Annotated in this window: 51 protein-coding genes (2 of these 51 cut by a window edge); 21 read left to right on the top strand and 30 right to left on the bottom strand. The window is 61.9% G+C overall.

Annotated elements, in window-relative coordinates:
• From mltG to ACN5AZ_RS00490, 6 genes are all read right to left on the bottom strand, one after another.
• On the bottom strand, positions 1-531 hold the 5' end (the start) of the coding sequence (gene mltG / locus ACN5AZ_RS00515) for an endolytic transglycosylase MltG (RefSeq protein ID WP_419426889.1). 627 nt of this gene lie to the left of the window's left edge; 531 of the gene's 1158 nt are visible here — the first part of the coding sequence; its start codon is at positions 529-531; its stop codon lies beyond the left edge, outside the window.
• Positions 532-595: 64 nt separating this feature from the next.
• Complete coding sequence (gene fabF, locus ACN5AZ_RS00510) at positions 596-1858, bottom strand: beta-ketoacyl-ACP synthase II (protein WP_419426888.1); 1263 nt, start codon at positions 1856-1858, stop codon at positions 596-598.
• Positions 1859-1982: 124 nt separating this feature from the next.
• Positions 1983-2783, bottom strand: coding sequence for a glycosyl transferase (locus tag ACN5AZ_RS00505; protein WP_419426887.1), 801 nt, complete (start codon positions 2781-2783; stop codon positions 1983-1985).
• Positions 2784-2860: 77 nt separating this feature from the next.
• Positions 2861-4021, bottom strand: coding sequence for a M20 aminoacylase family protein (locus tag ACN5AZ_RS00500; protein WP_419426886.1), 1161 nt, complete (start codon positions 4019-4021; stop codon positions 2861-2863).
• A 136-nt stretch (positions 4022-4157) separates the two neighbouring features.
• On the bottom strand, positions 4158-5318 hold the full coding sequence (gene argE, locus ACN5AZ_RS00495) for an acetylornithine deacetylase (protein ID WP_419426885.1): 1161 nt from the start codon (positions 5316-5318) through the stop codon (positions 4158-4160).
• A gap of 3 nt (positions 5319-5321) precedes the next feature.
• A complete protein-coding gene (locus ACN5AZ_RS00490) occupies positions 5322-7151 on the bottom strand; it encodes an ABC transporter ATP-binding protein (RefSeq protein WP_419426884.1) in 1830 nt (609 codons plus the stop codon).
• Positions 7152-7514: 363 nt separating this feature from the next.
• Between ACN5AZ_RS00490 and ACN5AZ_RS00485 the strand changes: the two genes are divergently transcribed.
• The 3 genes from ACN5AZ_RS00485 to ACN5AZ_RS00475 all read left to right on the top strand — a co-directional run bounded on the left by ACN5AZ_RS00485 (position 7515) and on the right by ACN5AZ_RS00475 (position 11465).
• The gene (locus tag ACN5AZ_RS00485) at positions 7515-9215 is read left to right on the top strand and encodes a peptide ABC transporter substrate-binding protein (RefSeq protein WP_419426883.1); all 1701 of its coding nucleotides are present in this window, start codon (positions 7515-7517) and stop codon (positions 9213-9215) included.
• A gap of 134 nt (positions 9216-9349) precedes the next feature.
• Positions 9350-10459 carry an ABC transporter permease gene (locus ACN5AZ_RS00480; RefSeq protein ID WP_419426882.1) on the top strand — a complete coding sequence of 370 codons (1110 nt, stop codon included), beginning with the start codon at positions 9350-9352 and terminating at the stop codon, positions 10457-10459.
• Positions 10452-11465, top strand: coding sequence for an ABC transporter permease (locus tag ACN5AZ_RS00475; RefSeq protein WP_419426881.1), 1014 nt, complete (start codon positions 10452-10454; stop codon positions 11463-11465). Before ACN5AZ_RS00480 ends, ACN5AZ_RS00475 begins: the two co-directional genes overlap by 8 nt.
• A gap of 59 nt (positions 11466-11524) precedes the next feature.
• Here ACN5AZ_RS00475 and ACN5AZ_RS00470 read toward each other — a convergent pair whose 3' ends face one another.
• Both ACN5AZ_RS00470 and ACN5AZ_RS00465 read right to left on the bottom strand, forming a co-directional pair.
• Entirely contained in the window at positions 11525-12820 is a 1296-nt protein-coding gene (locus tag ACN5AZ_RS00470; RefSeq protein WP_419426880.1) for a DUF3422 family protein, read from the bottom strand.
• A gap of 114 nt (positions 12821-12934) precedes the next feature.
• On the bottom strand, positions 12935-13330 hold the full coding sequence (locus ACN5AZ_RS00465; RefSeq protein WP_419426879.1) for a DUF6314 family protein: 396 nt from the start codon (positions 13328-13330) through the stop codon (positions 12935-12937).
• Positions 13331-13440: 110 nt separating this feature from the next.
• On the opposite strand from ACN5AZ_RS00465, the gene purB reads away from it, so the two are divergent.
• Positions 13441-14748 (top strand): adenylosuccinate lyase, encoded by a 1308-nt coding sequence (purB, locus tag ACN5AZ_RS00460; RefSeq protein ID WP_419426878.1) that lies wholly within the window; start codon positions 13441-13443, stop codon positions 14746-14748.
• Positions 14749-14802: 54 nt separating this feature from the next.
• Here the strand turns inward: purB and ACN5AZ_RS00455 are convergent, their stop codons facing one another.
• A complete protein-coding gene (locus tag ACN5AZ_RS00455; RefSeq protein WP_419426877.1) occupies positions 14803-15402 on the bottom strand; it encodes a response regulator in 600 nt (199 codons plus the stop codon).
• A 188-nt stretch (positions 15403-15590) separates the two neighbouring features.
• Between ACN5AZ_RS00455 and ACN5AZ_RS00450 the strand changes: the two genes are divergently transcribed.
• Entirely contained in the window at positions 15591-16643 is a 1053-nt protein-coding gene (locus ACN5AZ_RS00450; RefSeq protein WP_419426876.1) for a flagellar motor switch protein FliG, read from the top strand.
• A gap of 110 nt (positions 16644-16753) precedes the next feature.
• Positions 16754-17674, top strand: coding sequence for a lysophospholipid acyltransferase family protein (locus tag ACN5AZ_RS00445; RefSeq protein WP_419426875.1), 921 nt, complete (start codon positions 16754-16756; stop codon positions 17672-17674).
• Here the strand turns inward: ACN5AZ_RS00445 and ACN5AZ_RS00440 are convergent, their stop codons facing one another.
• Positions 17675-18391 (bottom strand): DUF1223 domain-containing protein, encoded by a 717-nt coding sequence (locus ACN5AZ_RS00440; protein WP_419426874.1) that lies wholly within the window; start codon positions 18389-18391, stop codon positions 17675-17677.
• Positions 18392-18617: 226 nt separating this feature from the next.
• On the opposite strand from ACN5AZ_RS00440, the gene acnA reads away from it, so the two are divergent.
• A complete protein-coding gene (gene acnA, locus ACN5AZ_RS00435) occupies positions 18618-21407 on the top strand; it encodes an aconitate hydratase AcnA (protein WP_419426873.1) in 2790 nt (929 codons plus the stop codon).
• A 287-nt stretch (positions 21408-21694) separates the two neighbouring features.
• Complete coding sequence (locus ACN5AZ_RS00430; RefSeq protein WP_419426872.1) at positions 21695-21853, top strand: hypothetical protein; 159 nt, start codon at positions 21695-21697, stop codon at positions 21851-21853.
• 46 nt (positions 21854-21899) lie between these two features.
• Here ACN5AZ_RS00430 and ACN5AZ_RS00425 read toward each other — a convergent pair whose 3' ends face one another.
• The 9 genes from ACN5AZ_RS00425 to yajC all read right to left on the bottom strand — a co-directional run bounded on the left by ACN5AZ_RS00425 (position 21900) and on the right by yajC (position 28023).
• Positions 21900-22445, bottom strand: coding sequence for a DsbE family thiol:disulfide interchange protein (locus tag ACN5AZ_RS00425; protein WP_419426871.1), 546 nt, complete (start codon positions 22443-22445; stop codon positions 21900-21902).
• Positions 22438-22590, bottom strand: coding sequence for a heme exporter protein CcmD (gene ccmD / locus ACN5AZ_RS00420; RefSeq protein ID WP_419426870.1), 153 nt, complete (start codon positions 22588-22590; stop codon positions 22438-22440). Before ccmD ends, ACN5AZ_RS00425 begins: the two co-directional genes overlap by 8 nt.
• Entirely contained in the window at positions 22587-23336 is a 750-nt protein-coding gene (locus ACN5AZ_RS00415) for a heme ABC transporter permease (RefSeq protein ID WP_419426869.1), read from the bottom strand. Before ACN5AZ_RS00415 ends, ccmD begins: the two co-directional genes overlap by 4 nt.
• 100 nt (positions 23337-23436) lie before the next feature.
• Positions 23437-24093: a heme exporter protein CcmB gene (ccmB, locus tag ACN5AZ_RS00410; RefSeq protein WP_419426868.1), complete on the bottom strand. Its 657-nt coding sequence runs from the start codon at positions 24091-24093 to the stop codon at positions 23437-23439.
• Complete coding sequence (gene ccmA / locus ACN5AZ_RS00405) at positions 24090-24698, bottom strand: heme ABC exporter ATP-binding protein CcmA (protein WP_419426867.1); 609 nt, start codon at positions 24696-24698, stop codon at positions 24090-24092. Before ccmA ends, ccmB begins: the two co-directional genes overlap by 4 nt.
• A 4-nt stretch (positions 24699-24702) precedes the next feature.
• The gene (locus ACN5AZ_RS00400) at positions 24703-25056 is read right to left on the bottom strand and encodes an Mth938-like domain-containing protein (protein WP_419426866.1); all 354 of its coding nucleotides are present in this window, start codon (positions 25054-25056) and stop codon (positions 24703-24705) included.
• 17 nt (positions 25057-25073) lie between these two features.
• The gene (gene secF, locus ACN5AZ_RS00395) at positions 25074-26045 is read right to left on the bottom strand and encodes a protein translocase subunit SecF (protein WP_419426865.1); all 972 of its coding nucleotides are present in this window, start codon (positions 26043-26045) and stop codon (positions 25074-25076) included.
• Between the two features lie 13 nt (positions 26046-26058).
• Positions 26059-27729, bottom strand: a complete 1671-nt coding sequence (gene secD / locus ACN5AZ_RS00390; RefSeq protein WP_419426864.1) for a protein translocase subunit SecD — start codon at positions 27727-27729, stop codon at positions 26059-26061.
• Between the two features lie 6 nt (positions 27730-27735).
• Positions 27736-28023, bottom strand: coding sequence for a preprotein translocase subunit YajC (yajC, locus tag ACN5AZ_RS00385; RefSeq protein WP_419426863.1), 288 nt, complete (start codon positions 28021-28023; stop codon positions 27736-27738).
• A 157-nt stretch (positions 28024-28180) separates the two neighbouring features.
• Between yajC and ACN5AZ_RS00380 the strand changes: the two genes are divergently transcribed.
• Entirely contained in the window at positions 28181-28798 is a 618-nt protein-coding gene (locus ACN5AZ_RS00380; RefSeq protein WP_419426862.1) for a trypsin-like serine peptidase, read from the top strand.
• On the opposite strand, the gene ACN5AZ_RS00375 is transcribed toward ACN5AZ_RS00380, so the two are convergent.
• The gene (locus tag ACN5AZ_RS00375) at positions 28795-29553 is read right to left on the bottom strand and encodes a calcium-binding protein (protein WP_419426861.1); all 759 of its coding nucleotides are present in this window, start codon (positions 29551-29553) and stop codon (positions 28795-28797) included. The genes ACN5AZ_RS00380 and ACN5AZ_RS00375 overlap by 4 nt on opposite strands.
• Positions 29554-29748: 195 nt before the next feature.
• Between ACN5AZ_RS00375 and serS the strand changes: the two genes are divergently transcribed.
• Positions 29749-31041, top strand: coding sequence for a serine--tRNA ligase (serS, locus tag ACN5AZ_RS00370; RefSeq protein WP_419426860.1), 1293 nt, complete (start codon positions 29749-29751; stop codon positions 31039-31041).
• 140 nt (positions 31042-31181) lie between these two features.
• Positions 31182-31886: a hypothetical protein gene (locus tag ACN5AZ_RS00365; RefSeq protein ID WP_419426859.1), complete on the top strand. Its 705-nt coding sequence runs from the start codon at positions 31182-31184 to the stop codon at positions 31884-31886.
• A gap of 76 nt (positions 31887-31962) precedes the next feature.
• On the opposite strand, the gene der is transcribed toward ACN5AZ_RS00365, so the two are convergent.
• The 3 genes from der to ACN5AZ_RS00350 form a co-directional block, all read right to left on the bottom strand.
• A complete protein-coding gene (gene der, locus ACN5AZ_RS00360) occupies positions 31963-33438 on the bottom strand; it encodes a ribosome biogenesis GTPase Der (RefSeq protein WP_419426858.1) in 1476 nt (491 codons plus the stop codon).
• Positions 33439-33525: 87 nt separating this feature from the next.
• Positions 33526-34854, bottom strand: a complete 1329-nt coding sequence (locus ACN5AZ_RS00355; RefSeq protein WP_419426857.1) for a PQQ-binding-like beta-propeller repeat protein — start codon at positions 34852-34854, stop codon at positions 33526-33528.
• A 90-nt stretch (positions 34855-34944) separates the two neighbouring features.
• Complete coding sequence (locus tag ACN5AZ_RS00350) at positions 34945-35604, bottom strand: tetratricopeptide repeat protein (RefSeq protein WP_419426856.1); 660 nt, start codon at positions 35602-35604, stop codon at positions 34945-34947.
• Between the two features lie 319 nt (positions 35605-35923).
• Here ACN5AZ_RS00350 and ACN5AZ_RS00345 point away from each other — a divergent pair, with 319 nt between their 5' ends.
• The gene (locus tag ACN5AZ_RS00345; RefSeq protein ID WP_419426855.1) at positions 35924-37762 is read left to right on the top strand and encodes an efflux RND transporter periplasmic adaptor subunit; all 1839 of its coding nucleotides are present in this window, start codon (positions 35924-35926) and stop codon (positions 37760-37762) included.
• Positions 37759-41490, top strand: coding sequence for an efflux RND transporter permease subunit (locus ACN5AZ_RS00340; protein WP_419426854.1), 3732 nt, complete (start codon positions 37759-37761; stop codon positions 41488-41490). Before ACN5AZ_RS00345 ends, ACN5AZ_RS00340 begins: the two co-directional genes overlap by 4 nt.
• On the opposite strand, the gene ACN5AZ_RS00335 is transcribed toward ACN5AZ_RS00340, so the two are convergent.
• Positions 41491-41655, bottom strand: coding sequence for a DUF2256 domain-containing protein (locus tag ACN5AZ_RS00335; RefSeq protein WP_419426853.1), 165 nt, complete (start codon positions 41653-41655; stop codon positions 41491-41493).
• A gap of 76 nt (positions 41656-41731) precedes the next feature.
• Entirely contained in the window at positions 41732-41959 is a 228-nt protein-coding gene (locus ACN5AZ_RS00330) for a hypothetical protein (RefSeq protein ID WP_419426852.1), read from the bottom strand.
• A 112-nt stretch (positions 41960-42071) separates the two neighbouring features.
• On the opposite strand from ACN5AZ_RS00330, the gene pepN reads away from it, so the two are divergent.
• The 3 genes from pepN (at position 42072) to ACN5AZ_RS00315 (ending at position 46541) form a co-directional block, all read left to right on the top strand.
• Positions 42072-44633: an aminopeptidase N gene (gene pepN / locus ACN5AZ_RS00325; RefSeq protein WP_419426851.1), complete on the top strand. Its 2562-nt coding sequence runs from the start codon at positions 42072-42074 to the stop codon at positions 44631-44633.
• Positions 44634-44758: 125 nt separating this feature from the next.
• The gene (locus ACN5AZ_RS00320; protein ID WP_419426850.1) at positions 44759-45502 is read left to right on the top strand and encodes an SDR family oxidoreductase; all 744 of its coding nucleotides are present in this window, start codon (positions 44759-44761) and stop codon (positions 45500-45502) included.
• Between the two features lie 175 nt (positions 45503-45677).
• Positions 45678-46541, top strand: a complete 864-nt coding sequence (locus ACN5AZ_RS00315; protein WP_419426849.1) for a lysophospholipid acyltransferase family protein — start codon at positions 45678-45680, stop codon at positions 46539-46541.
• Between the two features lie 28 nt (positions 46542-46569).
• On the opposite strand, the gene ACN5AZ_RS00310 is transcribed toward ACN5AZ_RS00315, so the two are convergent.
• Positions 46570-47376, bottom strand: a complete 807-nt coding sequence (locus ACN5AZ_RS00310; protein ID WP_419426848.1) for a transglycosylase SLT domain-containing protein — start codon at positions 47374-47376, stop codon at positions 46570-46572.
• A gap of 243 nt (positions 47377-47619) precedes the next feature.
• On the opposite strand from ACN5AZ_RS00310, the gene ACN5AZ_RS00305 reads away from it, so the two are divergent.
• From ACN5AZ_RS00305 to ACN5AZ_RS00295, 3 genes are all read left to right on the top strand, one after another.
• On the top strand, positions 47620-48837 hold the full coding sequence (locus ACN5AZ_RS00305; protein ID WP_419426847.1) for a hypothetical protein: 1218 nt from the start codon (positions 47620-47622) through the stop codon (positions 48835-48837).
• Positions 48838-48951: 114 nt separating this feature from the next.
• Positions 48952-50469, top strand: coding sequence for an Asp-tRNA(Asn)/Glu-tRNA(Gln) amidotransferase subunit GatB (gatB, locus tag ACN5AZ_RS00300; RefSeq protein ID WP_419427448.1), 1518 nt, complete (start codon positions 48952-48954; stop codon positions 50467-50469).
• A gap of 245 nt (positions 50470-50714) precedes the next feature.
• Positions 50715-51341 carry a DnaJ domain-containing protein gene (locus ACN5AZ_RS00295; protein ID WP_419426846.1) on the top strand — a complete coding sequence of 209 codons (627 nt, stop codon included), beginning with the start codon at positions 50715-50717 and terminating at the stop codon, positions 51339-51341.
• 233 nt (positions 51342-51574) lie between these two features.
• On the opposite strand, the gene msrB is transcribed toward ACN5AZ_RS00295, so the two are convergent.
• Both msrB and ACN5AZ_RS00285 read right to left on the bottom strand, forming a co-directional pair.
• On the bottom strand, positions 51575-52045 hold the full coding sequence (gene msrB, locus ACN5AZ_RS00290; protein WP_419426845.1) for a peptide-methionine (R)-S-oxide reductase MsrB: 471 nt from the start codon (positions 52043-52045) through the stop codon (positions 51575-51577).
• A gap of 177 nt (positions 52046-52222) precedes the next feature.
• A complete protein-coding gene (locus ACN5AZ_RS00285; protein WP_419426844.1) occupies positions 52223-52786 on the bottom strand; it encodes a fasciclin domain-containing protein in 564 nt (187 codons plus the stop codon).
• 248 nt (positions 52787-53034) lie between these two features.
• On the opposite strand from ACN5AZ_RS00285, the gene ACN5AZ_RS00280 reads away from it, so the two are divergent.
• Positions 53035-54408: an L-serine ammonia-lyase gene (locus ACN5AZ_RS00280; protein ID WP_419426843.1), complete on the top strand. Its 1374-nt coding sequence runs from the start codon at positions 53035-53037 to the stop codon at positions 54406-54408.
• On the opposite strand, the gene ACN5AZ_RS00275 is transcribed toward ACN5AZ_RS00280, so the two are convergent.
• Together ACN5AZ_RS00275 and ACN5AZ_RS00270 are read right to left on the bottom strand one after the other, a co-directional pair.
• On the bottom strand, positions 54405-54965 hold the full coding sequence (locus ACN5AZ_RS00275) for a helix-turn-helix domain-containing protein (RefSeq protein WP_419426842.1): 561 nt from the start codon (positions 54963-54965) through the stop codon (positions 54405-54407). The two genes, ACN5AZ_RS00280 and ACN5AZ_RS00275, sit on opposite strands and share 4 nt — an antisense overlap.
• A 116-nt stretch (positions 54966-55081) precedes the next feature.
• Positions 55082-55963, bottom strand: coding sequence for an endonuclease/exonuclease/phosphatase family protein (locus ACN5AZ_RS00270; RefSeq protein WP_419426841.1), 882 nt, complete (start codon positions 55961-55963; stop codon positions 55082-55084).
• A gap of 93 nt (positions 55964-56056) precedes the next feature.
• Between ACN5AZ_RS00270 and ACN5AZ_RS00265 the strand changes: the two genes are divergently transcribed.
• Positions 56057-56921, top strand: the 5' portion of a protein-coding gene (locus tag ACN5AZ_RS00265; RefSeq protein ID WP_419426840.1) for an alpha/beta fold hydrolase. It continues 347 nt past the right edge of the window; the window shows 865 of its 1212 coding nt (coding positions 1-865); its start codon is at positions 56057-56059; the stop codon falls past the right edge of the window.

The following is a 56921-nucleotide window of genomic DNA, read 5'->3' as shown; positions in this document are numbered from 1 at the left end:
CCAACTGGTCACACCCTCGGCCAGGGCCACGCGGTAGCGGGTGTCACCTGCCTCGCGCACTTCGGTGTATTCCGCCGGCGCCTCTTCCGAGGCCGGGTCAAACTGCGCCATCGTTTCATAGCGCCCGGTCGCCGGATCGATCTGACGGACCTGAACCGTCGCACGGGTCACACCGATGCGGTAAACCACTTCGGTGCCACAGGTCGATGCGCCGCCGCGGGTGATCACATCGGTGATCTCCGCCATCGACGCCCCCTCGGGGATCAGGTAGCTGCCCGCCTTCAGTTGCGATGTCTTGTCTGCGTAATCGGCACCGACGCGGAACATGAACCCGCTGGACACCGCGCCCTGCTCTGACAGATTGTCCGACACGCGACGCATGTTGGACCCGCGCGGGACCTCCAGACAGATCGGTGCGGCAAGCGGCCCTTCGGCACTGTATTCACCGCGCGCCCACATCAGGATGCCACCAAAAAGAAACAACGCGACAACCATCAAGGTCAACGCGTTAGAGGCGATACTGCGCCACATGATAAATGCCCTTTTGTCTGTGCGCCCCGACCCGCAAAGGTCGGGGGCCTGCCCCATTCGGGTCTCAGTCTACCTTGCCGAAAATGACACTGGCATTTGTCCCGCCAAAACCAAAGCTGTTGGACAAGGCATAGGCGATGTCCCGCTCTCGTTTGGCATTCGGAGCCAGATCAATGGCCGTCTCCACGGCCGGGTTGTCGAGGTTGATCGTCGGCGGCGCGACCTGATCGCGGATCGCAAGGATCGAAAAGATCGCCTCGATCGCGCCAGCAGCGCCCAGCAGGTGGCCCGTCGCCGATTTGGTCGAGGACATGGTGACCTTTGCGGCCGCCTCGCCCAGCAAACGCTCAACTGCGCCAAGCTCGATCGTGTCGGCCATTGTCGATGTGCCGTGGGCGTTGATGTAGTCCAGCGACGACGGGTCGATCCCCGCGTCCTTCAGCGCCGCTTTCATGGACCGCTCGCCGCCTTCGCCATCCTCGGACGGGGCCGTGATGTGATAGGCATCGCCGGACAGACCGTAACCGCAGACCTCGGCATAGATCTTGGCGCCGCGCGCCTTGGCGTGTTCGTATTCCTCAAGGATCACAACGCCTGCGCCCTCGCCCATGACAAAACCGTCGCGGTCGGCGTCATAGGGACGGCTGGCCGCCTTGGGGTCGTCCTTGCGCTTGGTCGACAGCGCTTTGCAGGCGTTAAAGCCCGCGATGCCGATTTCGCAGATCGCGGCCTCGGCCCCACCGGCAACCATAACATCCGCATCGCCGTATTTGATCAAACGGGTCGCATCACCGATGGCATGTGCGCCGGTCGAGCAGGCGGTGACGACGGAATGGTTCGGCCCTTTGAACCCGTGCCGGATCGACACGTTGCCGGAAATCAGGTTGATCAGCGCGCCCGGGATAAAGAACGGGGACACGCGACGCGGCCCCTTTTCCTTGATCATCACAGCGGTGTCGGCAATCGACGCCAGACCACCGATGCCCGACCCGATCAGCACGCCGGTGCGCAGAAGGTCCTCTTCGTCGGTGGGTGCCCAGCCTGAATCCTTGACCGCCTGCTCTGCGGCGGCAATCCCGAACTGGATGAACGTATCGACCTTGCGGGCCTCTTTCTTGTCCATCCAATCGTCGATGTTAAAGGTGCCATCGGAGCCATCCCCAAAGGGCACCTCGCAGGCGTAATCCGTGGCCAGATGGCTGGCATCCCAGCGCGAGATCGTGCCCGCGCCCGACTGGCCATCCAACAGACGGCTCCAGGTTTCTTCCACACCACAGGCCAGCGGCGTGACCAATCCCAGTCCGGTGACGACAACGCGACGTGCCATGACGCTGCTCTCCTTTATAAAACTATGGCCTTGCTCATACAGTGCATTTGTCTGCGGGAGCAAGGGGATGCCGTTCACCGCGCCAGTGGATCGGCAGCATTACGACACCCTCGAAAACATTGGGCTAGGCCCACTTATCCCCTAAATCGGCGCGCGCCCGGTCGATCCAGTGATCGCGCAGCCAGCCGCAGGGCTTGGAATACCGGATGACAGAGCCGGTCCAGCCGTCGATGGCATCGGTCATCTTCGGACGCCCGTGAAAGCACACGACCCGCGCGTCGTCAGGCAGACGCGGCGCGCGCAAATAGTTGGTCGGGAACGGGTTACAGTCATACTTGAACGACACCACCCAATCCTCTGGAATATATGTGAAAACGCCGCGATCCATCGCCTTGTGCGAGGTATAGCGCTGCTCCGACCCACGGGCCTGTTCCACCTCTGCATAGGGGTTCTGCGCGAGCTCATCGTACAGAAACCCGTGCTCCGCCGGATCAAACCGGAACACAGACCCATGCCCTGTGGGACGGCCCTTGCGTTTTTCGGTCCAGTCATGGCGCATCGCGACAGTGCCCGGTGCAAGATCATGGATGTCATCCAGATTACCCGTGATCACCACGTCCAGATCAAACCCCAAAACAGGGCCTTCAAGATCGGGGATCAACCCTTTGCGAAACAGCGATGTTTTGCGCATGGCACCTTGCCGGTTCGCCACCGCCAAGGCCGCATTCATCGGCTCGGCATAGGGTTCGTTCGGCAGATCGATCACTTCGATGTCGGGGTGCAGCCCCTCGCCGTGCTCGGTCATGCAAATGAACCGGACAGGGCGGCTGATGTTGCGCCGTACACCTGAATACAGGCGGTTGACATATTCGGGGCCAAAGAGCGTGCCCCACTTGATGCACATGATATTGACGGTCTGGGTCATAGCGGCTGTGTATCGCCCCGCGCCCGCCACCGCCAGAGCGAAAGAAACAGGGGGCGGCACACCGCCCCCCGTTGTCGTCAGTTCAACGGCATGCGCTGCTCGACAATTTCCGCCCACCACGAACAGCCCGCCGGAATGGCCTCGTCGTTGAAGTTGTATTCCGGGTGATGCACCGGGGCGGTGTCGCCGTTGCCCACCAGAATATAGGCGCCGGGACGTTCTTCGAGCATAAAGGCGAAATCCTCGCCGCCCATGACCAGCGGTGCCTCGTCACACTTGCCCGCCACGGAGCGTGCCACATCGGCCGCGAATTCGGTCTGATCGGCGTGGTTTGCCATGACCGGGTAGTTGCGTTTGTAGCGCACGTCGACCTCTGCCCCCATGGCCGAGGCCACGCCGTTACAGATTTCCGCGATCCGCTTTTCCGCCAAGTCACGGTTTTCGTTGGACATCGTGCGGACGGTCCCCATCAGCTCGACCGAGGACGGGATCACGTTGTAGGACTTAGATGACGTCTGGAACGAGCAGATCGAGACGACGATCTGGCTGACCGGATCGGCGTTGCGGCTGGCAATTGTCTGCAACGCCGTAACAATCTGCGCGGCGCATACGGTCGGATCCACTGTCTCATGCGGTTTCGCCGCATGGCCACCTTTGCCCGTCACGGTGATCTCCAGATGGTCCGCCGCTGCAAAAAACGCGCCCGGACGGATTGCAAAGGCCCCCACGGGCATGCCCGGCCAGTTGTGCATGCCATAGACTTCCTGAATGCCGAAACGGTCCATCAAACCGTCGTCACACATCTCCTTGCCGCCGCCGCCGCCCTCTTCGGCAGGTTGGAAAATGACCACGACCGTACCATCAAAGTTGCGGGTCTCGGAAAGGTACTGCGCGGCCCCCAACAGCATCGCCGTGTGGCCGTCATGGCCGCAGGCATGCATGGCCCCGTCGGTCTTGGACGCGTAGTCCAGCCCCGTGGTCTCGTGGATTGGCAGCGCATCCATGTCCGCGCGCAAACCGATGACCTTATCGCTCGACCCGCGGCCTTTGATCACGCCGACCACCCCGGTCCGGCCCAGCCCCGTCACCACATTATCACAGCCAAAGGCGCGCAATTTCTCCGCAACCAAAGCGCTGGTGCGATGCGTTTCAAAAAGGATTTCAGGATGTTGGTGGATGTCGCGGCGCCATTCTGTGATCTCGGCCTGAAGTTCGGCGAAACGATTTTTGACGGGCATATCTGTCTCCTATGAGCGTGTCTTGCGCGGCCCTTCGGCCATTGGCGCGGAGCCTAGCGAGATACATGCCAAGCGCAAGCATCTGCCGCAGTATGTTTGATCAAAAGAGCTTATATGTCGATTCTTTGCGCACCCGTCAGGACAGATCCGCGACAAGATCGCGCATGAATTGCTCCCCCGCCTGAAGCTGCGACAGGCTGAGGTATTCATCGGGCTGATGCGCCACACCGATAGAGCCCGGACCGCAGACCGCGACCTTGTAGCCGGCGGTCTGGAAATGGCTGGCCTCGGTCGCGTAGCTGACGAAATTGTCGGAGTTGTCTCCGGTCAGACGACGGGCCAGACCTTCAGCCGTATTATCCTGTACGGGTGCAAAGGGCGGCAGGGTGAACCGTTCGGTGACCTCGATCCACGCCTCCTCGCGGACGGCTTTCATCTGCGCCTCTAACGCCTTGACTTCACGCATTAAATCATCGCGATACTGGTCGAGCGTTTCGCCCGGAACCACGCGAAAGCCCAAGCCGAACGAACAGTCCTTGGCGGTGATGTTATGCGCGGTGCCGCCGGAAATCGGGCCTACGTGTACATTCGTGTACGGCGGGTCGAAGGACGCAGCCATACCTGCAGGAACGCGGCGGGCCGCCGCATCATTCATCTGGTTGGCCCATTCAATCAGCTTGGCCCCCCACATGATCGCGGAGACGCCGGTGTGCAGGATAGAGGAATGCACCTCGAACCCGTGAAAATGCACCCAGAAGGACAAGCCCCCCTTATGGCCGGTGACGACTTTCATCATCGTAGGCTCGCCCACGATCACGTCAGAAGCGCGCGTGAGCTCTGCCATCGCGTCGATCAGGTCGATCACGCCAGTGCAGCCGATCTCTTCGTCATAGCTCAGCGCAAGCTGCAGCGGACGCGAGACGCCTGCATATTGCGCCTCGACCAAGGCCCAGATCGCCAGCGCGTCGAACCCTTTCATGTCACAAGCGCCGCGCCCGTACAGACGACCGTCGCGTTCAACCATCTCAAAAGGATCGCTCGACCACGCCTGTCCTTCGACGGGCACCACATCCGTGTGACCCGACAACACAACCCCGCCGGGCGTTTGCGGCCCTACATGGGCAAACAGCGCTTTCCATCCCGGCGCACCGGGTTTGTCGATCACCTGCGGCGTGATGCCATGGCCGGACAAATAATCCGCCACCCAATCGATCAGGGCACGGTTGGGCTGATTACTGACCGTGGGAAATCCCACCAGACGTTCCAGAATGGCGCGCGGGCTAAGACGGTCTGGCATGTTTTAGTATCCGCTGTCGGTCGTCAGAACGAAATGGCCCGGGTTGACCTCTTGATAGGCAGAGGGTTCCGGCGCGTGACCAACAGGGTGGATGGGCGAGGGAATAGGCTTGAAGTTCAGATCCTTGGCGGATTTGCGTCGCTGCGGATCCGCGATGGGAACGGCCTTCATCAAGGCCTGCGTATAAGGGTGGCGCGGGTCCTCGAACACCGCGCGGCGCGGACCGATCTCGACGATCCGGCCCAGATACATCACGCCGACCGTGTGGCTGACACGTTCGACCACCGCCATGTCGTGGCTGATAAAGACATAGCCCAGCCCCAGCTCGGCCTGCAGTTCCATCATCAGGTTCACCACTTGCGCCTGCACCGACACATCAAGCGCTGACACGGCCTCGTCCGCTACGATCAGCTTGGGGTTCAGTGCCAAGGCCCGTGCAATCGCGATCCGCTGCCGCTGACCACCGGACAATTCATGCGGGTAGCGCTGCATAAAACTGCGCGGCAGCTCCACACGGTCAAACAGCATCGCCACGCGGTCATCGCGTTCCGAACGGCTGCCGACGCCGTAATTGACCAGCGGCTCGGCCACTTGGTCGGCCAGCTGCAGCTGCGGGTTCAACGAGGCAAAGGGATCCTGAAAGATCATCTGCATTTCGCGGCGCGCGTCCCGCAGTCCGGACTGCGACAGGGACATCACATCTGTGCCGTCGAGATTGATCTTGCCCGACAGCGGCTCCACCAGTCGCAAAAGAGAACGGCCTGCAGTGGATTTCCCGCAGCCCGATTCGCCCACAAGGCTGAGCGTCTGTCCCTTCTTCACCTCGAAGGAGACATCCTCGACCGCGTGGACATTGGCCACGGTCCGCCGCATCAGCCCACCTTTGACCGGGAAACGGGTGGTGAGGTTTTCCACCTTCAGCAGAACCTCATCGCTGCCGCGAATCGGATCGGTGTTCTGATCCGCCTGTCCCACCAGCTTCATCGGGGCGGGCAAATCGGTGCCGTTCATCTCTCCCAGACGCGGGACAGCGGCCAAAAGCGCCTTGGTATAAGGGTGCTTGGGGCTTTCAAAAATCTCCTGAACAGTGCCCTCTTCAACCTTGTTGCCGCGGAACATGACCACCACGCGATCCGCCATCTGCGCCACGACGGCCATGTCATGGGTGATGAACATCACGGCGGTGCCGGTTTCACGTTTCAGCCGGTCGATCAGCGCCAGAATTTCGGCCTGAATGGTCACATCCAGCGCGGTTGTCGGCTCGTCGGCGATCAAGAGGCGCGGCTTGCAGGCCAAGGCCATGGCGATCACGACCCGCTGGCGCATGCCGCCTGACAGCTCGTGCGGATATTGGTCCAGACGGCGCTCCGGTTCCGGGATGCGCACCTGTTTGAGCAGGCTCAACGCCTCGGCCCGTGCTTCGGATTTGGACATGCCGCGATGCACGCGCAGCCCTTCGGTCAACTGGCGGCCCACGGTGAAGACGGGGTTCAACGCGGTCATCGGCTCTTGGAAGATCATGCCGATTTCATTGCCGCGGATATTGCGCATCCGGCCCTGATCCTGCGTCGCGAGGTCGATTTCGCCATGATCGCGGCTGTCGAAGACCAGTCGCCCGCCCGCGATCGTGCCGCCGCCGTATTCGATCAACCGCATCAAGGACAGCGAGGACACCGATTTGCCCGAACCCGATTCGCCCACGACACAGACCGTCTCGCCCGGACCGATGTCAAAGGAAACGTCCTCGACCCCCGCGACGGTGCCCGCCTTGGTCTGGAATTCCACCCGAAGGTTTTCAATCCGCGCGATGGCTGTATCGGTGTCGTCCAGCATATGATGCTCCCCTTGCAGGCCTAAAAACTAGGCGCGACTTTGCGCAGGTGTAAAGCCGGAACTGTTCCGGGGATGCAACCGGATCCCTGCCGCGCCCCCATACAAAAAAGGCCAAAACCCCTTGGAAGGCGGCGCAAAACCCGCATTCGCATGCCAATCACCTGACCACGTGGTCAAAAAAGCGCCCGCCTTTGCATCGCGAATGCTTGCATTTTAGGCGTTGGCAGTTTTCGATAGCGGGTACTCGGGGGATTGCAGCTGTCTATTTGTTTGCCGCTTGTCACAGACACGCGCCGATTGCAGCGTCCCCTCAGTTAACAAGCGGGCCGGACAAACATGGCCCCGACCAACATGGAGAGACGAATGACTCTGAAATCCCTAATGCTGGGCGCCGTCGCGTCGATGGCACTCGCGCCGGCAGCCTTTGCCGAGCGTGGCTCTGACGGCGAAGTCAAAATCATCTACTGGCAAGCGCCTTCGATCCTGAACCCGTTCCTGTCCGGCGGCACCAAGGACGTCGAATCGGCCTCGCTGATCATCGAACCGCTCGCGCGCTTCAACGAAAAGGGCGAGCTGGTTCCGTGGCTGGTCGAAGAGATCCCCACTGTTGAGAACGGCGGCATTTCCGAAGATCTCAAATCGATCACATGGAAAATCACCCCCGGTCTGAAATGGTCCGACGGCAGCGACTTCACCTCGGCTGACGTGAAATTCACCTATGAATACTGCACCCACCCCGAAGGCGGCTGCGCGCAGGTCACCAAATTCGAGCCGGTCGCATCCGTCGAAACGCCCGACGACCTGACCGTGGTGGTTAGTTTCAAAGAAGCGACCCCCTACCCCTACACCGCCTTCGTCGGCGGCGAGAGCCCGATCCTGCAGAAAGCCCAGTTCGAAGCCTGCCTTGGCGCTGCGGCCTCCACCTGCACCGAGCAGAACTTCAACCCGATCGGCACCGGTCCGTTTGTGGTCGACGACTTCAAGCCCAACGATGTGATCTCGCTGTCGGCCAACCCCGAATATCGTGACCCGGCCAAGCCCGCCTTTGCCAAGGTCACCTTTAAAGGTGGCGGCGATGCCGAAGGCGCAGGCCGCGCGGTCATGCAGACCGGCGAATTCGACTACGCATGGAACCTGCAGCTGGCCCCCGATGTGGTTGCCGAAATGGAAGCAGGCGGCATGGGCGTCCCCGTGGCAGGCTTTGGCCCGCTGCTTGAGCGTATCATGCTCAACAACACCAACCCCGACCCGTCGCTGAGCGCCGAAGAGCGTTCCGTGATCCGTCCGCACCCCTTCCTGGGTGAGCCGGCCGTCTACAAAGCGATGTCCATGGCCATCGACCGCCCGCTGCTGGTCGAAGTCGGCTACGGTCAGGCCGGTAAAGTGTCCTGTTCCTGGGTGCCCGCACCCGAGGCATTCGCCTACCAGAACGAGGACTGCGGCACGCAGGACATCGAAGGCGCCAAGGCGCTGCTGGATGAAGCAGGCATCGTCGACACCGATGGCGACGGCATCCGCGAAAAAGACGGTGTGCCGCTGAGCATCCTGTACCAGACCTCGACCAACGCCGTCCGTCAGGATTTCCAGGCGCTGATCAAGGAATGGTGGTCGGAAATCGGCATCGAAACCGAACTGCGAAACGTGGACGGTTCCGTGTTCTTCGGCGGCGACGCAGGCAGCCCCGACACCTTCCAGAAGTTCTACGCCGACGTGGAAATGTACGCCAACACCTTCAACGGCACCGACCCGCAGGCCTATCTGGGCAACGGTCTGTGCGACAAGGCACCGCGCCCCGAAACCCAGTGGCAGGGCGAGAACATCTCGCGCTTCTGTGACGAGGAATTCGACGCGCTGCACCTCGAGCTGTCGCAGACCGCCGACATCGAAAAGCGTCAGGAAATCGGCCGTCAGCTGAGCCAGATCGCTTATGAGCGTGGCGCGATGATCCCGCTGGTGCACCGTGGCCGCCTGTCCGCACATTCCAACACGCTGGGCGGTGTCGTCCTGAACGTGTGGGATTCGGAACTGTGGAACGCCGCTGACTGGTACCGCATGGAGGAGTGATCCCTCCTAAGGTGGTGCCTGCGGGTGCCACCTGAAAATCAAACGCGAGGCGGGGTTGACCCTGCCTCGCGACACGACAAAAACCCGACCGCACCAGAATATCTCAAACGACAGGAACGGGGCAGACACGCGACATGCTTACCTACGCCACGCGCCGGTTGATCCTAGCGATCCCGACGCTGCTCTTCATCAGCTTCGTCATTTTCATGTTGCTGCAACTCGCCCCCGGCGACCCCATGGCACAGGTCCCGCTGACCGTGCCCGACGAGGTCAAACAAAAGATGCGCGAGGCGCTGGGTCTTGGGGCCCCGCCGCTGGTGCAATACTGGAAATGGCTGGTCCAGATCTTCTGGATCGAACCGCAGGTCCTGATCGACCATCTGTTTGGCACGCATTTCGCGTGGCACTGGGACACCCCGACAGAGGCGCTGAGCGACAGCCTGCGCGCCACCCTGTCCGAGGCAGGTCGCCTGCGCGAGGTCGACGGCGTCACCCAGGTTCTGGTTCAGGACCAGCGCGTGATCTCTTGGCAGACCCGCTCGCCTGTGATGGACATCATCCTACAGCGTATCCCGCAGACCCTGTGGGTCGTAGGCGTGGCCTATATCGTGGCGATCCTGATCGCCCTGCCGATTGGCGTCTATTCCGCCTACAAACAGTATTCGGTCTTTGATCAGGCCGGTACGTTCGTGACGATGATCGGCTTTTCGATCCCGCCGTTCTTTACCGGCCCGCTGCTGATCGTGATCTTCTCGGTGCAGCTGGGGTGGTTCCCGTCGATCTATGACACCACCCATCAGGTGACGGATTGGGCCTCGTTCAAGTTCCAGCTTCAGCAGATGATCATGCCGGTGATGGTGCTGGCGCTGCAAATCACCGCACAGCTGTCACGTTATATGCGCGCCTCGATGCTGGACAATCTGGGGCAGGATTACGTGCGCACCGCCCGTGCCAAAGGCCTGTCCGAGGCCATCGTGGTCAACGTGCACGTGCTGCGCAATTCGATGATCCCCGTGGTCACCGTGATCGCACTGGGCATCCCGGCGATTTTCGGCGGCGCCATCATCACCGAAAGCGTGTTCAAGGTGAACGGCATCGGGCAGCTTCTGCTCACGGCCCTGTTTGCCAACGACCTTCCGATGGTCATGACCCTGACCTTTATTTTTGCCGTGCTTATCGTGCTGTTCAACCTGATCGCCGATGTGCTTTACGGCCTTCTCGACCCGCGGATCCGCTATGACTGACAGCCCACAAAACGACGTGATCCTCGCCGAAACGGCGGATGTAGAGGCCCCCACAGCCATCGAGGCATTGCAGGACAAAGGCCCCACCGCCCCGCCGACCACGCGCGGGCGCGACATCTGGGAACAGTTCCGCAAGCACAAAGGCGCGATGTTCGGCCTTGGGTTTCTGATCTTCATCACGCTGGCCGTGCTGGTCGGCCCGTATATCTACACCGTCGATCCGCAAAAGCTCGACATCCGCAACAAGGACTTCCGCCCGATCTACACCGCGCTGTGGGACAGTTCGGCCAAGACCGGCTGGCACAAACCGCTCGGCTCGGACCAGTTGGGGCGTGACAACCTCGCGCAGATGCTGGCGGGGGGACGCGCGTCGATGGCCGTGGGCTGGGCCGCGATGTTGCTGTCCGTGCTGATCGGGACGGCAGTGGGGGTTCTCGCCGGGTTCTTCAAACGGCTCGACGGGGTGCTGATGCGCCTGACCGATCTGTTCCTTGCCCTGCCGATCCTGCCGCTGTTGCTGTTGGCGGTGACACTGTTCCGCCAACCCTTGCGCGCCAGTTTCGGACCCGAAGGCGGCATGTTCATCCTGATCGTGACCATCGTTGCGATCACCTCTTGGATGCCGACCGCGCGCATCGTGCGTGGTGACGTGCTGGCCATCAAGGAACGCGAGTTCGTGCTTGCGGCGCGCTCCATCGGCTCCACCCCGGGCAAGCTGATCCGTCGGCATATCCTGCCCAACGTTCTGTCGCCCATCATGGTCTCTGCCGCGCTGGGTCTGGCCACGGCGATCATCACCGAAAGCGCGCTGAGCTTTCTGGGTGTGGGTTTCCCGTCGGACTTCCCCACTTGGGGCAAGATGCTGGCCGACGCGGTGCAGCGCATGGAACGTTTCCCCGAGCGCGTCATGCTGCCGGGCATCGCGATCTCGATGACGGTTCTGTCGGTGAACTACCTTGGTGACGGCTTGCGCGATGCGCTTGACCCGCGCATTCGCGGGCGCTGATCCCATAACCAAACCAATATCAGCGGGCCGCATCCAGTGCGGCCCGTTTTTCTTTGCCCTCAATGTTCCTGTTCCGAATGCCGGCGGATGCGACGGATCATCAGCCAAACCAACAGAACAACGGGCCCCGTGGCCAAAGCCATCAACATCCCCTTGGACAGACCGGTGGCGCCCGCCAGCGGATACAGCGCGTAGCCCACCAGACTGACCGCATAGTAGCTGATCGCTACCACAGACAGCCCCTCGACCGTGTGTTGCAATCGCAACTGCAGCTCCGCCCGGTGATCCATGCTGCGCAAAAGTTTCTGGTTATGCGCGGAGCGCCCCACCTCGACCCGGGTGCGCAGCAGATCGGCGGCGCGCGCCGCACGGGCGGTCATGCTATCCAGCCGCGCTTTGGCGGATTTGACCGTGCGCATGGCCGGATCGTAGCGCCGCATCATGAACTCGCCAAAGGTTTGCCGCCCCTCGAACCGTTCCTCGCGCAGTACCTCGATCCGCTGCATGACGATGGCCTCATAAGCCCCCGTCGCGCCGAGCCGGAAAGACACCTGCGCCGAGATGTTTTCAAGCTCTGCACTGGTGGTCAAAAGCTGCTTCAGGGTGCGTTCTTCCTGATCGGAGCCGTCGTCATTGGCCATGGCCTGCATCAGATCGCTCAGCTTTGCGTCAATGTCAGACAGTTGCGGCCCAAGCGCTCGCATCCGGCTGAACCCCAACATGGACATGGCCTTGTAGGTCTCGATCTCGCACAGGCGCTGCACGATGCGTCCGACCCTGCGGCTGCCCACATCCGGCTTGGCAAATACTGCAAAGCGTTGATGCCCATTGCTGTCGATACGGAAATCACCCGCGATGACCGCATCTTGGTCCAGAACCTCGGAGACGGCGATGCTTTCAGGCACCATCCAGTCGTCCAGCCGCGTGCGGATCGCATCGTTCTGGTGGCGCGCCTCGACCCGTATCATGGCCGACGTCACCCGCACGCCGGGCGCCTGCGCCAGCCAGTCCTGCGGAAAGACCTCGAAATCGGTGGGATCATAAGGGCGGTCCCCCAAGCCCGGCAGGAACATCGTGTAGGTCACAAATTCCGTATGCTGCTCCCATTTCAGAACCAGCTTGCCCAGATCGGCGCTGAAATGGGTGGCGTCGGGCTGTGGATGCTGCGCGCCATGCCGGTCTAGCAGCGCCTTAAGGTGATCCAGATCTGCCTGTTTGTCCCGCGTCGCCGCATTTTTGGATGGTTTGATGGCCAGAAACACCGCCCGACATGGCGGTCGCAAAGACGGAAACGGCCGCGCGTGCAACTCATTGGCCAAGGCATAGCGAAGCGGATGGTCTTGAAGCGCGGGCATGGCAGGGTCTTTCGCTGACGTAAGGTTACCCCCATTCCTGCCCGCGATAATACACCCTGTAAATCATTATTTCCCGTAAACTCAATAGCTTAACGGAATACATTGGTATACCGACTACCGCGTGTAGCGGCTTGTCATGGTATAATCCTTACGCGGGCCGTGCACTTGCCAGACCACCGTCCACGCTGGCCAGTCCGCGAAATCATAGCGCACATCGTATTGGTCGGGATCACACCAATGCCCCGTCGCGCCCCCGCCTGCCGGAACGCGGTGAAAGAAACGCCCGTCGTCAAAGTAGACATCCAGTCCCGGCGTCCAGTGATAGCGCCGCTCGGCTGTGAACCGCCCGCCCCCCATCTCCAACTGGCCGGTCTCGGCATAATCCGCCCCACCGTCGGGGCGCTGCGTCCAAGTGCCGTGGCCCGTGAACAGCGCGCGGGTCCCATCGGCCTGCGCGATCTCGCGCGAAATCTGCCAAAAGCCCAGAAAATCGGTCAAATTGCGTTCCATTCCTGCCCCATATCATTGCGTCAAATGCCGCGCCAGCGGCCTTACCCTTGAGGAAAGGCGCCCATGCGCTTACACGGCAGCAAACCCGAACGCGCGCAGGAGACCTTGCAATGATTCCCCGTTATTCCCGTCCCGACATGGTTGCCATCTGGTCACCCGAGACCAAGTTCCGCATCTGGTACGAGATCGAAGCCCACGCCTGCGACGCGCAGGCCAAACTGGGGGTCATTCCGCAAGAGAACGCCGACGCCGTCTGGAAAGCCAAGGATGTGGAATTCGACATCGACCGCATCGACGAGATCGAGCGCGAAACCAAACATGACGTGATCGCCTTCCTGACCCATCTGGCCGAACACGTCGGCAGTGACGAGGCGCGCTTTGTCCATCAGGGCATGACATCCTCGGACGTGCTGGACACCTGTTTCAACGTGCAGCTCGTGCGTGCCGCCGACATCCTGATCGCAGACATCGAAGGACTGTTGGCCGCGCTGAAGCGCCGCGCCTACGAACACAAGGACACGATCCGCATTGGCCGCTCCCACGGCATTCACGCGGAACCCACAACGATGGGCCTGACCTTTGCCCGCTTCTACGCTGAAATGGATCGCAACCTGTCGCGGATGCGCGACGCACGCGCTGAAATCGCCACCGGCGCGATCTCTGGCGCGGTGGGCACCTTTGCCAATATCGACCCGGCGGTCGAGGAACACGTCTGTGACCAGCTTGGCCTTGTGCCCGAACCGATCAGCACACAAGTTATTCCGCGCGACCGTCATGCGGCATTCTTTGCCACGCTGGGTGTGATCGCCTCCTCTATCGAGAACATCGCCGTTGAGATCCGTCACATGCAGCGGACCGAAGTCCTTGAAGCGGCGGAATTTTTCTCGATGGGTCAAAAAGGGTCTTCGGCGATGCCGCACAAGAAGAACCCCGTTCTGACCGAAAACCTGACCGGTCTTGCACGCCTTGTGCGGATGGCTGTGATCCCCGCGATGGAAAACGTGGCGCTGTGGCACGAGCGCGATATTTCGCATTCCTCGGTCGAACGTAACATCGGCCCCGACACCACGATCACCTTGGATTTCGCATTGGCGCGCCTGACCTCGGTTATCGACAAACTGTTGGTCTATCCGCAGAACATGCTGGACAACATGAACAAATTCCCCGGGCTGGTCATGTCGCAGCGCGTTCTTCTGGCCCTGACCCAAGCGGGTGTTTCGCGCGAGGATGCCTACCGTCTGGTGCAGCGCAACGCGATGAAGGTCTGGGATCACCGCACGGATTTCCGCGAAGAGCTGTTGGCCGATGACGAAGTGCGCGCCGCGCTCTCCGAGGATGAGATCAACGAGAAGTTCGACCTTGGCTATCATACCAAACACGTCGATACGATCTTTGCCCGTGTGTTCCACGAAGGCTAAGTCTTAAGCGTCAGCCGCCCGCCATCTATGTGGGCGGCTGCCCTCTGCGGTCTGTCAATGCCGACGATCCACCGTCTCGGACAGCGTCATCAACATATCCTCCAAAGCGTCCAGATCGTTCATCGCAGCGCGCGGTATGCTGCGCCGTGCGGTGGCGCGTGCGCGTCTAAGTGTGCGCAGCATACGCGATACATTGCTCGCCAACCCCGCCTGAACCGTATCCCCGAAATCGCTGATCGCGCGCCCGACGTCAGTATCGGGATCAAAATTGCGCTCCGCCAGAAACACATCCACCAAGGCCCATAGGCTTTGCGGCGTCAGGTCGTGTTTCGCAATCACCGGCACATGGGCGGTATCCAGTGTACTGGGGTCCGCGCTTGTGACGACACAGATCAGCGTGTCCGACCAAGTGCCATGAGACTGCAATTCACGCGCAAAAGACGCCCCCTCCCCATCGGGAAGAAAGTGATCCAGCACGATCATGTCCGGGCGTGACTGTTCCAGAAAACGACGCGCTGATCCCAAGGTCGAGACCTCGAACAGATCCAGATCCGGGCGATCGCGCCCGATGCAGCGACGCATCAGATTGCGATCAAAGGTGTCATCTTCGACGACAAGGTAACTGTTTGGCCCGCGCCAGTCGTTTGTCTGCATCTCACCCCCTCTTGCTGAACCACTTCACCACTTTCAGGTTGCCTCGTGAAGAATGAAGACTGTCCTAACGCGCCAAGGGTAATAGATTGAATTCTACGTAAATTATCACGGCCCCGCCCCCGCTGCGCTTAACACGCCAGCAACCTTGTATCGCTAGTTACAGTGGCATCAGACTTCGGAGATATTTCATGTCATCCTTGGCTTTAGCCGCCCTTCCAGATCCGATGGGGCACGGATCGCCTGGCCTGTCACGCAAGGCGAAGGCCGCGATTATCGTTCAGTTCTTGCTGAACGAAGGGTCCGATGTGCCGCTATCATCGCTGCCTGACGACCTGCAGGAAGAGCTGACATTTCTGTTGGGGAATATGCGCTACATTGATCGTGAAACGCTCAATCAGGTGGTGAACGAATTTGCCGACGAGCTGGAGGCTGTTGGCCTCTCCTTTCCCGGAGATATGGCCGGCGCATTAACCGCATTGGACGGGCGGATCAATCCACGCACGGCCTCGCGCCTGCGCAAGGAATCAGGCGTGCGCCAAACCGGCGACCCATGGGACAGGATCAACGCCCTGCCGCCCGAACGGCTTGAAGAACTGGTGATGTCGGAGAGCACCGAAGTCGCCGCCGTCATGATGTCAAAAATTGACGTGGGCAAGGCCGCTCAGGTGCTCGCAAAACTGCCCGGCGACAAGGCGCGGCGCATCTCCTACGCGGTGTCCATGACGACCGGCGTGACACCCGACGCAGTGGATCGAATCGGCCTCGCCCTTGCGGCGCAGATTGATGCGGAGCCAGAAAAAGCCTTTGCCAAACGCCCCGACGAACGGCTTGGCGCAATTCTGAACTATTCCAACGCTGCCGTGAGGGACGAATTGCTCCAGCAGCTTGAAGAGGAGGATGAAGAATTTGCCAATGCCGTACGCAAGGCGATCTTTACCTTTGCCAACATTCCCGAACGGCTGAACGCAATTGACGTTCCCAAGATCACGCGCGACGTGCCGCCAGACGTTCTTGCGACGGCCATTGCCGGTGCCACATCCGAAGAAGACAGTAAATCCGCCGAGTTTCTACTGGCGAACATGTCGAAACGCATGGCCGAAAGCATTCGTGAGGAAGCAGACGGCAAAGGCACAGTCAAACCGAAGGTCGGGGAGAAGGCGATGGGCGCGGTGGTTTCCGCGATCCGTGATCTTGTCTCCGTCGGGGAAATCGAACTGCTGGATCCCGACGCCGACGAATAAATGTTCGCGCGCGCCTATCCGCTCGCCCCCTTGCCGCTTTGGGGGCGGCGGCGTAGAACCACGGTCAAACAACGCAGTGGATCAACCGTTTGGCAGATCAGCCCACACCTATGACCGCGCTGTCCGGCACCCGGATGGAACGCGCGGCGCATATCGCTCTGAACAGCTATATCGCAGTGGGTCACCTGTTGCCGGTGCGCCAACGCCTGGCGCTGACCAGTTGGCTGGTGCGGCGTATGATAGCGCCGCGCCTCGGCTGGTTTGATCGCATCGCAGCCAATCTTGACCTCGTCTGGCCAGACCTGTCTGCTGCGCGAAAATCGGAAATCGCCGAGAAATCCATCGACAATCTCGCGCGGGCGCTGATCGAAAACTACTACCCTTCCGAGATGCTCAAACGTGGCGCGGCGTTTCCGGTGAGCGGGCCGGGTCTGCCGATCCTTGAGCAGGCAAAAGCGGACGGCACCCCTGTCATTCTGATCACCGGCCACTACGGCAGTCCCATCTGCGCCCGCGCCGCTCTGGTCGCCCGCGGCTATACCGTGGCAGGGCTGCTGCGCCCAATGTCCAATGCTTTTATGAATGCGCGCTACATCCGGAACTATCGTGAAGTCGGCGAACCGGTGTTCGAACAGGGGCGGCGCGGCACCATCGGTCTCGTCAAACATATCCGCGAAGGCGGGATCGCCGCGATGGCCTTTGACGTGTTCGAATCGTCCGGTGCAATGATCGATTTTCTGGGACACCCTGCGCCCACCGCCACCTCTCCCGCCGATATTGCGCTGAAGACCAAGGCGATCCTGCTGCCGTATTTTGGTGTACGCCGGTCTGACCGCTACGGTTTTGACGCCATCATCGAGGAACCGGTCCCCCATAGCGATCCCGTCACCATGATGACCGAAGTCACCAAACGTCTGGAGGCACGCATTGAAGCCGATCCGGGTCAGTGGATGTGGTCACATCGCCGATGGAAGCCGAAACGCGTCGCCAAACGCATGAGAAAAGCCGCGCAAGCCGCTGATCAGAAGTGATTAATCGATCTGTGCAGCCGCAAGGATCGGACCCGATTTAGGCGCCTGAAGCAGAACCACGACGGGTTCGTTCGCCGCCACGGAAACTTCGGTTTCGAAATCACCGCGCCCATTCCAACGCGCCGCAACATCCCATTCGCGCACGATGTGGGTGTAATTCATGGTACGGCCCGCGTTTTCACCGCGCTTGATGTACACCTCTTCCGCGGGATTGTAGCGAATGACGTGAATGTCGCAAGGCTGGCCATCGGCATCGCCCTGCGCACGGATCACAACCTTATCGCCGCGCCGCTCCACCATCAGTTTCGCAGGGCCAGTCTGGTCCTGATGGCGATCGATCAGGGCCTCAACCTCTTCGGTGCGCGATCCCACGACATCTTCGTAGCCGTTCACCACCATCTGCGGCGTGTAAACCATCTTCCACCCGCGGGCACGGGCATAGCCCTTTTGACGGCGGGTGAATTCGGGCGAGGCGAAACGGTCTTTCCACCCGATATAATCCCAGTAATCCACGTGATACGCCAAGGCGATGACGTCATGACGCTCCCCCAGTTCGGCGAGGAACTTGTCCGCCGGGGGACAGCTCGAGCACCCTTGCGAGGTAAACAATTCCACCACCACAGGGTTGGTGTCGTCGGCGGCTGCAGGCGCTGCGCCCGCCAAGGCTACGCCAAGCCCCATCCAGACCGCTGCCCCGTATGTCAGAATTCCACGCATAAGATTCCGTCTCGCACTTGTCTCGTTGCTTTAGCATCTATCTCTTGCAGAGAGCACAAACCAATCAATCATTTGAGAGAGGATGTGACAAAGAGGAAACGGCAGGCCCGCCCTTGACTGCATACCGTTGCATACCAAATCTAACACAAAGCTTGAGTCGCACCACGCGATGCGTCACGACTTAGGCTGAGACACCCAGATCCGTGGCTTTATCGGAGGCATCCAAATGACCATTACAGTCGGACATGACAGCGCCAAAACGCGCAAGACGCTGACGGTCGGTGACCAGTCGGTCGCTTACTATTCCATCCCCGCCGCAGCAGAGGCCGGGCTTGGTGATTTCACCAAGCTGCCCGCCGCATTGAAGGTGGTGCTGGAGAACATGCTCCGTTTCGAGGACGGCAAAACCGTCACGCTGGACGATATCAAGGCGTTCTCCGATTGGGCCAACAACGGTGGCAAGGGCAACCGCGAGCTGGCCTACCGCCCTGCCCGCGTGCTGATGCAGGATTTCACCGGCGTTCCGGCGGTCGTCGACCTCGCGGCCATGCGCGACGGGATCAAGGCTCTGGGCGGGGACGCGCAAAAGATCAACCCGCTCAACCCTGTGGATCTGGTCATTGACCACTCTGTCATGATCGACGAATTCGGCAATCCGCGCGCGTTCCAAATGAACGTGGATCGCGAATATGAACGCAACATGGAACGCTATACCTTCCTGAAATGGGGCCAGACCGCGTTCAACAATTTCCGCGTTGTGCCTCCAGGCACGGGCATCTGCCATCAGGTGAACCTGGAATACCTCAGCCAGACCGTCTGGACCGATGCGGACCAGAATGGCGAACAGGTGGCCTACCCCGATACGCTGGCGGGCACCGACAGCCACACCACCATGGTCAACGGCGCGGCTGTTCTGGGCTGGGGTGTCGGCGGGATCGAGGCCGAGGCCGCCATGCTGGGCCAGCCGATCTCCATGCTGATCCCCGAAGTCATCGGCTTCGAGCTGACCGGCAAGATGGTCGAAGGCACAACCGGCACGGATCTGGTGCTCAAGGTGGTGGAAATGCTGCGCGCCAAGGGGGTGGTCAGCAAGTTCGTCGAATTCTACGGCGACGGGCTGGACAACCTGCCGCTGGCCGATCGCGCGACCATTGCCAACATGGCACCTGAATACGGCGCGACCTGTGGCTTCTTCCCGATCGACAATGAAACCCTGCGCTACCTGCGCAACACAGGCCGCGACGAGGACCGCATCGCGCTGGTCGAGGCCTACGCCAAGGCCAACGGCATGTGGCGCGACGAAAACTACGCGCCCATCTATACCGACACGCTGTCGCTGGACATGGGGACGATTGTGCCCGCCATTTCCGGCCCGAAGCGCCCGCAGGATTACATCGCGCTGGACAAGGCGGCCAAGACCTTTGCCGAATACGTCAAGGGCGTGCGCGAGGGTCAGGATGGCACCGCCAAGGAAGAGGTCCGCTGGGAGGGCGAAGGCGGCGCGCCGGAACCGCGCGAGATCCCCGGCGACGAGGGCAACCACAAACGTGGCTATGTGGAAACCGATGATGGCCACTATCAACTTCATGACGGGTCCATTGTGATCGCCTCGATCACCTCCTGCACCAACACATCGAACCCCTACGTCATGATCGGCGCGGGTCTGGTGGCGCGCAAAGCGGCGGCACTGGGGCTGAACCGCAAACCCTGGGTGAAAACCTCGCTCGCACCGGGATCGCAGGTCGTCTCCGCCTATCTGGAGGCCGCAGGCCTGCAGGAAGACCTCGACAAGATCGGCTTCAACCTTGTGGGCTATGGCTGCACCACCTGTATCGGCAACTCCGGCCCGCTGGACGCGCCGATTTCCAAGGCGATCAACAAATACGACCTGATCGGCACCTCTGTTCTGTCGGGCAACCGCAACTTTGAAGGCCGGATTTCCCCGGATGTGCGCGCCAACTATCTGGCTTCGCCGCCGCTGGTCGTGGCCTATGCGCTGGTGGGTGACATGAATGTCGACATCACCAAGGACCCGCTGGGCCAAGACAAGGACGGCAACGACGTCTACCTCAAGGACATCTGGCCGTCGCAGGCCGAAATCGCGGAGCTGGTCGAACAGACCGTCACCCGCGAGGCGTTCCAGTCCAAATATGCCGATGTGTTCAAAGGCGATGACAAATGGCAGGGCGTCGAGGTCCCGCAACAGGAGACCTATGACTGGCCGTCCACATCGACCTACATCCAGAACCCGCCCTATTTCCAAGGCATGGGCAAGGACAAAGGCGCCATCACCAACGTCGAGGGCGCGCGCGTTCTGGCCATGCTGGGGGATATGATCACCACGGACCACATCTCGCCCGCGGGTTCGTTCAAGGAAACCACCCCCGCAGGCATCTACCTGACAGAACGTCAGGTGCCCCTGCGCGAGTTCAACTCATACGGGTCGCGTCGTGGCAACCACGAGGTGATGATGCGTGGCACCTTCGCCAATATCCGTATCAAGAACGAGATGCTCGACGGCGTCGAAGGCGGCTACACCAAAGGCCCCGATGGCGAACAGATGTCGATCTATGACGCTGCCATGGCCTATCAGGAACAGGGCACGCCGCTGGTGATCTTTGGTGGCGAACAGTATGGCGCGGGCTCGTCGCGGGACTGGGCGGCGAAAGGCACCGCATTGCTGGGCGTCAAAGCGGTGATCGCCGAAAGCTTCGAGCGTATCCACCGCTCCAACCTTGTGGGCATGGGCGTGATCCCGTTCGAATTCACCGGCGGTGACACCCGCAAATCTCTGAACCTCACAGGGGCAGAGACGGTGGACATCAAGGGCCTCGACGATGTGAAACCGGCGCAGGACACCCCCTGCACCATCACCTACGCCGATGGCAGCACCAAGGACATCACCCTGAAATGCCGCATCGATACGGCGATCGAGGTGGAATACGTCGAACACGGTGGCGTGCTGCATTACGTGCTGCGCAACCTCGCACAGGATCCGGCCATTGCGGCCGAATGAGTCGGCATCCCGTAGGTCGGGGCTATTGCCCCGACCCGCCAAAAGGCGCCCCTCACAAGGGGCGTCTTTTTGATTCCGGGTCAGGCATTCCAGACCTGCCAAGGCCTTCTGTCAAAGTTATTGTGAAGCGGCAAACCAGCCGTTGGCAGCAGATCGCCCATTTCGGCAAGCTGCGGCGCTGTTTTGCGCAATTTTGGACGTATTCGATTTCAATGGGGATCATTTCCTGACGGTTCCCCTGTCATTTGCCCGCGACAGGCCCCATTTATTTTTTACAGAGGCCAAGAATGGCCCAGCATAGCGAGGCAAGCATGAAGGTTATTACAGTTATCCAGGCAGGTGTTCTTTTGCTTTTGGCAGTGTTTGGCGCCTACGCCAGCACGACCACGACCCAGCCCACGGTTCATTGCCCACAAAGCATGGTCGAGACGGTCTGCGATCTCTAAGGCGAAAACGGCCCCGATCACGGGGCCGGATTTCTGTATAGGCAGGTTATTCCTGAGCGGCCAATGCGGCCTCCAGCGCGGGCACAAACCGTTGTTCATAGTCAGAGCCCACCAGCGGGCCTACGAACTTGAACAAAACCGTCCCATCGCCATCCAGAATGAACGTCTCCGGCGGGCCGGTGACTCCCCATTCGATCGCCGAACGCCCCGCCGGATCAAAGGCAACCGCTGCAAAGGGGTTGCCATCCTCTGCCAGATAGGCGCGCGCGTTCTTTTCGATATCCTTGAAATTCACCCCGACGACATGCAGCCCCTCGGCCTGCATTTCCAACAGGCGCGGATGTTCCACCCGACAGGGCGGACACCACGAGGCCCAGAAATTCACGATTGTTACCTCGCCTGCGGCCAGCACCTCGGGCGTGATCGGGGGATAGCCGTCCAGCGCGGTCTCGGTCATGGGCGGCGCGGGTTGGCCGGTGAACATGCTCTCCAGATCATCCGCCCCCTCGCGCCCCAGGCCGAAATAGGCCAGCGCGCCGAAGGCTGCAAAGATCGCAGGCGGCAGGATCATCAGCGGCGACACCTTAGCCATTCTTGCGCTCCTCCACCTTTTGCAGCGCACGGCGCACCTGTGCCGCGCGGCGCAGCGAGACCGCAATGAACACCACCAGCAGTCCCAAAGAGACCGCATAAGACATCAGAACCTCAAAGGCGTATTTCCCAAGATCGGGCATCATGCCATCCGCTCCCTTGCCACAAGCGCCCTTGTCCGGCGGGCGCGAATCTCCGTTTGTGTGCGCAGCAGAACCAGCGCCACGAACAACAGCGCAAAGCCCGCCATGCAGATGAACAGCGGCACGGCGAAAACATTTGATACCCGTTCTTCCGTATCGCCCGCCAAAGCGCCCGCCCGCATGACAGACGCCCCCTGATGCAGACCCTGATTCCAGAAATTCACCGCATAGCGCGACAGCACCGCAAACACCGATCCCACCAGACACAGGATAGAGGTCAGGTCAGCCGCGGTGTCATCGGTCTCGATCGCCTCCCACAGGGCCATGTAGCCGAGATAGAACAAAAACAGGATCAGAAAGGACGTCAGCCGCGGGTCCCACGCCCACCACGTCCCCCACATGGGCTGCCCCCAGAACGCGCCGGTCACCAAAGCGATCAAGGTGAACACGGCCCCCACAGGGGCTGCGGCCCGTGCCGCAAGCGCCGAGACATGATGCCGCCGCACGATCCAGACCAATGAGGCCACCAGCATCATCAGCCACGCGTTGATCGCCATCAGGGCTGCGGGCACGTGCAGGTAGATGATCTTGACCGTGGATCCCTGCCGAAAGTCCTCTGGCGTAAAGAAAAATCCCCACACCAACCCGATGCCTAGGCTCAGCGCCGCAAGGCCGGACACCCACGGCAGCAGGCGGTCGGCGGTGCGAATGAATTTCACCGGATTGGCATATTCCCAGATCGACGCCATGTCGGGTGGTCCTTCCTGCGTGTTTCGCGCCCCATACAGCGCAATTCGGCGCGGCGGGCAATAACTTCGTGCCGCGCCCAAAGGCCACGGCCAGCACGGATCAACGTAAATTGATCCGCAGCACGGCGGCGCTGGCAAAGGGCAGCAGAGCCATCACGCCAAAACTGATCCCCGCCAGCATGGCCAATGGCGTGGACACCGCCAACCCTTCGGCACCGCGGCGGGCCACCTCTGCACCGAAAATCAACGTTGGCACATACAGTGGCAGCACCAGAAGGCTCAGCAGCATGCCCCCGCGTTTCAGCCCCACGGTCAGCGCAGCCCCAAAGGTGCCGATCACCGACAAGGCAGGCGTGCCCAGACCGAGGCTGACAAAAATCCACAAAAACCCGTCGATGGGCAGGTTCAGCAAAACCCCCAGCACCGGCGCGACCATCACCAGTGGCAGTCCCGTGGTGATCCAATGCGCTAAGGCTTTGACCGCGACAATGCCCTCCATTGGCAGCGGGGCCGTGGCCAACAGATCAAGCGAGCCGTCCTCCCAATCCAGCGCAAGGATGCGATCGAGCGACAGCAAACAGGCCAACAACGCACCGATCCACAGCACACCCGGCGCAATGCGACCCAGCAAATCAGGCGCGGGGCCAACCCCGAAAGGCACCAGAACCGTCACGATCAGAAAGAACGCAAGCCCGAGGCCAAAGCCCCCGCCCGCGCGCACCGCAAGCCGCAGATCCCGCATCAGCAACGCGATCACAGGAAAGCCTCGTCATCCGCAGCCGCCCGTGGGCGCGCTTTGTACGGTGCCACGTCCAACACATCCGCCTCCAGCCCCAGATCGATATGGGTGGCCATCAAGGCAGCCCCTCCCGCAGACAGGTGGCCGCGCACAGCTTTCGCGAACAACGCCACCGACGCCGCATCCAGCGACACCGTCGGCTCGTCTAGCACCCAGACCGGTCGCCCCGTAACCATCAACCGCGCGAGCCCAAGCCGCCGTTTCTGCCCCGCACTCAGCGATCCCGCCAAACGGTCACGCAAGCCGGACAGATCAAAGCTGCGGATGGCCGTCTCGATGTCGGATGTGCCAAAGACCGACGCCCAGAACTGCAGGTTCTCTTCGACGCTCAGCATGGTTTTCAAACCGTCGGCATGGGCGGCATAGGCGATGCGGTCCCCTGCCCCCTCGATGTCGCCCGACGCCGCCGGTTGCAATCCGGCTATGGTGCGCAACAACGTGGTTTTGCCAGATCCGTTGGGACCGCGCAGCACCAGCGCCGCCCCCTCGCCCAGATCGAAAGACAGCCCCTCGAGCACCGGCAGCCCGCCCCGCGTCACTGTCAGATCCCGGACGCGCAGCACGGCGTTATACCGGCAACACGGCAAGCGCGACGCGCCGCCCTTCGGAAATCAGCACATTGTAGGTCCGGCAGGCGGAGGGGGAGTTCATAACCTCGACCCCCAGCCCCGCCTGTTCCAGCTTCTCGCGCAGCTCTGCAGGCAGAAAGGCAATCTCTGCGCCGGTGCCGACGAACAGCACATCAACCACCCCGACAAAGCCCAGCAGGCTGTCGTGATCCTCCAGACCGCCCCAATCGGCGCGGCCCTTGTCCCACAGCAGCATCGGGCCCTGATGCACCTCGCCCGCGATCCGAAAGAACCCCGGCCCGTAGCCATCCACGGGACGGGCGTCGGTAAAGATCACTTCGTTCAGGCGCATATCAGACCCTCCGCTGTTCAGGCGTCCACATCACCGAATTGCGTGCCCGCGCCACCTTCGGTGGGTTTCGACCAGTCGCGTTTCACCCCAAGGCGCAGCAGCACCGCCGAGGCCACGAAGATCGACGAGTAGGTGCCGACCACAACGCCCCAGATCATCGCAAACACAAAGCCGCGGATCACGTCACCGCCCAAGGCAAACAGCGCAATCAGTGCGATCAGCGTGGTCAGCGATGTCATGATTGTCCGGCTCATCGTCTCGTTGATCGACATCTTCAGGATCTCTTTCAGATCCTTGGATTTGAACCGCACGAGGTTTTCGCGCACACGGTCGAACACCACCACCGTGTCGTTCAGCGAATAGCCCACAATGGTCAGCAAGGCCGCGATGATGGCAAGGTCGAACTTGATCTGCAGCTCGGAGAAGATGCCGATGGTCAAGGCCACGTCATGCACCAGCGCCAAAACCGCGCCGAGCGCGAATTGCCATTCGAAGCGCAGCCAGATGTAGATCAGCACCGCACCGATGGCGAGCGACACAGCCAGCGCCGCCGTCTGGATCAGCTCACCGGACACTTTGGGGCCTACCGATTCAACGGAGATGAACTTGATATCGGGGGCGACCTCGGCCAGCGCGGCCTCGGCGCGATCAATCACATCTGTGCTGACCGCCTCTTCGCCCTCTTGGGCACCGATGCGCACCATGGCCACGAATTGATCGTCACGGAAGGTCGGGTCGAACACTTCGGAGATCACGACATCCGCAAGACCGATCTGGTCAAGCGCGTCGCGGTATTCGCCCACATCCACCGGTGTGGTCGTTTCCGTGCGGATCGTTGTGCCGCCTCGGAAATCGATGCCGTAATTCAGCCCTTGGACAAAGAAGCTGGCCAAGGCGACGACCGCCATGACCGCCGAAATACCAAGCCACAGGCGGGACCGTTTGAAGTAGTCCCAGTTCAGGTCGTCTTTTACCAGTCGCAAACGCATATCAGACCCTGCCTTATACTTCGATGGATTTGGGACGGCGGCGTTCGAACCAGATCACCACCAACAGGCGCGTGACAAAGATCGCCGTGAACACCGAGGTGAGGATGCCGAAGCCAAGCGTGACGGCAAAGCCGCGCACCGGACCGGACCCGATGACATAAAGGATCACCGCCGTGATGAAGGTGGTGATATTGGCGTCAACAATCGCCGACAGCGCCTTTTCATAGCCCAGCTCGATGGCGCGGGCCGGACCTCTGGCGGTCTTCAGCTCTTCGCGGATGCGTTCAAAGATCAGCACATTGGCGTCCACCGCCATGCCGACGGTCAGCACGATGCCCGCAATCCCCGGCAAGGTCAGCGTAGCGCCGATCATCGACAACATCCCGAACAGCAGCGCCACGTTCAGGATCAGCGCGATATTGGCAAAGACGCCGAACAGCCCGTAGCTGGCCACCATGAAGAACAGCACAGCGGCAAAGGCCACAGCGGTGGCAAGCTTGCCCGCGTCGATGCTGTCCTGACCCAATTCGGGGCCGATGGTCCGCTCTTCGAGGAAATCCAGACCGGCGGGCAGCGCCCCTGCCCGCAATAACACGGCCAGATTGGTCGATTCCTCGATGGTGAAATCGCCGGTGATGATACCGGCCCCACCTGCGATGTGGCTTTGGATCACTGGCGCGCTGATCACCTCTTCGTCGAGGACAATCGCAAAGGGCGAGCCGATGTTGGCGGCCGTGTAGTCGCCGAATTTGCGCCCGCCAGCGCCGTTGAACTGGAAGCTCACCGCGGGACGGCCGTTCTGGTCAAAGGTCGGCTGCGCGTTGGTCAGCTCTTCGCCGGTGACCACGGGCGACTGTTCGAGAATGTAGAACAGCCCCTCATCGTCGAGCGAGGGCAGGATCTCGTTGCCGGCACCGGGTGATTCGTTGCCATTGGTCGTGCGGCTCACCACCGGCTGAAAGGTCAGCTGCGCCGTGGTGCCGATGATCTCTTTCAGCTCGGCAGCCGATCCGATGCCCGGCACCTGAATAAGGATACGGTCCGCGCCTTGACGCTGGATCGTAGGCTCGCGCGTGCCCACCTCGTCGATGCGGCGGCGGATGATTTCCAGCGATTGCTGCATCGTGCGGTCATCGGTGGCCTGCTGTTCCGCTTCGGTCAGCGCGATCACCAATTCGTCGCCTTCGCCACGGGCCTCGAAGTCATGGGTGCCCGCGCCTGTGATGGACACCACAGGCTGGCGCAGCGTGTTCACCAGTTCGATGGCGCGCGGCATGGCCTCGGGGTTGGAGACAAGCCGCACGCGTAGCTCGCCCTGATCCACCGCGGCGGAATTCCAGCGGATGGTGCCGACCTCGTCACGTTCGGCACGCAACACGCGCAGAACCTCGGGCCAGAGCGACTCCATCCGTGATTTATAGACGTCTTCGGTGCGCACTTCGGCCAGAAGATGCGCACCGCCCCGCAGATCGAGACCCAGATTGACCAAACCGGACGGCAGGAAAGACGGCCAGGCCGCCTCTGCCGCGCGGTTTTCGCTGGTGTCAGCCCCGCTTTCGATGGCCTTTACGGCGTCGTTGTGCATTTCCACCCGCGGGTAGAACACGTTCGGCAAAGCAAGAAGAAGGCCCACCACAACGGTGAGCCAAATCAGCCAGCGTTTCCAGGCATCGATCTGCAACATGGTCTATCAGCCTTCGGCAGGTTCGGTCTTGGATTTCACCGTGGCGATGGTCGAGCGCATGACGCGCACTTTCACACCTTCGGCGATCTCGATTTCAAGCTCGTTGTCGTCCTTGACCTTGGCCACCTTGCCGATGATGCCGCCTTGGGTGATGACGATATCGTTGCGGCGGATCGCCTCGATCATCGCCTTATGTTCTTTCATCTTCTTTTGCTGCGGGCGGATGAGAAGAAAGTACATGATCGCGAAGATCAGGCCCATCATCACAAAAGAGGAAAGGGTCTGCTGGTCCATGGGATGCTCCTTGTTCTTTGGTTGTCTGGTGCAGCTCGACGGGGCATCCCCCGTTAAATTGCGCGATACCTAAGCGCCCCACGCGCCGGATGCAAGGTATCGGCGCTGCGGCAGCATGACATGTGGATTGTTGGACGCGCGGCGATAAGCTGCTGCCATGCTGCGTTTGCTGTTGTTTTTGATCTGCCCTGCCGTGGCCTGTGCAGAGGACGCCGTCGGGCGGCTGAACATCGCGGGCTATCGCCACCGCGAAATGTGTTCGGCCACGCTGGTGGCGCCGGACCGCGCGTTGACGGCGGCGCATTGTGTTGCAACCGTTGCGGACGGGTACCTCAAACGCATTGCGGATATGACCTTTGTTGCGGGCTGGGACGGCACGGACCATGCGGGCTCTGCGCGGATCACCGCCATCGATATGCATCCCGACGCTTTTGCTGACGGGCGGTTCGACTTGCGCCATGATCTCGCACTTGTGCGCTTGGACCGCGCGCTGTCACCGCCGCCCCGACCAATTGCCAAGGCCGACGCCACCGGCCCTTTCACCTTGATCGGGTATCGCCGCTCTGCCCCGCATCGGCAGACCGAAACGCCCTATTGCTATGGCGCGCCGGCCTCTGGGCTGTGGCGCATTCGCTGTCGGGTCGAGCCGGGCCAATCCGGCGGGGCGGTTCTATCAGACAACGGGGATCTGGTTGCCACGATTGTGGCCGTCACCGAGGAAGAGGCGCTGGTCGTTCCGGTGGACGACTGGCTGCAGCGCGCCTTGCGGGATTAGGCCGACCGCGCAACCAAGACACGCACATTGCCCGCCAGATCGCGGGCGAGCGCGTGGGAAAAGACGACCGTATCGCGGCCCGCCAGCGTCAATACCGCCCCGCGATCCTCATCACGCCACTCCGGGCTGGGCACTGCCCCGTCAGCGTCCAGCAAGGTCGGATCATAAATCAGGATCTCCACCGTTTCATCCGGTTCGATATCCGTGATCACCACCGGCGCGTCGTCCTCGGCGTCGTGGATATTGGTGAAAAAGTCCACGCCCGCGCCACCTGTCAGGGTATCGCCGTCGTCCCCCACCAGCCAGTCATCACCCGCCCCGCCAGACGCATCGTCTGGCGCAAAGGGCGTGCCGGGATGCAAGTCAACCGTGCTGATACTGTCATCGCCCCCATCACCGGACACCACATTCGCGCCTCCAGTGGCAAAGATCCGGTCGTCGCCCGCCCCGCCGGACAGGGTGTCGTTCCCGAAATCGGGATTGATCCAGCCCCCCTTCCCCTGCTGCACCTCGCGGTCCCACGGGTGGTCGGAAATTGTGTCATTACCGCCCCCCGCGCGCACAACATCATTGCCGTAATGCGGCAGAATAACCTCTGCCGCGTTGGAGCCATCGATCACATCATCCCCTCGGCTGCCCGCGATGGTGTCATCGTCACGGATGACGTCCTCCCCCGGTTCCGGGACGTCTTCGACAGCGGATTGAATGGCCATCAGAACCATCGTCCCGACGACCGCCAGCAGGCCGAACCCCATGGCGATGCTCCTTGATCTGGCCGGTGGCCTCATACACCGGCTGTGGACGCAGTATGCCCGCGACCCCCAAACATCCCGTTAAGCCGGAAAAACACCGTTGCCAAAGGCGAAACGCTGCCGCCGCTCGCCCCTACCCTCCTGCGCAAAGATGGGGCATAAGCGTCGCGACTCGCAGACCAGACCAAGGAGAAAGAGATGCACGACATCCGCGCCATCCGCGAAAACCCCGCCGCATGGGATGCGGCGCTCTCTCGTCGCGGGGACAAGGCGATGTCCTCCGAGGTTCTGGCCCTTGACGAACAGCGCCGCGCCGCAATCCTTGCCGCCGAGACGGCACAGGCCGAGCAAAACAAGGCGTCCAAGGATGTGGGCCGCGCCAAGGCCAGCGGTGATGAGGCGGAGTTTCAACGCCTGCGCAGCCTTGTGGGCGAGAAGAAGGCCGAAGTCGCCGAAATGAACGAAAAGGCGAAGGCGCTGGATGCACAGCTGACCGATCTGCTGATGGGCATCCCCAACCTGCCACTGGAGGATGTCCCTGCCGGCGAAAACGAAGACGACAATGTCGAGATCAAGCGCTGGGGCGAACCGCGCGCGCTGGATTTCACGCCGAAGGAACACTACGAGCTGGCAGGCGTCGTCCCCGGCATGGATTTTGAAACCGCAGCCAAGCTGTCGGGCGCGCGTTTTGTAGTGCTCAAAGGGGCGGTCGCGCGGATCAGCCGCGCTCTGACGCAGTTCATGCTCGACACCCATGTCGACGAACACGGGCTGACCGAAACCTGGACCCCGGTTCTGGTGCGCCCCGAGATGATGTACGGCACGGGGCAGCTGCCCAAATTCGGCGAAGACAGCTATGAGACCACAAATGGCTGGTGGCTGATCCCCACCTCCGAGGTCACGCTGACCAACACCGTCAACGGCGAAACCGTCGATGCCGCAAGCCTGCCGCACCGGATGGCGGCCTATTCGCAGTGCTTCCGCTCCGAGGCAGGCAGCGCAGGCCGTGACACCGCAGGGATGCTGCGCCAGCACCAGTTCGAAAAGGTCGAAATGGTCACGATCTGCCACCCCGACGAGGCGATCAACGAACATGACCGCATGACCGGCTGCGCCGAGGCGATCCTTGAAAAACTGGGGCTGCCCTACCGGACCGTTGTGCTGTGCACAGGCGACATGGGCTTTGGCGCGCAGAAAACCCACGACATCGAAGTCTGGCTGCCCGGGCAGAACAGCTACCGCGAGATTTCCTCGGTGTCGACCTGTGGCACCTTTCAGGCACGCCGCATGAATGCCCGTTTCAAACCGGCAGAGGGTGGCAAGCCCGAATTCCTCGCCACGCTGAACGGCTCGGGTCTGGCCGTGGGCCGCTGCCTGATTGCCGTGTTGGAAAACGGGCAGCAGGCGGATGGGTCGGTTGATTTGCCCGCCGTGCTCCACCCCTATCTGGGGGGCAAAACACGTCTGACAGCCGAAGGCACATTGGCCTGACACCCCCTTCCCCGTGGCGCGCGCAGGGCGGGCCACGGGAACCGCATTGGCGGGCTCACGTTGACATCCCGCCAGCGCTGACCAAAATTGGTGCCGCAGCGCAGCAATGCGCACAGTTACGAAACACCGGAGAAGCCGCGATGACGAACCGCCTTTGGGCCTATGTAACTTTGTTGGCCACGGCAGCCTTCATCGCGTCCTACTTTGTGGTGCCGGATTTCAACGGGTTCACAGCCGATCAATTCCCTGTCGTCATCGAGGAACCGCCCGTCCAGCCCTCGGGCTATGCCTTTGCGATCTGGGGGGTAATCTACGTCTGGCTCGTGATCGCGGCCGTGATGGGTGCCCTGCGCCGTGCGGATGATCCCGATTGGGCCGACTACCGCCCGTGGATGAGCCTGAGCCTCGCGCTTGGCGCCTTCTGGTTGCCGCTGGCGTCGGTGTCGCCGGTGCTGTCGGTGCCTTTGATCTTTGCCATGCTCTGGGCCGCGTTGCGGGCAGTGTTCCGCGTGGGTGTCACGGACCGCTGGCTGCAGCAGGCCCCTGTGGCGATCTATGCAGGCTGGCTGACCGCCGCCGCCTGTGTCGGGCTGGGTGTGGTTCTGGGCGGTTACGGCATTCTGCCACCGACGCCTGCCGCCCTGCTGTGTCTCGTCCTCGCACTGGCCATTGCGCTGGTGGTACAATACCGGCTGCACCGCGCGCCGGAATACGGGGTGACGGTGATCTGGGCGCTGGTTGGCGTGATCGTGCAGAACACCAATCCGCTGAACGCCGCCGTGGTGGGCTTGAGCGTCATTGGCATCCTCGCAATCCTCGGACTGCGCAGCACCGACACCGAGTAACCCCCTGTTCACATGGAAAAAGGCGCTGATGTCCCGCGACACCAGCGCCTTTTTCATGACGTGCAACCGTGGTCGCTTAGTCCTTTTTCTTCTGCAGCTTGCCCAAGTGTTTGCCCAAGGCGCCCGGCTTTTTGGGGCGGCGGCCTTTGAACGGGTTCTTGTCCGCCTGCCCGCGCATGTGCAGCCGGATCGGCGTGCCCGGCATGTCAAAGTCCTCGCGCAGGCCGTTGACCAAATAGCGCGAATAGCTCTCGGGCAGCTTGTCAGGGTGCGAACACATTACCACGAACCCCGGCGGGCGCGTTTTGGCCTGCGTCATGTAGCGCAGTTTGATGCGTTTGCCCTGCGGTGCGGGCGGCGGGTGACGGGTGATCATCGCATCCAGCCAGCGGTTCAGCTGCCCCGTGGGCACGCGGCGGTTCCACGTCACATAGGCCTTCATGATGGCCTCTTGCAGCTTGTCCAGCCCCTTGCCGGTGCGGGCCGAGACTGTCACCAAAGGCGCGCCGCGCAGCTGAGGCAGCACATGCTCGAACTGCTCGCGCAGCCATTTGAGCTTTTCCTGCTTCTCGCCCTCGATGTCCCATTTGTTCACAGCCACGACCACGGCACGGCCTTCGCGTTCCGCAAGGTCCGCGATCTTGAGGTCCTGCGTTTCAAACGGGATGGCCGCGTCGAGCAGGATCACCACGACTTCGGCGAATTTGACAGCACGGATGCCGTCCGAGACCGACAGTTTTTCCAGCTTTTCCTGCACCTTGGCACGACGCCGCATGCCTGCGGTGTCAAAGATCCGCATCGGCACGCCGTTCCAGTCATGCGACAGTGAAATCGCATCGCGGGTGATCCCTGCCTCCGGTCCGGTCAGCAGACGGTCCTCGCCGATGATCTGGTTGATCAGGGTCGATTTGCCCGCATTCGGGCGACCGACCACAGCAATCTGCAAGGGTTTGTCCACGGTGGGCATGGGAATGGCGGTTTCATCCGCCTCCTCTGCCTCGTCCTCTGTCAGGGAGACATCGGTGGCCGGCGCATCCGCCTCAGCCCGCTCGGTGTATTCCTCGGCCAGCGGCTGCAGCATCGCATAGAGATCCGCCATCCCCTCGCCGTGTTCTGCGGACAGGCGCAAGGGCTCACCAAGGCCAAGCTCATAGGCTTCGAACACGCCTGCGTCGGCGGCGTTGCCCTCTGCCTTGTTGGCGGCAAGGATCACATGCTTGGCGCGTTTGCGCAGGATCTCGGCGAACACGCGATCATCGGGCAGCAGGCCCGTGCGCGCATCCACGATAAACAGGCAGATATCCGCCATATCCACCGCGCGTTCGGTCAGGCGGCGCATGCGCGCGGGCAGCGAATCATCGGTCTCGTTTTCCAGACCGGCTGTGTCGATCACGGTAAACCGCAGGTCGGCCAGACGCGCGGCCCCCTCGCGCAGGTCACGTGTCACACCGGGTTGGTCATCGACCAACGCCAGACGGCGGCCTACAAGGCGGTTGAACAGGGTCGATTTGCCCACATTGGGGCGACCGACGATGGCGAGAGTGAAAGACATTGGAAACGGCTCCGCGGATCAAGCCGCGCATCTAGCGCATTTTCACGCGCGGCGAAAGCCCCCGCGCGCCAATGGATGTCCACGCCCTTAGCGGTAGGCGTGAAGGACACCTTTTTTGGACACGACATACAGCGTGTTGCCTGCAACCACGGGGCGCGTCGTCGCACCGCCGGGGATCTCGATGCTGGCCACTTGCGCGCCGCTGGCGGGATCAAATCCGCGCAGCTGCCCGTCAGAGCCTGCCACCCACAAACGCCCCCCCGCCATCACGGGGCCTAGGTTGGCATAGGCGTCGGCGCGGCGTTTGTTCGGACGGCGTGTGGGTTTGTAACCGGGCAAGTCGATTTCCCAGACCGGCGTGCCGGTGTTGGCGTTCAGCCGCACAAGCTGGTGGCGGTCAGAAACGAAGAATACGCTATCGCCCGCAGGCCAGAGCGGTCCCAGAGCGCCATATTCCGCCGACCAAAGCCGCTCGCCATCATACAGGGTAAAGGCCGCGACGCGCCCCGAATGGTTGCCCGCATAGACCGTGCCGCCGGAAATCAGCGGATCGCCGGTGATGTCGTCGATGCCCGCCACGGTCACACCGTTGCGGCGCCCCACCAGTTCCGTGCTCCACAGCCGCAGACCACCCTCGCGAAAGGCGCCTTGGATCGTGCCGTTGCCAAAGGCAAAGACCACATGCTGGTCGCCCACTGCAGGCGCGGGCGCACCGGCCACGTTGTTGACGTCGCCCTGCCCTTCCATCTGCCAGCGCACGCGGCCTGTGTCGGCCTCGATCGCCCAACCGGTGGTATCGCCGGAAACGATATAAACCAGACCGTCCGCATAGCTTGGCGCACCGGTCGCGGTCCCGCCAAGCTTTTGCGTCCAAAGCTCGGCCCCCGTCGCGGGGTCAAGCGCCACCACCTCGCCGTAGCCGGAAGCGACGAACAGCGCATTGCCGCCACGGGCCAGACCACCGCCTTGGGTGACGGCAGCGCCTTCGCGGGCCGGGGTCAGATCCACGGACCACAATGCCTCGCCATTCGCAGCGGTGGCACGCACCACGGATTGGGAATCCATCGTGTAGATGCGGCCATCGGCCACCACGGGATCGGCATTCAGACGGGTCCGGCGCGTGTCGCCCGTCCCGATGGACGTGGCAAACAAGGGCTGGGGCACCGCAGACAGGGCCGCGTTGGACACGCGCACACCGGGGCTGACCGGGCTTTGCGCCCATGATGCGTTGGACACCGCCGCCGGAACGGACAGCGGCAAGGATTGGTTAACGACCTCTGCCGCATCCGTGCCCGCGCGGGTTTCCAGAACCTCGCGCACGTTCAATCGCTCGCCGGGCAGGATGGGATCACGTTCGCTACAGCCCGCCAAAGCAAGAATGCCAAGCGTTGTCAGGATGGTTGCCTTGCGCTGCATAGTGTTACCTCTTCCAGCCCGTCGGACCCTATTGCCGGTCCTTGATATTTGGGGGCGGCGGAGCCAGCCCGCCTGCCCGTTGGCATTGGCTTATGCCTGTTCCGGCAGATCGCCACCCAGCGCCACAATCAACTGAGTTGCGCGACGACGCAAGCCTGTGCTGACTTCGGCGTCCGCCACGATGGCGGTCAGACGCATCAGCGCGGCGTCGGTGTCGCCCGCCTCGATCTCGATCAGGGCGAGCTGTTCCTCTGCCAAAAGGCGCAGGGGTTGGCCCGCAACCGAAAGGCTTTCAAAGCCCGCGCGGCGGTCCTCAGCCGACAGGACAGACGCGCCCAAGGTCAGCGCCTTGTACTGTGCGATCTGGCGGTAAATGCCTTCGACACCGTCATCTTCTGCGATAGCTTGCAGGCGGTTGACAGCGGCATCGGTATCGCCTGCTTCGGCCAGCGCCTCGGCGGCGAGCATTTGCGCCAACGCCCGCGCACCCGGCGTCTCGGCAGAGACCGCGTCCAATGCCTCGGCCTGTGCGGTGCTATCGGGTTCGGATAAAGCCGCCAGAACCTGATCGCCCAAAGCTTCAGCCGCGGCGCGATCCTGCGCTTTGCGATACTCGCTCCAGGCGGTGCCGCCCACCAGCACGACCACGGCCACCACAGCAATCCAGCCGTATTTGCGCATCTGCGCATACAGACGGTCGCGTTTGACCTCTTCGGTCACCTCATCGATGAAACTGTCGGTATCGCTCACATGCGCCCCCCGTAGAATTTGCTTCTCCTTACAGGCTGGCCGTGGGCTTGCCAACACCTGCAGGCCAGATCGTCCGCCATAGGCGATGCCCTGCGCTGTGCCAGAAAGGACCGACAATTGGGACAATCCGGCTCAACCTGCCCGCTTTCATGCACAATCGCCCCATGAGGCTTGCGGCAATACAAAACGCTGCCTAGACATTTGGGTGTATTGATTAGCACTATTTTGACACCTGCGACCTAACGCGCGCCCCGTTTGCCGCCCCGCTCGGCTAAGCTGCTGTCAGTTGCGTGATGCGCCACTATCGGAAAGACCGGCCATGAAAATCCTCTCCATCCTTACGGCGATCATTGTCGCGGCGGTTTTGTACCTTTTGGTGATGGAGCGCGAGGCGCTTCTTGGCTGGACCGGCGCGCCTGAAACCGCCCAAGCCGACAGCCCCGCAGACGCAGCACCCCAAGGCACCACCGATAGCCGAGTGAGCGAACAGCCGTCCATCTCGGTCATGGCGCGCCGGTCGCTGTCGCAGGAAATCGACAGCGCCGTGCAGTTGCGGGGCGAAACACAGGCCATGCGTCAGGTGGATGTGGTGCCGGAAACGCGTGGCAAGGTGGTCAACGACCCGCTGCGGCGCGGCGCATTGGTCGAGGCGGGCGATCTGCTGTGCGAAATCGCGCCCGGCACCCGTGGCGTATCCCTGCAAGAGGCGCAGGCGCGATTGTCCGAGGCCCGCGCCCGCCTGCCCGAAGCCCGCGCCCGCCTGCTGGAGGCACAGGCTCAGGAACCCGCCGCCCGAGCTGCGATCCTCGAGGCCGAGGCCAATGTCCCCGCAGCCGAGGCCAGTCTGGCACAGGCCCGCGCCAGCGTGCCCGCCGCCGAAGCCGGTCTGCTCGAGGCACAGGCCCGCCTGCCGGAGGCCGAAGCCCGCCTGACCGAGGCCCGCGCCATGGTGCCCGCCGCCGAGGCCGCGCTGCGTCAGGCGCAGGCCAACGTCCCCGCAGCCGAAGCCGCATTGGCGCAGGCCGAAGCAGGCCGCCCCGAGGCACAGGCCCGCCTGCGCGAGGCCGAGGCCCGTGTCCGCGAGGCAGACATCAGCCTTAACGCGAACTCCCGCCTCAACCGCAGCGGCTTTGCCGGTGAAATTGCTCTGGCCTCTGCCCAAGCCGCATTTGAAAGCGCGAAAGCCGGCGAGCAATCCGCCTTGGCGGGGGTCAAAGCCGCGGATGCCGCCGTGGAACAGGCCAAGGGCGCGCTGGAAGGCGCGCGCGCGCAGGTGGCCTCTGCAGAAAGTCAGGTGGAAAGCGCCCGTGCCGCTGTGCGCGCCGCCGAAAGCCAGATCCAGAACGCCCGCGCAGGCATCGAAACCGCCCGCAGCAATATCGAAAGCGCCCGCGCCGCCGTGCAATCCGCGCTAAGCCAGGTCGAAGGCGCGCGCGCCGCCGTCAGCGCCAGCACCGCCGCGCTTGAAGGGGCCGTAGCCGGGATCGAGACCGCCAAGGCGGGCGAGGAAAATGCGCTCAGCGGCATTCAAAGCGCCGAGGCCGCGCTGGCCACTACCCGTCAGGACATCGAACGGCTCAGCCTCTATGCGCCTTTTGGTGGCGTGCTGGAGTCGGACACGGCGGAGCTTGGCGCGCTGCTCAACCCCGAAGCGGGCAGCGTCTGCGCCACCATCATCCAGATCGACCCGATCAAGATCGCCGGTTTTGTGCCCGAATCCTCGGTCGGGCGGATCGAACAAGGCGCGCAGGCCACCGCGCGTCTGATCGACGGGCGCGAGGTCACAGGACAGGTCAGCTTTGTCTCGCGCAGCGCCGATCCGGTAACGCGCACCTTTCTGGTCGAACTGACCGTGCCGAACGCGGATCTGTCCATCCGCGACGGGCAAACCGTCGATATCGTGATCGCCGCCGAAGGCGCGCAGGCGCATCTGTTGCCTCAGTCCGCGCTGACCCTCAACGACAATGGTGATCTGGGCGTGCGGCTGGTGGATGACGCGGGGCGTGCACAATTCGCCGCCGTGTCCGTGCTGCGCGACACCCGCGACGGGGTCTGGGTCAGCGGCCTGCCCGACAGCGCCGATGTCATTATCCTTGGACAGGAATACGTGACCGACGGGGTGCCCGTAGCTGCCCAATTCGAGGAGGTCATTCAATGACCGGCATCATCGACTGGGCCGCCCAGCGCGCCCGCATGGTTCTGGCCTTTATCGCTCTGTCCCTGCTGGCAGGCGGCTGGGCCTATGCCACCCTGCCCAAAGAGGGCGAGCCCGACATTGAAATTCCGGCGCTGTTCGTCTCTGTGCCCTTCCCCGGCATCTCCGCCGCCGATGCAGAGCGGCTGTTGGTCAAGCCGATGGAAACGGAACTGTCCGATCTCGATGGGCTGAAATCCATGTCGGGAACCGCAGCCGAAGGCTATGCCGGTGTGGCGCTGGAATTCGAATTCGGCTGGGACAAGACCAAGATCATCGCCGACGTGCGCGACGGGATGAACAACGCCGAAGGCAAGTTTCCCAGCGGCGCAGAACAGTATTCGATCAACGAGATCAACTTTTCCGAATTCCCCATCCTGATCGTCAACCTGACTGGCCCGGTGCCTGAACGCACCATGGCCCGCATTGCCAAAGATCTGCAGGATCGCGTCGAAGGTCTGGATGCTGTGCTGGAGGCCGGGATTGCCGGCAACCGCGACGAAATGGTCGAGGTCATCATCGATCCGCTGCGACTGGAAAGCTATAACATCACAGCGGCCGAGCTGATCAATGTGGTGCAGAACAACAACCAGCTGATCGCGGCCGGCGAGATCGAAACCGAACAGGGAACATTTGCGGTCAAGATCCCTGCCTCTTTCGAGGAAAGTCAGGACATCTACAGCCTGCCGGTGAAAACCAATGGCCAGCGCACCGTGACGCTGGGCGAGCTGGCCGAGATCCGCCTGACCTTTGAGGACCGCACCGGCACTGCACGGTTCAACGGTCAAAGCACCGTGGCGCTGCAAGTGGTCAAACGCAAAGGGTTCAACATCATCGACACCGCCAACGAGGTGCGTGCCGTCATCGCCGAGGCAGAGGCCCAATGGCCCCCTCAGCTGCGTGCGGTGCTCGACCTTGGGGCGTCGAACGACCAGTCGCGGCAGGTGTCGTCCATGGTGACACAGCTCGAAGGATCGGTGCTGACGGCGATTGCGCTGGTGATGATCGTGGTGCTGGCCTCGCTCGGGCTGCGGCCAGCGCTGCTGGTGGGCTTTGCCATTCCCACCTCCTTTTTGCTGTGTTTCCTGCTGCTGGCACTGATGGGGGTCACCGTGTCCAACATCGTGATGTTCGGGCTGATCCTTGCGGTGGGGATGCTGGTGGACGGGGCCATCGTTGTGGTGGAATACGCCGACAAGCGCATCGACGAAGGGTCCGGCCCGATGCACGCCTATGTCGAGGCGGCGCATCGCATGTTCTGGCCCGTGGTGTCATCGACCGCCACGACGCTTTGCGCCTTTTTGCCGATGCTGTTCTGGCCGGGCGTGCCGGGGCAATTCATGGGCATGCTGCCTGTGACGCTGATCTTTGTGCTCTCCGCCTCTCTGGTGGTGGCGCTGATCTACCTGCCGGTGATGGGCGGCGTGTCTGGGCGTTGGTCACGCAACATCCACCGCATGGGACAGGGCTTGCGTCAAGCGGCGCCCTTGTGGCTGCGGCTGGCCTTGGTGCCTGTTGCCCTGTTCGGCTTGTTCACCGGTGCCATAATGGTGCTGAACCCGTCCTATCTCGGCGAGACACAGGCGACGGGTCTAGGCGCACGTCTGCCGGGGATCGTCGTCTTTCTGGCCTTTGGCGTGCTGTCCTCTGTGGTGATGGACGCAGCCGCCCCCCAGCGCAAACCGCGCCGCATCGAAGGCAGCTATCGCCGTTCGGTCTTTGGCCGGGTCATGCATTTCATCGCGGGCAATCCCATCATGCCGCTGGTGACCATTGCCGCCGTGATCGGCTTTGTGATCTTCAGTTTCGGCTACTACGGGCAGAACAACAACGGCACCGATTTCTTTGTCGAAAGCGAGCCGGAACAGGCCATTGTCTATGTGCGCGCGCGGGGCAACCTGTCGCTCGTGGAAAAGGACGCCATCGTGGCCCGCGCCGAACGGATTGTGCTGGATCATCCCGGTATTCTCAACGCCTTTGCCTTTGCCGGTGATGGCGGGCTAGATAACAACACCGGCGGTGCCGAAGCCCCCGAAGACACCATCGGGCAGGTCCAGTTCGAAACCATTCCGTGGGAGGATCGCGCCGCCTATGCCGCAAGCCACGCCGACAGTGTCACGCTGGCGCAGCTCGACGGCGATGTGATCATCGACGACCTGACCACCAAGCTGAACCGCATCCCCGGGATCGAGATCGAGATCCTTGCCCAAGCGCGCGGTCCGGCCTCGGCCAAGCCGGTGCACCTGCGGCTCAAAGGCGACAATTGGGAGGATCTGCTGACGGCGGCTGGCCGTGCACGGGCGCAGTTCGAAGCCACCCCCGGCCTGACCTTGATCGAGGACACCCGCCCCCTGCCCGGCATTGACTGGCAGATCGATGTGGATGTGGAAAAGGCCGGTCTGTATGGCGCGGATGTGGCGACCGTGGGGGCCATGGTGCAGCTTGTCACCCGCGGCATCCTGCTCGACACCATGCGGGTGGATTCATCGGACGAGGAAATCGAGATCAGGGTCCGCCTTCCCGAGGAGGATCGCGTGCTGTCCACCCTCGACACGCTCAAGGTCCGCACCGCAGACGGGCTGATCCCGCTGTCGAATTTCGTCACCCGCCAGCCGGTGCAAAAACTGGCCGAGATCAACCGCATCGACCAGAAACGCTATTTCGATGTGAAGGCGGATGTCACAAGCGGTTTGGCCAAGATCGTGGAGGGGGAGCAGACCATCGCAACTCTGCGCCCCTTGGCCGATGGTGCGGGCGCCGATCCTGTCTACACCGCGCCGAATGGCAAACGCTACGCCCTGCTGTCCGCGTCCCAAGGGCAGACAGCGCAATCCGTACGCGCCATCTGGGAGGACGGCGACGCCACGATTGTGCCAGTCACCCCGAACGAACGCATCGCAACGCTCACGACATGGCTCGACACCGCCCCTCTGCCTGCGGGCATCGCTTGGGAATGGACCGGCGACCAAGAGGATCAGGCGGAATCCCAAGCCTTTCTACAAAGCGCCTTTGCCGGTGCGCTGGGGCTGATGTTCATCATCCTGCTGGCGCAGTTCAACTCCTTCTACAATTCCGTTCTGGTGCTGCTGGCGGTCGTCATGTCTGTGGCGGGTGTGCTGTGGGGCATGATCATCATGGGGCAGTCTTTCTCTGTCATCATGACGGGCGTGGGGATCGTCGCGCTGGCGGGGATCGTGGTGAACAACAATATCGTTCTGATCGATACCTATCAGGAATACGCCCGCTACATGCCCCGGATCGAGGCCATCGTGCGCACCGCAGAGGACCGCATTCGCCCTGTTTTGCTGACCACGATCACCACGATGGCCGGGCTGGCGCCGATGATGTTCGGCCTGTCACTGGATTTCTTCAATGGTGGCTATTCGATCGACAGCCCCACTGCGCTGTGGTGGAAAAACCTTGCCACGGCAGTGGTCTTTGGTCTTGCCACGGCGACGGTGCTGACACTGGTCTTTACCCCGTCGATGCTGGCAATCCGGATCTGGGCAGGCACCTATGCCAAATGGATGGCGGTTCAACTTGGCCGCGCGTCCTTTGGCAAGGGAAGTCGCATCGCGCGCGACTGGGCGCTTCAGCGGGAGGCAAAGCAGATCAAAGCGCCGGAAATCCAATGGGTCGATCCGACACCGGCGGAGGCGGCACAGGATCGCGCGCTGCGCGCCGCCGAGTAGTCACGAAACGGTTCGAGGCTCCGACTGCTTCTCCTGTCGGCAGCGCTGCGAACAGTAGCGCACGTTGTCCCAGTCCTTGGCCCATTTCTTGCGCCAGACAAAGGGACGCCCGCAGGTGGCACAAACCTTTTGCGGCAGGTCAGATTTCTTAACGCCGCGTGGCATGGCGTGCTCCGGTAACAAAAAGGGTGTGGACCCGCACGATCCACACCCTTTTCTACGTGCCGTGAACAGATGAGGATCAGTCCACGTTTTCGGCGGGCACCGGGTTTTCAGGCTCGGTCACCTCGACCCCGGGGCCGACTTCGACCTGCGTCTCCGCCCCCTCGGGGCCTTCGGCGTTGATCAACTGGTAGGCTCCCAGCACCAACATCAGAATTGCGGCAAAGACCAGCCCCAAACGCATTCCGGTCAAGGGGGTTTTGTGCTGGCGTTCCTGTTCTTTTACATTCGTGTCGGGCGCGGACATCGGTATCTCCTGAACAAAAAGCAGCGGGCATGGTTGCCGCCACTTGGTTACAGGCCTAACACTTCGACAACCGCACGAGTTCCATCGCGCCGCAAAATGTAGGAGCATCCCCATGAAGGATCAGGCCCCAACCGCCCCCCAGACTGTCTACCTCAAGGATTACACCCCCTTCGGCTGGACCGTCGAAGATGTGCACCTGACCTTTCGGCTGGCCCCTGAAAGCACGCGCGTTCTGGCCCGCATCCATTTCGCCCCCGCGCCCGATGCCCCGAAACAGGACTTCTTCCTTCACGGAGAAGAGCTGACCCTGATTTCCGCCAAGATCGACGGTGTTGCGGTCCAGCCAGCGCTGACCGCGCAAGGATTGACCGTTTCCGTGCCCGATGGTCCCTTTTTGTGGGAGGCCGAGGTCGAGATCGCCCCGATCAAGAACACCGCGCTGGAAGGTCTGTACATGTCGAACGGCATGTATTGCACCCAGTGCGAGGCAGAGGGCTTTCGCAAGATCACCTACTATCCCGACCGCCCCGACGTGATGTCGGTGTTTACTGTGCGGATCGAAGGGGACGCGCCTGTCAAACTGTCCAACGGCAATCCCACTGACAGCGGCGAAGGCTTTGCGGAATGGCATGATCCGTGGCCCAAACCCGCTTATCTTTTCGCGCTGGTGGCTGGCGATCTGGTCAACCACCCCGACCGGTTCATCACCACCTCCGGCAAGGACGTCGAGCTCAACATCTGGGTCCGCCCCGGCGACGAGAACAAATGCGCCTTTGGCATGGAGGCGTTGAAGAAATCGATGCGCTGGGACGAAGAGGTTTACGGTCGTGAATACGATCTGGACATCTTCAACATCGTGGCCGTGGATGATTTCAACATGGGTGCGATGGAGAACAAGGGTTTGAATATATTCAACTCCTCCTGTGTTCTCGCCTCGCCCGAAACCTCGACCGATGCCAATTTCGAGCGGATCGAGGCAATCATCGCGCATGAGTATTTTCACAACTGGACCGGCAATCGCATCACCTGCCGCGACTGGTTCCAGCTGTGCCTGAAAGAAGGGCTGACCGTCTACCGCGACAGCCAGTTCACCTCGGACGTGCGGTCCGCGCCGGTAAAACGCATCGAGGATGTGATCGTGCTGCGCGCTCGCCAGTTTCCCGAGGATCAAGGCCCCCTGTCCCATCCCGTGCGGCCGGAAAGCTTCCAAGAGATCAATAACTTCTACACGGCCACCGTGTACGAGAAAGGCGCCGAGGTGATCGGCATGCTGAAACTCTTGGTCGGGGACGAGGCGTATTACAAAGCGCTGGATCTGTATTTTGACCGCCACGACGGTGACGCCGCCACAATCGAGGATTGGTTGCAGGTCTTCGAGGACAGCACCGGACGCGATTTGTCGCAGTTCAAGCTGTGGTATTCCCAATCCGGCACCCCGCGCGTGGCGGTCGATGAGACATTCGAAGACGGCCGTTATACCCTGACCCTGCGCCAGCATTCGCCGGACACCGCAAACCAGACAGACAAGAAACCACAGGTCATTCCAGTGGCTGTCGGGTTGCTGTCGCCCGATGGGACCGAGGTCGCACCCACGACTGTGCTGGAACTGACCGAAAACGAGCAAAGCTTTACCTTTGACGGCTTGACCGAAAAGCCCGTGCCCTCGCTCCTGCGGGGCTTCTCTGCCCCGATCGTGCTGGAACGCACCACAACCGCGCAGGAAAAGACGTTCCTGCTGGCACATGACACCGACAGCTTTAACCGTTGGGAGGCCAATCGCGACCTTGCCCGTGATTGCCTGCTGGCAATGATCGTGGAGGGCGCGGGGCCTGATCAAGACTGGCTCGACAGTCTGACAAAGGTTCTGCGTGACGACACGCTCGACCCGGCCTATCGCGCCCTGATGCTGGGCGGGCCTAGCAACAGCGATCTGGCGCAGGTGTTGTTTGAACGCGGCCATACCCCGGATCCCGATGCGATCTACGACGCCTCCGAGACACTGGCCCAATATCGCGCAGAGCTGTGGGTCGACCTGCTGCCCCGACTGGCCGCGGAAGCCCGCGTCACCGCCCCCTACGCGCCGGACGCCGAACAATCCGGCAAGCGCGCCCTCGGCGGCGCGGTTCTGGCGTTGCAGACCCGACTGGACGGCGGCAAGGCGGCGCAGGCACAATTCGACACCGCTGACAACATGACGCTGCAGCTGGGCGCGCTGGCGCAATTGGTGCGCGCAGGTCAGGGTGAAGCAGCATTGGCGACTTTCTACGACCAATGGAAAGACGACCGGCTGGTGATGGACAAGTGGTTCGGGCTGCAGATTGGCGCGCTGCCGCCAGCGGAAGCGGTGTCGCGCGCATCGGCTTTGACGGAGCATGCCGATTTCACCATGCGCAACCCCAACCGCTTCCGCGCCACGCTTGGCGCCTTGGCCGGGTATCATGCGGCGTTCCATCAAGCGGATGGGTCGGGCTACCGGCTGCTGAGTGACAAGTTGATCGCGCTGGATGATCTGAACCCACAAACAACAGCCCGGATGTGTTCTGCTTTCCAAACCTGGACACGTTACGATGACAACCGTCGCTCCTTGATGAAGGCCGAATTGGAACGCATCAAGGCCAAGCCGAAGCTGAGCCGCGATACCGACGAAATGGTCAGCCGTATTCTCAATGCCTGACCGATTGGCGGGGGGCCAGCCCCCCGCACCCCCCGAGGTATTTCGACCAAGAAAAAACCAAGCGTTGGCGGCCCCGTTTGAACGGGGTCATGATGCGGAAAAGTTCAGGCGAAGGGAGCATTGCCATGAGCGGTTTGTTGATCGTAACGGGGGCGTCCTCGGGGATTGGGGCGGCGACTGCACGAAATGCAGCGTTTAATGGATGGTCACGCATTGTTGTCCACTACAACAGCGATCAGGCCGGCGCGGAGGAGACGGCCGGTGTGATCGAAAGCATGGGCGCGCAAGCCTATCTGTTTCGTGCTGACCTGGCCAAGCCCAAAGCCATTGCGCAGATGTTCAAACCTTTGCGGGATCTCAAATCCGGGCGGATCGGGCTGATGAACAATGCCGGTGTGGTTGCCCCCAAAGCCGGCATCGCGGATCTGACGCCGGAGCGCGTGTCGGATATCTTTGCCGTGAACGTGTTGGGGGCGATTGAAGTGGCCCGCCAAAGTGTTTCGTTGATGCGGGAGTGGGGCAAAGGGGGGGCGATCGTCAACGTTTCCTCCGTGGCGGCGCGTTTGGGATCGGGCAATCTGTTTGTGGACTACGCGGCAAGCAAGGGTGCGATCGATAGTTTCACCCTTGGGCTGGCGGATGAGCTGGCGCCGGAAGGCATCCGCGTCAATGCCATTCGTCCCGGTTTGATCGACACCGATATCCATGCGAAAGGCGGATATCCGGATCGACTGGCAGAAATCGGACATACGCCGCCCTTGGGGCGCCCGGGGCGTGCGGACGAGGTGGCGGAAACCGCGCTATGGCTCCTGTCGGAACGCGCGTCCTATATCACGCGGTCTTTGATTGATGTCAGTGGAGGACGGTAGGTTTCTGCAAGACCTGCGCCGTCGTTTGGGTTAAGATGACCGAAGGGTCCGCATCTTGCAAAGGTGTGGTTTCGTCTCTGGCCGGTCTGGAAAATCGGATTATATCGGTGAAAACTAGACTTCTTTTGTGGTGTCTGTCATGGAGCAGACAAGTTAACGTGATCATGGCTGACCTATGAAAGACCGCATCGACCCCCTGATCGAGGAACGCGCCCCCTGGTTCAATCGCGACACGCACAGCGTTGCTTTGGCGCGGCGAGTTCTCGAGCGTGTTCTGCAGTATGATCATACGCTTGAGGTCGCCTCGCAGTTGGAGAACCTCAGCGCGCAGGATGGCTTCCGTCTGCTGGGCGAGATGGTCTATCGTGATGTTGAGATCACCGGCCTGCATAACATCCCGCGGCAGGGCCCTGCCCTGATCGTGTCGAACCACCCCACGGGGCTGGCGGATGGTGTGATCTTGTACAACGCTTTGGCCGATCTGCGGCCTGACACCTATTTCTTTGCCAACAAGGATGTGGTGCGGGTTCTGCCGCAGCTGGATGATATCATCTGCCCTGTTGAATGGCGCAAGGAACAGCGCTCGCACGCGAAAACGCGTGAGACCATGGCCTACTGCCGCAACGCCGTCGAGCAAGGGCGGTTGGGGGTCATCTTCCCGTCGGGCCGTCTGGCCAAACGCCGTGGTCTGAGCCTGCATGAGCGTCCATGGATGGCCTCTGCGGCCATGATCGCACGCAAGCTGGATCTGCCGGTCATTCCTGTGAACATCCGCGCGCGCAATTCGGTCATGTTTTACATGTTCGATATGCTGCATGCCACGCTGCGCGATATTTCACTGTTTCATGAGACATTGAATAAGGCGCGCCAGCCCTTCCGCATCACTATTGGCGAGCCGATCTCACCCAAAGCGCTGCCAGCCAAATCCGAAGAGGGCATCGATATGTTGCGTAAAGCGACTTTGTCCTTGGGCGGGCCCCGCGCGCCTGCGGTGTCGCTGGTCGATGCCACGCGCCGTCCGAGCTGGTACAAGGCTTAATTCCACCGCCCCCATGAGAGGCCGCTGATCAGTCGGATTGTGTTGAAAGCACCGGATGTGTTGCGGTTTGATCCGCTGATGGCTCCCGCGTGGCATTCAGGCTGATGAATTGGCCGTTCGTGTCGGTGCCATCTGCCTGCATATCCTCGCGCGCCACAGGACGCAGCGAACGATGCAAGCCTTGGCAATAGGACTGGTCGCGCGTCCAGCGGATCATATCCTGACGTTTTCGACTGGAATGGAAAGGTCCCCAGTCTGCCGCCACGCCACGCATGCCCGCGCTGACCACACCGTCGCGTTCAACGGTGTGGGCCATGATCCGCAAAGCGCAGGAAAGATTGGCCTGAGGGTCTTTGAGCGCGCCGCCGCTGCGCGCCGCACAACCATACCCACGGGCAGTGCTGGGCAGGATTTGTGTCAAACCGTACCACCGGCCACCGCCGCCAACCGCCGCAGGGCGATGGGTGCTTTCGTGCCACGCGAGGGACGACAAAAGTCCGACCCAAAAGGCCTCGCGCTGCGCGCGCGGGGCCGTAGGATAAGCGGGGCAGTAGGTCGCGATGTCCTTCGGGACAATCTCGGGCAAGTCAGAGGCATGTGCCCGCAGCGCCCGAATGGCCGCGAGGGTCCAGCTTTTGCGGCCGGGTTTGCCATCCCAACGGGCTTCGGGCACCGTGAGACGGCGGGCGACGGGGCGCAGCGATACAGAAACCGCCTGATCCGACATGACCTCCGGCGGGGTTATTCCGGCGGGCGACAACGGTGGATTGGCCACCGCAGGCGTTGCAACCGAGACTGTACCGATGAGCGCGAGAAGGGCAGCAACATGCAACATAACGCGCGGACAGTGCCCAAACGGGCCGCGATTCTCAACCCGATGGTGACAAGTGTTAGCAAAGCCTTGCCGAACCACGGCACGAATCTGCCGCTGCATCCTGTGATGACCCTGATACGGTCATAGATGCGCCCGATAGGAATGGCATAAGAACTGACAGCTTGCCGCCGTGCGACGGGGTCTGTGATCCATGCGCATCATCCGCCGTCGTTCGCCGCGCCTTTCGAGAGTTCAGACCAGCCCATGCGCCTGCCCAGACTGACCACATCTGCCGCGAAGCCCCCCCCGTCGCTGGATGCATCAGACCTCGCGCCCGCTGTGCCGCCGCTCCGCCCCGGCATCGAGATCCCTGTCTGCGCGCCCTCCCCCGATGCACAGGATCTGCAGCGGTTGCGTGAACGGGGGCGGCATCTGGCGCGACAGGAGGCGTGGGATAATCTGGCCGCTGAAATGCGCGACGCCGGGTCCAACAACTCGCTGACAGCCGGATTATACCCCGTGGCCATGTGTCTGGCAGAGGGCGCGCGATCCGACGTTTGCCACGCCATCAGACATGCGCAGGAGACCGGTGGCCGCGACCGGGTGACCGTGGTGTCGCAGGCCTTTGCCGCAAATCTTGCTGACGAGGACCCAGAAGACCAGCCGATGCTGAGCTACCTTCTGGCCATGGTCGAGCTGGAAACGGCGCATCTGTGGCGCGGGGCCTCGCCGGTGGCGGAGCTCGCCCCGCAGTTGCGCAGCGCCTATATGCAACACATGCGTGCGGCGCAGGCCTTGGCCGACCAGTTTGATCCGTTTGAGCATCAGTCGATGCTTTGGGCCGCGTTGCGCTGCGCCATTCTGGATGCGGATGCCGCACCCGCCACACGGATGGCCGACGATTACGAGGATCTGATCGAACTGGACCCGCACGCCCCCCTGCATCTCAAACGGCTCGGGGTGGATGCCGCACCGCGCCGCTTTGGCAGCTGGGAAGTGCTGGAGACGCAGGCCCGCCGCGCCGCACAGCAAACGCGGGACGTCTGGGGGATGGGCGGCTACAGTTGGGTCTATATCGGAGCGTTGGAACGCGACAGCGGCGCCTTTCGCCGCCTCGACGCCGAGCTGTTTTGCGAGGGGTTACACGACATACTCGAACGCTGTCCGACACAGGATATGGCCAACCGGCTGGCGGCTTTCACCGGCCTGACCGTCGGCGGCCCCACGGCCCCCGGCACCCCGCGCCGCCGCATTGCCGATGCGCTGGGATGGATCACACAGGATCACCTGCGCGAACTGCATCCTGAAATCTGGGCAGAGGCCCCTTCCGCCGTCCGCTTTCAAAGCACGGACACCGATCCGATCAAACGCGGACGCATGCGGGCCAACTCGACACTGGCGGAATTCTATGCCCCTGCCCTGCAGGCCGGTCGCAGGCTGGTGTTTGGCCCCGACGGGCTGCGCATGCTCAAGGGCGATTGACCGCAAACATGGCGGCGGCGGGCAGATCACATGCACGCGGACCTTGCCCCCGGCCCGCGCCTGAATTATTCCGCCGTCAACCTTGCCTTTACCGCCGACCCGAGAGGACGCCTCATGCTGGATCTGACCTTTGACACGCCCAAGCCCAAAGTGATCGCGGGCGCCAAGCACGACTGGGAACTGGTCATCGGGATGGAAGTCCACGCCCAGATCGCAACGGAGGCCAAACTGTTCTCGGGCGCGTCGACCAAATTCGGGGCGGAGCCGAACTCCAACGTGGCGTTTGTGGACGCGGCCATGCCCGGCATGCTGCCGGTCATCAACGAATACTGCATCGAACAGGCGGTGCGCACCGGTCTGGGGCTAAAGGCCGAGATCAACCTGAAATCCGCCTTTGACCGCAAGAACTACTTCTACCCCGACCTTCCGCAGGGCTACCAGATTTCGCAGCTCTACCATCCGCTGGTGGGCGAAGGTGAAATCATCGTCGATCTGGAACCGGGCATTGCGCGCCTTGTGCGGGTGGAACGTATCCACGTCGAACAGGACGCGGGCAAATCCATCCACGACATGGACCCGAACATGTCCTTTGTCGACCTCAACCGGACCGGTGTGGCGCTGATGGAAATCGTCTCGCGCCCTGACATCCGTGGCCCGGAAGAGGCCGCCGCCTATATTGCCAAGCTGCGTCAGATCCTGCGCTACTTGGGCACCTGCGACGGCAACATGCAAAACGGCAACCTGCGCGCGGATGTGAACGTGTCGATCTGCCGTCCCGGCCAGTACGAGAAGTATCAGGAAACGCAGGATTTCTCGCATCTTGGCACGCGCTGCGAGATCAAGAACATGAACTCCATGCGCTTCATCCAGCAGGCCATTGATGTCGAGGCACGCCGCCAGATCGCCATTGTCGAGGCAGGTGGCACCGTCGATCAGGAAACCCGCCTGTACGACCCGGACAAGAACGAGACCCGTTCCATGCGGTCCAAGGAAGAGGCGCATGATTACCGCTACTTCCCCTGCCCCGATCTTCTGCCATTGGAGATCGAACAGGCTTGGGTGGACGACATCGCGTCTTCGCTGCCCGAACTGCCGGACGAAAAGAAAGCGCGCTTTATGGGCGATTTCGGCCTGACAGATTATGACGCGGGCGTGCTGACCGCCGAGGTGGTGAATGCCAGCTATTTCGAACAGGTCGTGACCGAGGCGGGCGACGGCAAGCTGTCGGCCAACTGGGTGATCAACGAATTGTTCGGCCGTCTGAAAAAGGACGACAAGGACATCACCGACAGCCCGGTGTCGCCTGCACAACTGGCCGGTATCATCAAGCTGATCAAATCGGACGCCATTTCCGGCAAGATCGCCAAGGACTTGTTCGAGATCGTCTACACCGAAGGCGGCGACCCCGAGGCCATCGTTGAAGAACGCGGCATGAAGCAGGTCACCGACACCGGCGCGATCGAGGCGGCCGTTGATGAAATCATCGCCGCCAACCCTGCGCAGGTGGAAAAGGCCAAGCAGAACCCGAAACTTGCGGGTTGGTTCGTCGGTCAGGTGATGAAAGCCACCGGCGGCAAGGCCAACCCCAAGGCCGTGAACGAACTGGTGGCCCGCAAACTGGCGGAGAGCTGATCCACCGGATCAAACGCCTCTGCCGAGGATGGTCGGCGGGAGAGCATTATCGCAATACATTCGGCGTGGTCCGCGTAACGGGCCACGCGCTTGCGTTTGCGCTGCCAATCCCCGCACCGGGGGCTGGCAATCTTCTGCCACCGCCCCCATTTGCTGAAAGCTTACACAGATTTTTTGACGTCAAGGCCTGTTCTCAGGCCGCGAATTGTCTAAAATCCAGCGTCCGAGTCGAGAGAGGTTGAGAGATGAGCAGACCCGATCCCTTCGGTTTCGATATGTCGATCAAGTCCGCAAAGAAGAAGAACCCGCGCGGGCGACGCGGCATGACTGGCGAATCCGAAACATCGCAGCGCCTGTGTGAACATGAGGGCTGTGAACAGCCCGGCAAGTTCCGTGCGCCCAAGGCACCGGATGTGCTGGATGACTTTTACTGGTTCTGCAAGGATCACGTGCGCGAATACAACGCCAAGTGGTCTTTCTTTGACGGCAAGACCGAAGCAGAGATGAATGCGCAGGAATCCTCGGACAAGGTCTGGGAGCGCAAGACAAAAGACTGGCGCGACCCCGAGGCCAAGGCTTGGGCCCGTTTGGGCATTGAGGACCCACATCAGGTTCTGGGCGACAACGCGACCCGCAATCCCGGCCGTCAAAAGCCCGGCGGTGGCCGCAAACTGCCCCCCACCGAACGCAAGGCGCTGGAGATTCTCGACGCTGCCGAAGCCACCACCAAGGTGGAAATTCGCAAGGCTTACAAGAAGTTGATCAAGGTTTTGCACCCCGACATGAACGGTGGGGACCGCAGTCAGGAAGAGCAGCTTCAAGAGGTGGTCTGGGCTTGGGACCAGATCAAGGATTCGCGGTCCTTCAAGTAGGCGCGCGACCGATGGAGTAAAAACGCCCGCAGCCGATCAAAGCTGCGGGCGTTTTGCGTTTCTCGGATAAAGGTGAAAATCAGGAAATAATAACCACCATTAGTTGTGCAATTTGGTGGACGAATCTCCCTGTCATTGCTACCACTTATTCAACCCTAACCTGTACTGTCCCGGATAGGGCCCTCACTCACGGCAGCACGTCGGCATCGGGTTCCCCCATTGGGGCCCGATGCTTATGCCGGTTGAAAGCTCAGCGAGACCCCGTTGATGCAATGGCGCTTTCCGGTGGGTTGCGGGCCGTCATCAAACACATGCCCCAGATGCGATCCGCAGCGGCGGCAATGCACCTCCGTCCGTGTCATGAACAGGCTGCGGTCCGGTTTCGTCTCAACCGCGTTGTCGAGCGGCTTCCAGAACGATGGCCAGCCCGTACCGCTGTCGTATTTCGTCTCGGACGGATAAAGCGGCAGATCACAGCCTTTGCACAGGAAGGTGCCCGTGCGTTTTTCGTCATTCAAGGGCGAGGTGAAGGCCCGTTCGGTCCCCTCTTCGCGCATCACACGATATTCCAGATCGCTCAGCATGGCGCGCCACTCCGCGTCGCTGCGCGTGATCTCAAAGGGTGCAGCCATCGCCGCTGTACGGCCAAACAGCCCGGCCATCAGCGATCCGGCACCAAGGGTCAAAAGATTGCGTCGGTTCATGGGTGACCTCCTTTTGAGATAATTTGTGCGTCGCCCCGCCCGAGGACAAGAGCGTCACACCAGCCTGTGAAAGACTGAAACACACACACCCGCCGCAGGGACACGGCGGGTGTGGCAGGGCCGATCAGACGCGGAAATGATAACAGATCGGCCAATCGGGGCGCGCTGGCGCGCGAATTACTGCTTGGGCAGCAGAACGCGGTCGATCACGTGGATCACACCGTTGGACTGCTTCACGTCCGCCACGGTCACGGTGGCGTCACGGCCGTTCTCGTCGGTCAGGATGATCTCGTCACCGGACATTTTCGCCTGCAGAGTGCAGCCGCCGACGGTCGGCACCGGATGCACGCCACCATCATCGGCAATCATGCCGGCAATCGCATCGGACATGGCGTTCGCCGCAACCACGTGGCAGGTCAGGATCTGCTGCAGCTGCGCCTTGTTTTCATCCATCATCAGCGCGCTCAGGCTGTCTTCGGACACCATGCCAAAGGCCTCGTCCGTGGGGGCGAACACGGTGAACGGGCCTTCACCATTCAGCGTATCAACCAGCTCTGCCTGCTGTACTGCGGCGACCAGCGTCGTGTGGATTGGCGAGTTCACGGCATTCTCGACGATGGTTTTGTCGGCGAACATGGCCGCGCCACCCACCATGGGGTTGCCGGTTTCAGCGTGGCTTTCCGCGAAAGCGGCTGTGGCGGACACGGTGGCAGCGGCGATGGTCAGTGCAAGGGTTTTCATAGAAACCTCCCAGTTGTTTGCGTCTCCGCAGCCCCGTTTGGGCGGCGGTTGCAAATATCCACGGAGGTTGCGAGACATAAGTTTCAAACACGGGAAATTTTTTCTACACGCCACGGCGAGCCGCTGTTTCATCACGCCAAAGCCGCTTTTGGCATCGCACGCGCCGTATTTTCCCTGCGCCCCCATCGAAGCCTCGTGCATGCTGGCCAAAAGCGCGCATCACGCGGCAAATCAGGAAAGGACATGCCATGTTCCTATCGGTCTTTGACATGTTCAAGGTGGGCGTTGGCCCGTCCTCGTCGCACACCATGGGGCCGATGGTGGCCAGCGCCCGTTTCCTTGATCTGCTCAGGCAAGCGCCGTTTGTGGCGCAGGGCGTGCGCGCCACGCTCTATGGCTCGCTGGCCTTTACCGGCGTGGGCCATGCCACAGACCGCGCTACGGTTCTGGGGCTCGCCGGTTTCACGCCCGAGGATTACGACGCAGACAAGGCTGAACAGACCCTCGACCGGCTCCGCGACACCAAGACGCTGACGCCCGAGGGGCTTGGTCCGTTGCGCTTTGACCCGCAAAACGACCTCCGCTTTGATTTCGAGGCGCCGCTGCCCGGACATGCCAATGGCATGATCCTTGAGGCGCTGGACGGCCAGGGCGACGTGATCGCGCAGGAGACCTATTATTCCGTGGGCGGCGGTTTTGTCCTGACGGCCAAGGAACTGGCGCAAGGTAAGGACACCGACACAGGACCGGCGGTGCCCTTCCCGTTCAAATCCGCCGCCGAGATGCTGGAGATGGCGCAAGCCTCTGGCAAAAGCATCGCCCAGATGAAGCGCGCCAACGAGATCGCCCGCGGCGGGGCCACACAGCTCGAGGAGGGCATCACTCGACTGTGGCAGGTGATGAACGACTGCATCGACCGGGGGCTGGCGCAGGACGGGATCCTGCCCGGCGGGCTGTCAGTCCGCCGCCGCGCCCGAAACATCCACCAGCAACTTCTGGCAGAGCGCGGCACCAATCTGGCGGCGCCCCATGTCTGCAACGACTGGATGAGCGTTTACGCCATGGCCGTGAACGAGGAAAACGCCGCCGGAGGTCAGGTCGTCACCGCGCCCACCAACGGGGCCGCCGGTGTGGTGCCTGCGGTGATCCGCTACTGGCTGGACCACATGCCCGGCGCGACCCGGTCGCAAATTCCCGAATTTCTGCTGACCGCCGCCGCGATCGGCGGGCTGGTGAAATACAACGCCTCGATTTCGGGCGCTGAAGCGGGCTGTCAGGCCGAGGTCGGCAGCGCATCGGCGATGGCCGCCGCCGGGCTAGCCGCCGTGATGGGGGGCAGCCCGGAACAGGTGGAAAACGCCGCCGAAATCGCGCTGGAACATCACCTCGGCATGACTTGCGATCCGGTCAAAGGGCTGGTGCAGGTGCCTTGCATCGAACGCAACGGGCTGGGCGCCATCAAGGCGGTCTCTGCCGCCTCGCTGGCCATTCGTGGGGACGGGTCACATTTTGTACCGCTGGATTCGGTGATCGAAACCATGCGTCAGACCGGCGCGGACATGCACGAGAAGTACAAGGAAACCTCGCTTGGCGGTTTGGCGGTGAATGTGCCGAACTGCTAGCCGCTGATCCGGCAAAGCATGAACTTCGCTCCCTGCCCTTTGGCGGTGACAAATCGGGTTTCGCCATGTTCGCGAAACCGCAGCGCGTCGCCCGGTGCGAGGTAATGCGCCTCGTCGTCGATCACCGCGTGCATGTAGCCAGTCAGCATGATCAGGTGGTGTTCTTGGCCGGGCACATCGGGCTTTTCCTGAACCCAATGGGTGCCGGGCGTGATCTTGCATTCCACGACCTCACCGGCCAGCGCGGCCGCCCCCGGGGACACCACACGGCGGGACAGCCCTGCCTCGCCATCGCGCCAATGCGGCTGCTCGTCCCGTGGGACGAGGGCCGCAAACCCGTCTTCGACCAAAGACATCAGCCGCGACAGGGTCATCTCATGCGCACGGGCAAGGCGGTGCAGCACATCCGCTGATGGGCTGACTTCGGCGTTTTCCAGCCGCGACAGTGCCGCACGGGATACGCCACTGGCCCCGGCCAGCTGGTCCAGCGTCCACCCACGGGCCGCGCGCAGGGCAGACAAACGCGCAGCGAGGCGAACCGTCAGGTCGCTTTTCATGTTACTTCCCCCCGGGAATCTATCCCGCGACTGGGATTAATCCCGATTCGTCCACAGAAAGCAACGCTGTGGGTGTTAACCATTTGTTAACACTCGCAGGTCCGGGAAGGTGCCGCTTAGTCTGGCAGCGCCAACTCGGCCCAAAGCCCGAAATGATCGGAGGCAAAGCGCGGCATCTGCTGCAGCCGCCCCTCACCTTTTGTCACCAGAACATGATCAATGCCCAGATGCATCGGCACCGGCATCTCGCCAAAGCTGTGCAGATGCCCCCCCACACGGCGCACCCCGGCCGCATCTGCCATGCGGCGCAAAGTATAAGACCATGCTACCGCATTGAAATCCCCTGCCATAATGACCGGCCCCTCGAGTTCGGCCAGCTGTGGCAAAAGCTGCGTCACCTGTTCCGCCTGATTGCGCGGCCATGGCCAGTGCAGATGCACCGACACGATCCAGACCGGCCCTTTGGGTGTCACAACCTGCATTGCGGCAAAGCCATCGGGCGCGCTGCACCGGTCGCTGCCGGGGACTTTGGGAAAGCGCGAGATGATGGCCTCGCCAATCCATGTCACGGGGCAGAACAGAGCGGATTCGTAGTCCTCTGCCAATGCGCTGAACAACGGGCGGTGCTGGTGCGAAACCTCTTGCAGGGTGATGATGTCAGGGTTCATCGCCTGCAGATGATCGTAGACATCCGAAAAGCCTTGCGCGAAACGCCACAGATTCTGCTGGTACAGCGTGACATCCCCGCCCCCGGGCAATGGCTCGCGAAAATCGCTCCGCTGCACCAGATGCCAGACGATCAAGCCACAGCAGATCGCCGCGATGGGCCAGCGCAACCACGCGCCCCAACCGGTCCAGATCACCGCCAGTGCGCCCCCCGCCAACAGCGCCACACGGAACACCGCAAGACTGTCACCAACCGGATGCAACGCGCCCAGATACGACAGGGCCAAACCCGCCAGCGCGCCTGTTGCAATGAAGCTCACCAATCGTATCATCTCGCTCACCTTGCTGTGACGCTGTGTTGCGGTTGCTTGAACTACGCCCGCAGGACGCTCATTCTTTTCGCCTTACCAGCCGCCGAGGACACCATGCCCACGCAACGCATTACATTTACCGGCCATGCCGGCGACCCTTTGGCGGCCCGGCTGGATCTTCCCTCCGGCCCGCATCTGGCCACCGCCCTCTTTGCCCATTGTTTCACCTGCGGCAAGGACATCCATGCCGCACGCCGCATTGCCGAGCGTCTTTGCGCCATGGGCATTGCGGTCTTGCGGTTCGATTTCACAGGCCTTGGCCATTCGGGGGGCGAGTTTGCCAACACGACCTTTCAAACGAATGTCGAGGATCTGGTGCTGGCGGCGCAATATCTGGGCGCGCGGGACATGGCCCCCGATCTGCTGATTGGTCATTCGTTGGGCGGCGCGGCAGTCATCCGTGCGGCGGAACATATCCCGCAGGCCCGCGCCGTGGTGACCATCGGCGCGCCCTTTGATCCCTCGCATGTCAAGGCGACCTTTGCCGGTGCCCTGCGCAAGATCAGCGCCGACGGACAGGCCGAGGTCGATCTGGGCGGACGTCCCTTTACCATCGGCAAGGCGCTGGTCGACGATCTCGCCCAGCATGATCTGGGGCCGGTGCTGCGCAAGATGCAGCCCGCGCTGTTGGTGATGCACGCGCCGATGGATGCGGTGGTGGACATCGACAACGCGACGCGGATCTTTACCGCCGCGCGCCATCCCAAAAGCTTTGTCACGCTGGATGATGCCGATCATCTGGTGTCGCGCAAAACCGATGCGGAATATGCGGCAAATGTCATTGCCGCATGGGCGCAACGCTACATCAAGCTCACGCCGCCTGCCCCGCCGCCCGGCGCGCCCGAGGGCGTGACCCGCGTGACAGAGGCCGACCCGGACGGCTTTTTGCAGGATGTGTCCAACGGCCCGTTCCATCACG

The organism is Sagittula sp. SSi028 (assembly GCF_048553715.1).
Taxonomy (GTDB): domain Bacteria; phylum Pseudomonadota; class Alphaproteobacteria; order Rhodobacterales; family Rhodobacteraceae; genus Sagittula.
This window is presented reverse-complemented; position numbering and strand designations above follow the sequence as displayed.

Excerpts from the sequence above, each read along its gene's own strand:
- fabF (WP_419426888.1), bottom strand. The coding sequence starts at position 1,858 with ATGGCACGTCGCGTTGTCGTCACCGGACTGGGATTGGTCACGCCGCTG.
- ACN5AZ_RS00505 (WP_419426887.1), bottom strand. The coding sequence starts at position 2,783 with ATGACCCAGACCGTCAATATCATGTGCATCAAGTGGGGCACGCTCTTT.
- ACN5AZ_RS00500 (WP_419426886.1), bottom strand. The coding sequence starts at position 4,021 with ATGCCCGTCAAAAATCGTTTCGCCGAACTTCAGGCCGAGATCACAGAA.
- argE (WP_419426885.1), bottom strand. The coding sequence starts at position 5,318 with ATGCCAGACCGTCTTAGCCCGCGCGCCATTCTGGAACGTCTGGTGGGA.
- ACN5AZ_RS00490 (WP_419426884.1), bottom strand. The coding sequence starts at position 7,151 with ATGCTGGACGACACCGATACAGCCATCGCGCGGATTGAAAACCTTCGG.
- ACN5AZ_RS00485 (WP_419426883.1), top strand. The coding sequence starts at position 7,515 with ATGACTCTGAAATCCCTAATGCTGGGCGCCGTCGCGTCGATGGCACTC.
- ACN5AZ_RS00480 (WP_419426882.1), top strand. The coding sequence starts at position 9,350 with ATGCTTACCTACGCCACGCGCCGGTTGATCCTAGCGATCCCGACGCTG.
- ACN5AZ_RS00475 (WP_419426881.1), top strand. The coding sequence starts at position 10,452 with ATGACTGACAGCCCACAAAACGACGTGATCCTCGCCGAAACGGCGGAT.
- ACN5AZ_RS00470 (WP_419426880.1), bottom strand. The coding sequence starts at position 12,820 with ATGCCCGCGCTTCAAGACCATCCGCTTCGCTATGCCTTGGCCAATGAG.
- ACN5AZ_RS00465 (WP_419426879.1), bottom strand. The coding sequence starts at position 13,330 with ATGGAACGCAATTTGACCGATTTTCTGGGCTTTTGGCAGATTTCGCGC.
- purB (WP_419426878.1), top strand. The coding sequence starts at position 13,441 with ATGATTCCCCGTTATTCCCGTCCCGACATGGTTGCCATCTGGTCACCC.
- ACN5AZ_RS00455 (WP_419426877.1), bottom strand. The coding sequence starts at position 15,402 with ATGCAGACAAACGACTGGCGCGGGCCAAACAGTTACCTTGTCGTCGAA.
- ACN5AZ_RS00450 (WP_419426876.1), top strand. The coding sequence starts at position 15,591 with ATGTCATCCTTGGCTTTAGCCGCCCTTCCAGATCCGATGGGGCACGGA.
- ACN5AZ_RS00445 (WP_419426875.1), top strand. The coding sequence starts at position 16,754 with ATGACCGCGCTGTCCGGCACCCGGATGGAACGCGCGGCGCATATCGCT.
- ACN5AZ_RS00440 (WP_419426874.1), bottom strand. The coding sequence starts at position 18,391 with ATGCGTGGAATTCTGACATACGGGGCAGCGGTCTGGATGGGGCTTGGC.
- acnA (WP_419426873.1), top strand. The coding sequence starts at position 18,618 with ATGACCATTACAGTCGGACATGACAGCGCCAAAACGCGCAAGACGCTG.
- ACN5AZ_RS00430 (WP_419426872.1), top strand. The coding sequence starts at position 21,695 with ATGGCCCAGCATAGCGAGGCAAGCATGAAGGTTATTACAGTTATCCAG.
- ACN5AZ_RS00425 (WP_419426871.1), bottom strand. The coding sequence starts at position 22,445 with ATGGCTAAGGTGTCGCCGCTGATGATCCTGCCGCCTGCGATCTTTGCA.
- ccmD (WP_419426870.1), bottom strand. The coding sequence starts at position 22,590 with ATGATGCCCGATCTTGGGAAATACGCCTTTGAGGTTCTGATGTCTTAT.
- ACN5AZ_RS00415 (WP_419426869.1), bottom strand. The coding sequence starts at position 23,336 with ATGGCGTCGATCTGGGAATATGCCAATCCGGTGAAATTCATTCGCACC.
- ACN5AZ_RS00400 (WP_419426866.1), bottom strand. The coding sequence starts at position 25,056 with ATGCGCCTGAACGAAGTGATCTTTACCGACGCCCGTCCCGTGGATGGC.
- secF (WP_419426865.1), bottom strand. The coding sequence starts at position 26,045 with ATGCGTTTGCGACTGGTAAAAGACGACCTGAACTGGGACTACTTCAAA.
- secD (WP_419426864.1), bottom strand. The coding sequence starts at position 27,729 with ATGTTGCAGATCGATGCCTGGAAACGCTGGCTGATTTGGCTCACCGTT.
- yajC (WP_419426863.1), bottom strand. The coding sequence starts at position 28,023 with ATGGACCAGCAGACCCTTTCCTCTTTTGTGATGATGGGCCTGATCTTC.
- ACN5AZ_RS00380 (WP_419426862.1), top strand. The coding sequence starts at position 28,181 with ATGCTGCGTTTGCTGTTGTTTTTGATCTGCCCTGCCGTGGCCTGTGCA.
- ACN5AZ_RS00375 (WP_419426861.1), bottom strand. The coding sequence starts at position 29,553 with ATGGGGTTCGGCCTGCTGGCGGTCGTCGGGACGATGGTTCTGATGGCC.
- serS (WP_419426860.1), top strand. The coding sequence starts at position 29,749 with ATGCACGACATCCGCGCCATCCGCGAAAACCCCGCCGCATGGGATGCG.
- ACN5AZ_RS00365 (WP_419426859.1), top strand. The coding sequence starts at position 31,182 with ATGACGAACCGCCTTTGGGCCTATGTAACTTTGTTGGCCACGGCAGCC.
- der (WP_419426858.1), bottom strand. The coding sequence starts at position 33,438 with ATGTCTTTCACTCTCGCCATCGTCGGTCGCCCCAATGTGGGCAAATCG.
- ACN5AZ_RS00355 (WP_419426857.1), bottom strand. The coding sequence starts at position 34,854 with ATGCAGCGCAAGGCAACCATCCTGACAACGCTTGGCATTCTTGCTTTG.
- ACN5AZ_RS00345 (WP_419426855.1), top strand. The coding sequence starts at position 35,924 with ATGAAAATCCTCTCCATCCTTACGGCGATCATTGTCGCGGCGGTTTTG.
- ACN5AZ_RS00340 (WP_419426854.1), top strand. The coding sequence starts at position 37,759 with ATGACCGGCATCATCGACTGGGCCGCCCAGCGCGCCCGCATGGTTCTG.
- ACN5AZ_RS00335 (WP_419426853.1), bottom strand. The coding sequence starts at position 41,655 with ATGCCACGCGGCGTTAAGAAATCTGACCTGCCGCAAAAGGTTTGTGCC.
- ACN5AZ_RS00330 (WP_419426852.1), bottom strand. The coding sequence starts at position 41,959 with ATGTCCGCGCCCGACACGAATGTAAAAGAACAGGAACGCCAGCACAAA.
- pepN (WP_419426851.1), top strand. The coding sequence starts at position 42,072 with ATGAAGGATCAGGCCCCAACCGCCCCCCAGACTGTCTACCTCAAGGAT.
- ACN5AZ_RS00320 (WP_419426850.1), top strand. The coding sequence starts at position 44,759 with ATGAGCGGTTTGTTGATCGTAACGGGGGCGTCCTCGGGGATTGGGGCG.
- ACN5AZ_RS00315 (WP_419426849.1), top strand. The coding sequence starts at position 45,678 with ATGAAAGACCGCATCGACCCCCTGATCGAGGAACGCGCCCCCTGGTTC.
- ACN5AZ_RS00310 (WP_419426848.1), bottom strand. The coding sequence starts at position 47,376 with ATGTTGCATGTTGCTGCCCTTCTCGCGCTCATCGGTACAGTCTCGGTT.
- ACN5AZ_RS00305 (WP_419426847.1), top strand. The coding sequence starts at position 47,620 with ATGCGCCTGCCCAGACTGACCACATCTGCCGCGAAGCCCCCCCCGTCG.
- gatB (WP_419427448.1), top strand. The coding sequence starts at position 48,952 with ATGCTGGATCTGACCTTTGACACGCCCAAGCCCAAAGTGATCGCGGGC.
- ACN5AZ_RS00295 (WP_419426846.1), top strand. The coding sequence starts at position 50,715 with ATGAGCAGACCCGATCCCTTCGGTTTCGATATGTCGATCAAGTCCGCA.
- msrB (WP_419426845.1), bottom strand. The coding sequence starts at position 52,045 with ATGAACCGACGCAATCTTTTGACCCTTGGTGCCGGATCGCTGATGGCC.
- ACN5AZ_RS00285 (WP_419426844.1), bottom strand. The coding sequence starts at position 52,786 with ATGAAAACCCTTGCACTGACCATCGCCGCTGCCACCGTGTCCGCCACA.
- ACN5AZ_RS00280 (WP_419426843.1), top strand. The coding sequence starts at position 53,035 with ATGTTCCTATCGGTCTTTGACATGTTCAAGGTGGGCGTTGGCCCGTCC.
- ACN5AZ_RS00275 (WP_419426842.1), bottom strand. The coding sequence starts at position 54,965 with ATGAAAAGCGACCTGACGGTTCGCCTCGCTGCGCGTTTGTCTGCCCTG.
- ACN5AZ_RS00270 (WP_419426841.1), bottom strand. The coding sequence starts at position 55,963 with ATGATACGATTGGTGAGCTTCATTGCAACAGGCGCGCTGGCGGGTTTG.